Genomic DNA, 57,671 nt, shown 5'->3' with positions numbered 1-57,671 from the left:
TTGGAGACCGACTTCGACGGCGCGCTGGTCGAGGCGATGTCCGCTTCGCTTCGTGCGGAGGACCCCGGTGCGCGTGCGGTCCCGTACTGCCTGTCCGGCGGCACCGACGCGAAGTCGTTTGCGGACCTGGGGATCCGCTGCTTCGGTTTCGCGCCGCTGAAGCTGCCGGCGGACCTCGACTTCGCCGGCATGTTCCACGGTGTGGACGAGCGCGTCCCGGTCGACGGTTTGAAGTTCGGCGTGCGGGTTCTCGACCGTTTCCTCGACGCCTGCTGACCGGATCGGTTCACTTCGGTGCGGTCGCCGGCGCACAGGTGCCTCTAACGGGTGAATCCCCCACATGGGTCGTAGCCTCGGCACAGCGGTGTCGTTTCCCCTTGTGCGGCGCGCAAGCGTGCCGTGTTCCGACTAGGAGGACTGACACTTATGAAGAAGATGGGCAAGTTCGCCGTTCTGGCGGCGGCGACGGGTTGTCTGGCGCTCGCGGGCTCCGGAGCGGCGATGGCGAACGCGGGTGCGGACGGCGCCGCCGTCGGTTCGCCCGGCGTGCTGTCCGGCAACAACGTCCAGGTGCCGGTCCACATCCCCATCAACGTCTGTGGGAACACGATCAACGTGATCGGCCTGCTGAACCCCGCGTTCGGCAACACCTGCGTCAACGCCTGATCCCGGGCCCCGGCCGATTCTCGGTGGGGTGCCTCGGCCACTGCGTGGCCGCTGCGTGACGAATGCGTGACGAACGGCCCCGGAGCCCTTTGGCTCCGGGGCCGTTCGGCGTATCCGGCGACGTCGTGCGGATGCGCGTCGCGGCGTCTTGTGCAGGTGCCCCGAAACCCCGTGCCGGAGCGGTTCGTGAAGTCTGCGAACCCGCGTGGGGTGCTGTCGTATGGCCCAATGGAAAGGTTGTAAGAAATCGCGGATCTCATCCGATCGAGCGATATATGGCTGTGAAAGCGCGCTCGTGAGTGACCTACGATGCCTTGACCCTGTTAATGCCGTCGCGGGGCAACAGCCCCGCCCCTCACACGGAAGACACAGGGGAATCTCCTATGCAACAGCGTGCCAAGAAGGGGCTGTTGGTCGCCCTGGCGGCCACGGGGGCACTCGCGTCCGCTGCGGTCGGCACGGCCAACGCCAACAGCGGTGCGCAAGGGGCCGCGGTCGGGTCACCGGGCGTGCTCTCCGGCAACAACGTGCAGGTTCCGATCCACGTGCCGGTCAACATCTGCGGCAACACCGTCAACGTCGTGGGCCTGCTCAATCCCGCGTTCGGCAACAACTGCGCGAATGTTTCCGGTGTTCCGGACGACGAGCCCTGCAAGGCGAAGCCCTCGTGCCCGCCTACGCAGCCGCCGACCAGCACCAAGCCGCCGACCACGCACCCGCCCACCACCAAGCCCCCGACGACGCAGCCGCCCACCACGACCCCGCCCACCACGACCCCGCCCGGTGAGACCACCGGCGGATCGAACGGCGGGTCCAACGGCGGCACCACCGGCGGGTCCAACGGCGGCACCAACGGCGGCGGCACCAACGGCGGTGGGACCACCGGCTTCGGGTCCAACGGCGGCTGGGGCAGCAACGGCGGCTGGGACAACGGCGGTTGGAACAGCGGCGGCCACTCCGACAACGGTCCGCACGACAAGGGTGAGCTGGCTCACACCGGCGCGTCCTCGATGCTGCTGCTGCCCGCCGGCGCCGCACTCCTGCTCGGAGGCGCGGTGCTCTACCGCCGGACCAGGCCGTCGGCTAACTGAACCACTCAGGCACGCGGTGACGCGGGCCGCCACGGCACACAACGGAGGCCGCCACCCTGCTCGGGGTGGCGGCCTCCGCCCGTATCCGAAGAGTCGTTGCGTATGCACGCTGCGCCCGTCGTCCTCCCGGCGCCACCGCGCCCGCCCTGCACGGGGGCGCGTGGCGGCCGACGTGTCAGGTCAAACGCAACTGCCTGATGATGCGTCGCCGAAGCAACACCCGCCGACTGCCGTCCCGGCGGATCGTCAGCCGGTCCAACTCCCACAGGCCGTACTCCGCGTGCTCGGCCAGAATGCGGCGCGCGTCGCTCCGCGAGGTGCCACGCGGGAGGTGCAACTGATGAAACTCGTAGTCCGCCAACCGATCACTCCTGACAGTCCGAACCGCCGATTCGACAATGTGGCGGCATCCGGCATCAGAACCATTGTGCGCAACCGGGGCTGTTGCGGATAGCGTCATGCCATGACCGGAGTTGCACAGCCCACGCCCGAGCAGGTACGAGCCGCCGCCGAGGCGTTGAAGTCGGCCGTCGACCGTCACTTGGCCGCCGTCGAGCGGCGTCAGGGCGAGAGCGACCCGGCCGTTTTCGCGGCGTACGACGAGCTGGCCTCGTTGGCGGAGGCGTACGACGAGCTGCTGTACGACGTCTACGACGAAGTCACGCCCTTCGAGGTGCCGGACCGCTCCGAGGCCGAGGAATACCTCGGTCCCGACAACCCCGACGCGGTCACCGTCCTCATCCGCCGCGACTACCTCGTCAAGGACTCGTTGACGCTGCTCGACCACGCGCGCCGCGCCGACGCGGAGTCGGGCGAGCCGGGCGAGCTCGGCGGTGAGGGCATCGAGACCACGTCGGCCGCGCTCGCGGTGCTGTTCGACGTGTACGACCCCGACGAGATCGCCCAGCGCGCCGAGGAGATCGGCCTGGAGACCGGCGACTCCACCCTGTGGGTCACCGCGATCGAACAAGCCGAACCGGGGGAGTGGCTGGACGCGCCCTTCGACGAGGTCGACCCGCAGTCGGTCATCTACCGGTTTGAGACCAGCACGGCCTACGAGGACGACATCGAGGCCATGGAGCAGGACCTCCGCTGAGGTCCGCCTGCGCAAGGGGGTGGGAGGCGGGGGCGGCGCCGCCGACTCCGGGTCCGCCCCGAGCACCCGGCCCGGGCATCGCACCCGGGCCCGTCCCTTTCCCAGCGTCGGTCCGTTCCGGGCTCGGCTGACTTCGCGGTCCGCGTCGGGCCGGGGCCTTCGCGCAACGTCGTGTCTCTTCCACGACGTCCGTCCGTTCCTGGCTCGGCTGACTTTGCGGTCCGAGCCGGGCCCGGGGCTTCGCGCAACGTCACGTCTCTTCCACGACGGCTGTCCGTTCCAGGCTCGGCGACTGAGGCGCCTGAGGCGCCGCGCCGAGCACCGGGGGCGTCCCTTGCGCAGCTCAGTCCGTTCCGGGCTCGGCCGACTCCGGAGCCGCGCCCAGCATCTGGTCCGCGGCCTCGCGTAGTGCCGCCACAAGCCGCGTGGTGCGGACGTCCCCTGTCTCCCGTGCGACCGCCTTCGGCAGCGACCCGTCGGCCGGGTAGACGACCGACAGGTGCCCTCGGGCGCGCGTGAACGCGGTGTAGACCAAGGCGCGCGTGACCAGGGCTCCGGCGTCGCCCGGCAGCATTGCGACGACTCCGGCACGGCGCGTGCCGAGGGCCTGGCGTACGGTCACCGCCCAGCCGTGCCGCAGTTCGCCGAGCCGGTCGCGCGGCACGGTCTCGGGGTGGTCGGGATCGTCGCGGAAGGCGACGGCGAGCCCGTCCGGCACTGCCTCGACCACGCGCCCCTCGGCCGGGGCAAACGTGCGCGGACCCGGGACGCGGACCACGCGGTCGCCGATGTCGAAGCCGGCGTACTGCCCCGGGCCCGGGTTGAGGCGCTGTTTGAGCGCCGCGTTGAGCGCGGTCGCCCCCGTGCTGCCGCTTTCCGCCGGGGTGACGACCACGATGTCGTCGGAGGCGATGCCGAGCGCACGCGGGATCGAGTCTCCGACAAGCTGCACACAGCGGTGCACTGCCTCGGCCGCTGCGCGCACCCCGACCAACACGACCTGGCGGTCCGGGGATTCGACCGGAGGCAGCGAGCCCGTGCGCACGGCCGCGGCCAACGTGCCCAGGACGCCGGGGCCTTGCTCGGCCGAGGTGACAACGGGTACCACGCCCGAATCCCGCAGGTCCGCGAACACCCGTCCGGGAGCCGCCGGTTGCAGCTCGTCGGGGTCGCCGCACAGAACGACGCGGGCGCCGTCCGGCACGGTCTCCAGCAGCGCGGCGGCACTTTGCACGTCGAGCAGATGCGCCTCGCAGACCACCAGCACGTCGGTGTCGAGGAGCCCGTCCCCGCCGCGCCCGGCACCCCCGCGCTCGGCGAACAGCGCGTGCAGCGTCAGCACGGCCGGCCCGCTTTCGTCTGCGGTCAGGAACTCCCGTACCCGCAGCGCCCCGTCGAGTGTCGGACACACCACCGTGGCGCGCGGCCCGGCGGCACGGGCGAGCTCCAGCGGAGCCCTGGGCGGGTCCTCGCCCGCGCCCGGCATGTGCAGGACCACGCCGGAGCCCCGCAGCGCCCGGTCCAACGGCGAGGCGTCCGCAGCCGACGGCGTGGCGGTCGACATCAGCCGCAGGACGGCCTCGGCGATGCTTTCCTCGGCCAGGGCGTGGCGTTCGAGGGCGATCAACACGCGATCCGCCGGCCCGTCGAACGGATGCCCGAAACCGTCGTCGAACTCGTCGGCCGTCTCGTCGGCTTCGGCATCCGGGTCGGCGTCGGTGCCGTCACCCGCCGGGAGTTCCGCGAACGCCATGACGCGTCCGTGCTCGTACGCCGCCCGCAGCGCGCCCAACGCATCGCGCACACCGAGCTGTTCGAGTGCGAAGACCGCCGAGACCGCACCGACTGCCGTATGCCCCTGGTTCGCGGCGCGCAGCAGATGCCATGCGATCAGCGCCCGGGTACGCCGCGCATCGTCAGGGTCCGGCGTGCCGCCCGCCGATGCGGTCCGGGCGAACAGGTCCGCCTGCTGCGGCGAAATACCCGGGAGCGCGAGCAGGTTCCACGGGTCCTCACGCAACAGCGCGGCCGCGTCCGGCCCGAGTGCGACGAGGGCCTGGTCCGCGAGCCGGACGGGGGCGCCACCGGCGGCCAAAGCCTCGCGAACCGCGGCGAGTTCGCTTTCGTCGGGGGCGCGCCCGGACGCGTCGTCGCGGTGTGCCGACGTCGGGAAGCCGGTCTCGGCCGCGCCACGCGGGGCAGCGGGACGCCGCACCTCGAACAGCGAGTCGTCGGTGGCGGGGCCGGGCTCGGGGGCGGGCGGCGGCGCGTCGAGGACCGGAGCCGCCCACGCCGCGTCGGGGTCACCGGCCAGGGGAGGGCGGCGGGATTCCCGCGGGGCGGCCTCGGCGGGACCGCTCGACGCAGCCTGCGACGGCGGCGCCTCGGGGGGACCGGACGGGCCGTGCGAGGGCCGTGCCTCGGCGCGGCCCGTGACCGGCGCGTCCAGCACCGGAACCGCCCATTCGTCGCGCGTGCCTGGGCGTACTGGTGTGTCGGGCTCGTCTGGCGTGTCGAAGCGGGACGGGGGAGCGTCCACGACCGGCAGCGCCCAATCCGCGCCCTCGCGCCCCCGTGAACGCGGGGCGGCCGAGCGGCCGGACGACGCGCCGGGACCGGTGCCGTGCGCACCCCCGAGCGCCGCCAACGCCTGCCACGCCGCCGCCAATTCGTCGCGGCTGGAGGTCTCCGACCCGTTTGCCGCATTTGCCTTGTCGAGTGCCGCCAGAGCCGCCCGCGCGGCGGCGAGCGCGTCGGTCGGCCGCCCGCCGGGCTGCCGGCCCGCAGGCGCCTCGCTGCGCTCTGTGCCTTCGCCCCCGCCGGACTGCTTGTCGCCGTCCATGCCGACGTCCCCGCTCTCGTTCATACCGCTGTTTACGAAAATCACCCGACCCGCCAGGCCGTGTCTTCATGCCCGGTCGGCGAGGCGGCGTCGCGCCCGCCCTGCCGGCGAGCCCGAAGCGGGGTTGTGCTCACAGGCTCGGCGGCCCAGCCCCGCTCCTGGATTCAAGTGTCCGGCGGATCCTTCCCGGGTCGCGCGGCGCCGGGCAGGCCGACGACGTACGCTCGCGGCGTTGCGCTCTTCCCGCCGGGCCCGGCAGCCCTCCCCAGCCACCGAAGCCGCACTGCGGGCCTGCGCCTTGCCGTCGCACGCCGCCGACCTCCCAAGCACCACGAGGGCTGGTCCGAAAAGGGATCCACCGGACAGGCCCCAGGGGCCGAAGACATCATGCCGTCGCCCCCCGACAATCGGCCTCGTGCCGCACACAGCGGCCCGGCGGCGCCACGGCGCGTGACCCAAAGCGGCAACTTGCCCGGGACGTTTCTCACGCGGTGCCCCTCGCGCGGGGCAGACGGCCTCGCGGCGGGCGTGGCGGAGCGCCGCGAGCCTCCCTCCGGACCGCATGCGGCCCGCGACGCGGCGCGTGCGTCCGTCGCCGGCAAGTGTCGCGGCCGTGGCCGCTGTTCGGACCGAAGCGGGGGTCGGCAGAGACTGCCGCGCCTCCTCGCGCCGCCGGGGCGACGGCGTCGCGACGGGCGCGGGGAAAGGACGCCTGTTTCCACGCGGACCGCATGCGGCCCGCGGCGCGGCGTGCGCGTTCCTCGGCGGCAGGTGTCGCGACGGTGACCGCCGTTCGGCCCGGGGGCGCGGCACTCGGCGATGCACCGACGACCCGGTCCGCGCACTCCGCACTACGCCTGGCTCCAGTCGTGGTCGGGATACCCCGTGAGCGGCGCCGAGACATCGTCGAGGGCGTTGCGGATCTCGGTCGGCAGCGTCAGAGCCTCCGACGCCAGCGAGGCCCGCAGTTGCCCCGCGTTGCGGGCGCCGACGATCGGGGCGACCACGCCGGGACGGTCGCGCACCCACGACAGCGCGACCTCGATGGCGGCGGCGCCCAGGCCGTCCGCCGCGGTCGCGAGCGCGTCGACGATGCGGCGCGAATCGGCGTCCAGGTACGCCGCGACGAAAGGTCCCATATCGGACGAAGCGCCGCGCGAGTCGGCGGGCATGCCGTGCCGGTACTTGCCGGTCAGCACGCCCCGGCCCAGCGGCGACCACGGCAGCAGGCCCACGCCCAGGTCGAGCGCCGCCGGCAGGACCTCGCGCTCGATGCCGCGTTGCAGAAGCGAGTACTCCATCTGCGCGCTCGCGATCACCACCCGGCCCGGCGCCGCGAGCTGCCACGTTGCGGCTTTCGCGAGCTGCCAGCCGCAGAAGTTCGAGACGCCGACGTATCGGGCCCGCCCCGACGAGACCGCGAGTTCGAGCGCGTGCAGCGTCTCGTCCAGCGGCGTGGACGGGTCGTAGGCGTGCAACTGCCACAGGTCGACGTGGTCGGTGCCGAGGCGGGCGAGCGAGGCGTCGAGGGCCTGGAGCAGATGGGCGCGGGATCCGTCGAACCGGCGTTCGGTGTACGGGACGCTGGCCGCCTTCGTGGCGATGATCACATCGGCGCGCGGCATGTACCCGTCGAGAAGGCGCCCGAGCAGGTACTCGGCCTCGCCGTCGGCGTAGACGTCGGCGGTGTCGACGAGATTGCCGCCCGCGTCCAGGAACGCTTTCATCTGTTCGGCGGCGTCCTGCTCGTCGGTGTCCCGCCCCCAGGTCATCGTCCCGAGGCCGATGCGGGAGACCCGCAGCCCGGTCCGGCCCAGATGTCGCTGCTCCATGGATCGGGAGACTAGCCGCTCGGGGGGAGCGGGCGCGGATGGCGGGGCCGTACACACTATGCGCGTCAGGTGTTCGGCAATCCCCGGCGCGCCCTGTCGTTACTGAACGGTAGTAATGCCGGTAGGGTCCGGGGAACACTCATCCGGTACTGGAGGGGCACGACCATGGGTATGCGGCTCGGCATCAACCTGGGTTACTTCGGCGCGGGCTACGACGCCGACAACCTCGCGGTCGCCAAGGAAGCGGAACGCCTCGGCTACGCGGTCTGCTGGGCGGCCGAGGCGTACGGCTCCGACGCCGCCACGGTCCTGAGCTGGGTCGCCGCCCAGACCGAGCGCATCGACATCGGCTCGGCGATCTTCCAGATCCCCGCACGCATGCCCGCGATGACCGCCATGACGGCCGCGACACTCGACACCCTCTCCGGCGGCCGATTCCGCCTCGGCCTCGGGGTGTCCGGCCCGCAGGTGTCCGAGGGCTGGTACGGCGTGCGCTTCGACAAGCCGCTCGCCCGCACCCGCGAATACGTCGAGATCGTCCGCAAGGCCATGCGCCGCGAACGCCTCGAACACCACGGCGCGCACTGGGAGCTTCCGCTGCCCGGCGGCCCCGGCAAGCCCATCAAGCTGATCGTGCACCCCGTGCGCGAGCACATCCCGCTCTACATCGCCGCCGTCGGCCCGAAGAACCTCGAACTGACCGGCGAAATCGCGGACGGCTGGCTGGGCATCTTCTTCGCGCCCGAGCACGGCGAGGAGTCCCTCGCCCACGTGCGCGCCGGACGCGAGAAGGCCGGGCTGACGATGGACGGCTTCGACGTCGTGCCGACCGTGTCGGTCGTGCTCGGCGACGACCCGGTCGCGGCCGCCGACGCGGTACGCGACAACGCCGCGCTCTACATCGGCGGCATGGGCAGCCGTGAGCAGAACTTCTACAACCGGCTCGCGGTGCGCATGGGGTACGAGAAGGAAGCCGCCGAGATCCAGGACAAGTACCTGGCCAAGGACTACGCCGGGGCCGCACGGGCGGTGCCGTACGACCTCCTCGACAAGACCGCGCTGCTCGGCAGCAAGGAGCGCATCGCCGACCGGCTGCACGCGTACGCGGACGCCGGTGTGACGACGCTGACCGTCACCCCGACCGCGGATACTCTCGACGGGCGGATCGCCACGCTTCGCACGGTGGTCGAGGCGCTGGAGTTGTCCGGCCGGGGCTGAGCGTGTCGGCGACCGGCCGCGTCGCGACCGGGGGCGGAAAGCGCCGTTTCCGTCCCCGGGCCCGGCCCCTCCGCCGTCCTAGCGGGGCCCCGGCACGCGTTCCGACACCGCGTGGGCGAACTCCAGCAGCCGCCGGATCTGCCCCGGCCCCCCGTCGTCGAGCGACTTGCTGAAGCGGTACGCCTCCTGCCGGAAACGGCCGGTGGTGGTCCCTTCCTCGCCGCGGACCGTGGCGATCTCCTGGAGCGTCGGCGTGGCCAGGAAGACGTACGCGCCGCGTGTCTCGCGCCCGCCGTCGGGACCGGTGCCGACCAGCGTCCGTATCCCCACGTGCGAGACGGACCCGAGCGGGATCACCTGCACCGACGAGTCGAGCACCGTGCCCCCGGGCGCCGACGCGTCGGTCATGTCCTCGCTGTGCCACAGGACCAGGCGGTGGTCGTCGCAGACAGCCGCCTCCTGCCACACCGAGGTGCCGTTGGCGTTGATGTCGACGACCCGCTCCAGCGTGAACGCGCGCACCGGGCGGCGGCCGAGCACCGCGCCGAGGGCTTCGAGGGCGATGTCGGGGTGCAACAGGTAGGCGCGGACCGCGTCCTCCAGTTCACGGTGCGCGGACCAGTCGGCCCCGGCGGCTCCCGAACCCGGGACCGCGGGCGGCTGCGTCCGCGACATCCGCTGCCTGCCCGGCCTGCCGAACATCCCCACCTGCTCTCCCCTGGCCCTAGGTACCCGACCAGCCTATGCGGGGAATCCGGCGACGGATGTCCGGGGCAGGTGCCGGACGGCTCACGAACGGGTGCGCATCACGTTTTACGGCCGTGGCGGGGGATCCGATCAGCCCCGCCGCGGCCGTCACAGGAGTCAACGACCAGGCGGCGAAAGGGTTCTGGGGGCTGCGGAAAAATCCGGTGCGCGGATGTGGGTGAACTCACAGCCAGCCGTTGCGGCGGAAGAGCCGGTGAAGTCCCAGACAGGCGAGGATCATGACGGTCACAACCGCCGGATAGCCCCACGGTTGCCGAAGTTCCGGCATGTGCTCGAAGTTCATGCCGTAGATGCCGGCGACCATGGTCGGCACCGCGGCCATCGCCGCCCACGCCGAGATCTTGCGCATGTCCTCGTTCTGCCGCACGCCGACCTGCGCGAGGTTCGCGCTCAGCACGTCCGACAGCAGGCGGTCGAACGAGTCCACCTGTTCGTTGACGCGTGCGAGATGGTCGGCGACGTCGCGGAAAAACGGCTGCGTGTCGGCCGGTACGTACAGCACCTCGCTGGTCGACAGCTTGCGTATCGGCTCGGCCAGCGGCTGCGCGGCCCGACGGAACTCCAGCACCTCGCGCTTGAGCAGGTAGATCCGCTCGGTGTCGTTCTCGCGCGCCGTCGAGAACACTCGTGCCTCCAATTCCTGGAGGTCCACTTCCAGTTCGGCCGCGACCGAGACGTACGCGTCGACCACCGCATCGCACACCGCGTACATCACCGCGCCCGGCCCATGGCGCAGGACTGTCTCCTGCTGCTCCAGCCGCCGGCGCACCTGCGCGAGCGGATTGGCCAGGCCGTGCCGCACGGTGACGATGAACGAGTCGCCCACGAAGATCATCAGCTCGCCGGTCTCCACCGACGACGACTCGTCCGTGTAGTGCAGCGTCTTGAGGACGACGAACACCGAGTCCTCGTACAGGTCGAGCTTCGGGCGCTGGTGTGCGTGCAGGGCGTCCTCGACGGCGAGCGGATGCAGGCCGAACTCACTGGTCACGAGCTCGAATTCCTTCTCCGTCGGCTCGTGCAGCCCGATCCACAGGAAGGCGTCCCCCGACGCGCGCGCCTCGTCGAGCGCGTCGGAGAAGTCGGCCGGTCCCGGTGTACGGACCCCGTTGCGGTAGATGGCGCAGTCCACGATCACGCCGACATTGTGACGCTTCCGGCGTTCCGCCGGGGAGTGGGCGGCGCCCGAGCCTGCGGGCCGCAGGTGAAGGGGACCCGCACGCGGCTCCCGCCCCGCAGTTGCGTTCGAGCACGTCGCCGATGGACGGCGCATACCCGGCGGGACCTGTACGCGGCTCCCCGCCCCGCAGTTGCGCCCCGTACAGTGAACCGATGGCGACGCTGCTCCTGGTCCGGCACGGCCGGACCACCGCGAACTCCTCGGGCGTACTGGCCGGCTGGTCCCCCGGGGTCCACCTCGACGAGAAGGGCCGCGAGCAGGCCGCCGCGCTGGCGCGGCGCATCGCCGCGGTGCCGGTCGCGGCCGTCGTGTCCAGCCCGCTGGACCGCTGCCGTGAGACGGCCGCCGAGATTGCCGCCGCCCGCGAGGGGACCAAGCTCGCGCTGGACGCCGGCGTGCAGGTCGACGACCGGGTCGGCGAGTGCCGGTACGGCGACTGGACCGGCCAGGAGATCAAGAAGCTGGCCAAGGACCCGCTGTGGCCCGTCGTGCAGAACCACCCCAGCGCGGCGGTGTTCCCCGGTGAAGGCGGCGAGGCGCTGCGCGACACCCAGAACCGCGCGGTCGACGCGGTCCGCGACTGGAACGCCCGCTTGGAGGCCGAACACGGCCCCGACGTCCGCTACCTCGTGTGCTCGCACGGCGACGTCATCAAGGCCCTGGTCGCCGACGCACTCGGCATGCATCTGGACCTGTTCCAGCGCATCGTCGTCGATCCGTGCTCACTGACCGTGATCCAGTACGGCCGCACGCGCCCGTTCGTCGCGCGCCTCAACGACACCGGCGGCGGTGTCGAGGCGCTGATGCCCCCGCCGAAGCGGCGGCGGCGCGCGGCGAAATCCACCGCCGCCGACGACGCGGTGGTGGGCGGCGGAGCCGGGGCGCCGTAGGGTGCAGCAGAGGGCCGACATGCCCGTGTGCGGCCACCGGCGCGACCCGGCGGAGCGCCACGCGGTACGGTCGGGCGTCCGGAACCCGACTCGGGACGCGACGCCGAAGCCGGCCCGGAAGTCGGCCCGAACCGCTGCGGTCCCCCGTCCAAGTCACCAGTAAGTACGAGTAGTACGGAGCCCAACTCGTGCCCCGCCAGGTCTTCCTCTACGACCCCCCAGACCGTTTCGTCGCCGGCACGGTCGGGGAGCCAGGGCAGCGCACCTTCTTCCTCCAGGCCGCCGCGGGCGGGCGCGTCACCAGCGTCGCGCTGGAGAAGGCCCAGGTCGCGGTCCTCGCCGAGCGCGTCGACGAACTCCTCGACGAGCTCGTGCGGCGTGCCGGCGGCGAGACCGCGGTCCCGGCCGTGGCGCCGCCGGACCTCGAAGACTCCGCGCCGCTGGAGGTGCCGATCCTGGAGGAGTTCCGGGTCGGCACGATGGCGCTCGCGTGGGACTCCGACGACGAACGCCTCGTCGTCGAGGCCCAGGCGCAGGTCCCCGACGACGAGAACCCCGAGGACACCCTGCTCGGCGAGGACGACGAAGACGGTCCGCCGCTGCTTCGCGTACGCCTGACCGGGGCGATGGCCCGCGCGTTCGCCAAGCGCGCCCTGCTCGTGGTCGCCGCCGGCCGGCCGCCGTGCCCGTTCTGCGGGCTGCCGATGGACGCAGACGGCCACATCTGCCCCCGCGCGAACGGATACCGCCGCTGAGCGCCGCCCAGGGCCCGACGGGCGGCGACACCGTCCTGGACACCGAGGCCGCCGAAGAACTGCTCCGCCGCGGCGAGATCACCGTCGAAGGCCGGTTGACCGACGCGTCCAACGCGACCTTGTACTGCCGCATCGAGGTCGACGGGGTCGCCCGGGCGTGCGTATGGAAGCCGGTCGCGGGCGAGCGGCCGCTGTGGGACTTCCCCGACGGCACGCTCGCCGGGCGCGAGGTCGCGACGTACGCCCTGTCCGAGGCGACCGGATGGGGCATCGTGCCGCCGACCGTGCTTCGCGAGGGGCCGTACGGCACCGGCATGTGCCAGCTGTGGATCGACGGCGAGCCGGGCGGCGGACTGGTCGACGTGCAGGACCCCGCGTCCCCCGAACCGGGCTGGCTGCCGATAGCCGAGGTCGCGGTCGACGACGGCGAAGGCGGGCACAGGCCCGCGCTGCTGGTCCACCGCGACAGCGAACCCATGCGCCGCGTCGCGGTGTTCGACGCCGTGGTCAACAACGCGGACCGCAAGGGCGGGCACCTGCTGCCCGGCGCGGACGGCCACGTGTACGGCATCGACCACGGCATCTGCCTGCACAGCGAGGACAAACTCCGCACGCTGCTGTGGGGTTGGGCCGGCGACCCGCTGCCCGACGACGCTCTGGAGACGCTGCGGCGGCTGCGCGCGGACCTCGCGGCAGGCCTGGGCACGGCGCTCGCCGCCCACCTGACCGCCGACGAGATCGAGGCGCTCGGCGCACGCGTCGACCGGCTCGTGCAGACGGGCCGGCACCCGGTGCCGGCCCCGGGGCGGAGGCCCGCGGTGCCGTGGCCGCTGATCTGAGCGGCCGGGGCTGATCCTTGCCGCCATGACCGCCCTGCTCCCGGCGCGTCCGTGCGGAAGGCCCGGACCCCCACGGGAGCCCGGGCCCTGACCGGTGAGTCGGGAAGGCAGCGGTTCAGCCGACGTGCACCGCGCGGGTCGCGGTGGCCTCGGTCTCGCCGCCCTCGCCCTCCGGGCGCTTCGGGCGCGGCGTGTTCATCACGAAACCGACCAGCAGCGCGGCGCCGACGAGGATGCACCCGGCGTAGACCGAGGCCACCGAGAAGCCCTCCACGAGTCCCGCGCGCATCACCTCCGGTGTGACGGTCCGGCTGCTCAGGTAGTCCGAGGTCGCCGTCGTCGCGATCGTGTTCAGCAGCGCGACACCGATCGAACCACCCACCTGCTGCGCGGTGTTGGCCATCGCTGACGCGATGCCGGAGTCCTCCGCCGCGACGTTGTGCGTCGCGTAGTTCATGGCGGTGGACATCACCATGCCCATACCGGCGCCGAGGAGCAGGATCGACGGCAGGACACCCGCCGCGTACGACGTGTCGACCTCCACGGTGGACAGCAGGAACATGCCGCCCGCCGCGGTCAGCAGACCCGGCACCACGAGCGCGCGGGGCGGGACCCGCGGGATCAGGCGGGACGACAGCCCGCCTGCGGTCACCACCACGCCCGCCGACATCGGCAGGAACGCGAGCCCCGCCTTGACCGGCGAGTAGTCCTTGACCTCCTGGAGGTAGTAGGTCAGGAACAGGAACACCGCGAAGAGCGCGATGACGCCGAGCGCGATCGCCAGGTAGGCGCCGCCGCGGGTGCGGTCCAGCGCGACCCGCAGGGGCAGCAACGGCCGTTCCACACGGGTCTCGACGTACGCGAACACGCCGAGCAGCACCGCCCCGCCGACCAGCAGGCCCACCACGGTCGCCGAGCCCCACCCGTCGGCCTCGGCTTCGCTCAGGCCGTACACGACCGCGAACAGGCCCGCGGTGACCAGCAGTACGCCGGGGATGTCGAACCTCGCCCGGCCCTCCGCGCGCGTCTCCCGGAGCACCATGTACGCCCCTGTGCCGGCGATCAGCGCGACGGGGACGTTGACGTAGAAGCACCAACGCCAGTCGAGGTATTCGGTCAGGAATCCGCCGAGTACCAGTCCCAGCGCGCTGCCGCCGCCCGCGATCGCGCCGAACACGCCGAAGGCGGTTGCGCGTTCCTTCGGATCGGTGAAGTTGACCGCGAGCAGCGACAGCGCGGCCGGGGCCAGCAGCGCGCCGAAACCGCCTTGCAGTGCGCGGGCCGCGAGCAGCAGGCCGAAGGTGTTCGCCGCGCCGCCGAGCGCGGACGCGCCCGCGAAACCGACCAGGCCGATGAGGAACGTGCGCTTGCGGCCGGTGTAGTCGGCGATCCGGCCGCCGAGAAGCAGAAGGCTGCCGAACGCGAGGGTGTACGCGGTGATCACCCACTGCCGCGAGGCGTCGGAGACCTCCATGTCCTGCTGGGCCGACGGCAGGGCGATGTTCACGATGGTCACGTCGATGATGACCATCAGTTGGGCGAGCGCGATGAACGCGAGGGCGAGCCAGCGGCGGGGGTTGGGATCAGCGCCGGGGGTCGCGGGCGGTTGGGCCGGGTCTTTCGAGAGCGACGTGCTCATGGAAATCGCCTGCTTTGAGTGAGTCGTGAATGTGTCGAGTACCGAAGCGGTCGGCGTCCTCGCCGCTTCGGCGGCAGCCCGGCGGGCCCGGGTTGCGGTGGCCCGCGGTGCTCACGTGGCCTGTCCGCCGTGGTGTTCGCCGTGGTGTTCGCCGTGGTGCCCGTTGCCGTGCCCTGCGTCCGGTGAGACCCCGAGGGGCGTGTCCGACCCGGTGGCGTGGGGGCCGTCGTCACCGATGTCCCGGGGGCCACCCAGCTTCTCCTTCAACTTCGAGAAGTCCGCGAGTGTGACGACCGGTCCGGGGAGTTCCGAGCGGTCGTTGTTGCAAGCCGCCCGCAACCCGTCGAGATAGATGTCCAGATGGCGGTGGGCGATGTCCGCGTCGATCACGAGCCGGGTGATCGCGGGCAGCGGCCGGCTGAGCCGCATGACCATGAGCGTGAGGTCCCCGAACGCGATGTCCGGCCGGACCAGGCCCTGCTCCTGCGCCCGCTCCAACATGGGCTGTAGCCGGTTGCCTGCCTCCAGCCGCGCCTTGTCGACCTCTTCGTCGAACACCACACGGCCGGCGAGGACCGGCATCGTCGCACCGATCTTGATGTCGAGCGCGGCGTGCATGAACCGGCGCAGCGCGTCGAACGCGTCGGTGCCCTCGGCCATCGCGGCCTCCGCCTTCTCGACGATGCGTTGGAAGGTGTCGAGCACCACGGCCCGGATCAGGTCGTCGCGCTGCGGGAAGCGGCGGTAGAGCGTCGCGATGCCCACACCCGCCCGCCGCGCGATCTCGTCGAGCGGGGCGTCGGCGCCGGACTCGCCGAAGATGTCGCGGGCGGCGGCGATGATGGCCTGGCGGTTGCGCTGGGCGTCGGCGCGCATGCTGCTCAGCTCCTTGTGTGCGGTCGAAACGCGATTGCCGCAGTCTTGCGCTCGTTCCTCGCTCCGGCTGCGCACGTCGGGTTCCGACCTGTGACTTGCCTGCGCGTCCACTCGCTTCGTTCCTTCCGGCGCAGCCGACGAGGCAGGCGGGTGGTGCAATCGGAGAATTTCTCTCCGGTTGATTCGAGGCTAGCAGAAGTGGAGGAACTCTCTCCAGTAGTGGGTTGTTGCCGATTTTCGGCGCCCCCCGCCGGGCGGTGCTCACGTACCGTTACGCTCATAGGCATGTATGCCTGGCCTGCCCCCGAATTGCCCGTCCTGCCTGGTCAGGGCGCGTCCGTGCGCGTGTACGACAGCGCCGCCGGCGATCTTGTGACGACAGCTCCGGGGCCGGTGGCCCGGCTCTACGTCTGCGGCATCACGCCGTACGACGCCACGCATATGGGGCATGCCGCGACGTACGTGGCGTTCGATCTGCTCCAGCGCGCCTGGCGCGACGCCGGGCACCGCGTGCACTACGTACAGAACGTCACCGACGTCGACGATCCGCTTCTGGAGCGCGCGGCACGGGACGGCGAGGACTGGACCGAGCTGGCGGCACGCGAGACAACGTTGTTCCGCGAGGACATGACCGCGCTGCGCGTTCTCCCTCCCGACCACTACATCGGGGTGGTCGAGGCGATCGATCGCATCGTGCCGCTCATCGTCGACCTCAAGGACAAGGGCGCGGCGTACGACGTCGACGGTGACGTCTACTTCTCGGTGGCCTCGGACGAGTGCTTCGGCGGGGTGTCCGGCCTGTCGCCCGATGAGATGCTCAAACTCTCCGCCGAGCGCGGCGGCGACCCCGACCGGCCGGGCAAGAAGAACCCGCTCGACCCGCTGCTGTGGCGCGCGGCCCGCGGCGGAGAACCGTCGTGGCCCAGCCCGCTGGGACCCGGCCGACCCGGCTGGCACATCGAATGCGTCGCCATCGCCATCGACCACCTGGGCATGGGCTTCGACGTCCAAGGCGGCGGTTCCGACCTGGTGTTCCCGCACCACGAGATGGGTGCCTCGCACGCCCAGGTGGCCACGGGGAAGGCGCCGTACGCGAAGGCCTATGTGCACGCGGGCATGGTCGCGCTGGACGGCGAGAAGATGTCGAAGTCGCGCGGCAATCTGGTGTTCGTTTCCGCGCTGCGCCGCGCCGGGGTCGAGCCCATGGCGATGAGGCTCGCGCTGCTCGCCCACCATTACCGCAGCGACTGGGAGTGGACCGACACCGTCCTCGCCGACGCGCAGAACCGCCTGAACCGCTGGCGCGCCGCGGTCTCCCGCCCCGACGGCCCTCCTGCGGACACCCTGTTGGCCGGCCTGCGCGAGCGCCTGGCCGACGACCTCGACGCTCCGGGTGCACTGGCTGTGGTGGACGCCTGGGCGGAAGCACAGCTCACCTCGGGAGGCACGGACGAAGGAGCTCCCGGGGTGGCGTCACGTGCCATCGACGCGCTGCTCGGCGTGGCCCTTTGAGACCGGCCGCGGGTGCAGCGGGAGCTCGCCCTGCGCGGGCCCGTCCGCGACGTGCCGCTCGGGGGCTCTTCGCCGCTGGTACGGCACGCGCAGAGCCGTGATGTCGCCGAAGCCGCTGGGGCCGTGGCGCTCAACGCCGTGGTGCTCAACCCCGTTGTCGCGCAGGGCAGTTCATCGCATCGCAAACGACCGGCGTCCCGCTTGGGCACGCCGAGCCCGTCCAGCCCGCATCGGCCGCGATCACGACGCGGAACTCACCGCAGGCGATGGGCGTGCTGCCGCTGCCGGTGACCGCACGGGGCCACTCGTGCGGGCGAAGTCCCTTGCCGACGTGGCGCGTTGCTCAGGCCGTCGGTGTTCCGGCTCGGCCGGTCAGTACCGGTCCTGGAAGCCACTCGGCTCGGGACGGCCCGGGACGCGGGGCGGCGGGACCTGGCCGGTGTACGGCTGCGGCGGGGGCGGGGCGGGGCGGTAGCCCTGCGGCGCGCCGGGGGCCGGGCGGTAACCCTGGGGGAGCGGCTGCGCATACTGCTGCGGGGGCGCCGGCGCGTAGTGGGCCTGCGGAACGACCGGCGCCGCCGCGTAGCCCGCACCGTAGTTGCCGCTCGGCGGCGACGAAGGGGCCTGCTGGGCGCCGGCGTACGGCACCGGGGCAGCCGCGTAGCCGCCCGTGGGCGACGACTGCGCGGAAGGGCTCGAATACGACGAACTCCCGTACGAAGAACCGGAGTACGAGGAAGGCAGCGCGGGCAGCGCCGGCAGGGCCGGGCGGTCGCCGAAGCGCGAGTAGTGTCCGAGCCCGGTGAAGTCCGGCGCGGGCACATGCATGGGTCCGATCTCCGGGCGGCCTCGCTCGGCCACCAGACGGTCGTAGATCGGGGTCTCCGAATACGGCGAATAGAAGCCGCCGTCAAAGGCTCGAGCCGAGGTCATGGGCGCTAAGGTACGCGATCCGCGCCCGTTGCGAACCCCCTTGGCGCTGTCGATTTTCCGGGTTACACGTTGCTTTTACGCCAACGACCCGAACCACCCCCCGTCCATGCAACCTGCACGTAACTTATGGCGGGTGGCATGGGTGGATTTCCATCCGATTGGGGGTTTGGCGTACTGGTGTGCGACGAGGTGTGGCCATAACGCGTCCGTCGGCGCATGATGGCCACCTGCGCCGCGACAACCCGAGCGAGACCCGCGCGATGTCCCCGAGCGATATCCCGAGTCAGCCGGTCACACATGACGCCACCCGAAGGGGAGGGACGCCGTGCGACGTGAACGAGCAGAACCGAGACCTGTCGACGACGCCGCAATCGACGCGGGGCTGCCGCCCGCCGGGCCGCCGGATCCGCCCCCGCCCGATGACATCCTCCTCGACCGCATCCAGGGCGGCTGGCTCGGCCGCTGCGCCGCCGCGCACCTGCCCGACCACCCCGGCGAACTCCCCGACCTGCGCGATCGCCGCGACACCGTCGACCGGGCGGTGCTGACGCTGCGCATGCTGGAGACGTACGGGCCGGGGTTCACCCATGAGCAGATGGGTTCCCTGTGGCTGCTGGCCCTGCCGTTCCTGCGGCCGGGCGGGGCGGAGCAGGCCGCGTACCGCATGTTGGTCGACGGTGCCGTGCCGCCGTGGGGGGCCGGCGCGGCGGTCGGGCCCGAGTCGTTCCAGGAGGCCGACGACGCGCTGCCGCGCGCCGACCTGTACGGCTACGTCGCCCCCGGCGACCCCCGGCGCGCGGCGCGGCTCGCCCGCAAGGACGCGCAGCTGTCGCATGTCGCCAGCGGCCTGTACGGCGCGATGTGGATCGCCGCGCTCACCTCGGCCGCGTTCACCGCACGCGACGCCGCCGAGGCCGTCTCCGTCTCGCTGCGGCACATCCCCGTGCGCTCCCGTCTGTTCGAGGCGCTGTGCGAAGTGCTGGTCGCACACGCGCGCCGACGCTCGTGGGCCGTGGTCGTGGGCGATGTGCGGCGCGCGTACGGCCACTTCGGCGAACACCACGCGGTCGGCAACTCCTGCCTGATCGCCGCCGGTCTGCTGTGGGGTGAGGACGACTGGGGCCGCAGCGTCGCGCTGACCGTCGAGGGCGGTTGGGACACGCCCGTCGACGCCGCGGTGACCGGGTCCGTCGCGGGGGTGCTGGGCGGCACGGACGGCATCCCGGCCGAGTACCGGCACGCCGCCGTCGACCGCGTCCACACGGCGGTCCCGGACGCGGGGGAGTGCCGTATCGCGGACCTGGCCGGACGGACGTACGCGCTCGCGCACCGAGGTTGGTGAGCCGGCGGCGGCAGGACCGAGAGCGAGGGACGAAAGGGCCGTCCCGCGGCACCTTTCGTCCCTCGCGCGTCAGGCCTTCACAGCTTGGCCGCGTGTTCTCGGATGCGCACGACCGCGTCCGCGACCCGCAGCACGGTCGCCTCGTCCATGTGCGACCACAACGGCACCGTCAGCACCCGCTCGGCCATTTCCTCCGTCACCGGGAGCCGCGGCGCGTCACCCTCACGGGTGTACGCCTTCTGTGTGTGCACCGCCGGGTGGAAGTAGCGGCGCGAGTCGATGCCCTCGGCGCGCAGCGCGTCCGCGAGCTTCGGGACGTCGCAGCCGAACAAGGACGGGTCGACGATCAGGGTCAGGTCCTTCCACGTCGACGTGTCGCCCTCGGCGAGCGCCGGGAGGCGTACGCCGGGCAGGCCCGCGATCCGGGCCGCGAACGCCGCCGCCAGTTCGCCGCGGTGTGCGACGCGCTCGGGCAGCGTGCGCAACGACACCAGTGCCAGCGCGGCGTGCAGTTCGGACATCCGCGCGTTCAGGCCGGGGAAGACGCAGTCGTAGTCGCCCGGGTTGCCGTAGCCGCGCCCGAGGCGGATCTGCTCGGCGAGCGCCGCGTCGCGGGTGGCCACCAGGCCCCCCTCGGCGGCCACGACGACCTTGGTCGGGCTCAGGCTGAAGACCTCGGCGGCGCCGAAGCCGCCGACGGGCACCCCGCCCCGGCGGCTGCCGAACGCGTGTGCGGCGTCGTACAGCAGCGGCACGCCTCGCTCGTCGGCGGCGGCCTGCAACTCCTCCACGTCGCACGGCGTGCCGTACACGTGGGTCGCCATCAGCGCCCGGGCCTGCCGCTCGGGCGGAAACCGCGCGGCGTCGATCGCCGCCGACGCCGAAGCCGGATCCAGGGTCAGCGTGTCGGGGGTGATCTCGGCGAAGACCGGCTCGCCGCCCGCCCAGTGGGCCGCGTGCGCGGTCGCGGAGAAGGTGAAGCTCGGCATCACCACGCGGTGTTTCGCGACGCCCAGCGCCTGGAGGGCGAGCATCAGGCCGCTGGTGCAACTCGACACCGCCACCACGTGCGGGACGTCCAGCAGCGCCGCGGCGGTTTCCTCCAGTTCGCGGACCGTGGCGCCGTTGGTCAACTGGCCGCTGTCCAGGATCGCTTCGAACCGCCGCGCCAACTCCTCGCGGTCCGGGACCTGCACGCGCGTCAGCGGCAGGCCCTCCGGGAACGCCGGCGTCCCCCCGAGCGCCGCCGGGACCGTCGCCTCCCGGGCCAGGCCCGGCACACCTTCCGTCACCGCCATCGCGGATCCCCCCTCCCTGCGGCCGGGACCGCGGCCCCGGCCGAACCGGTCGTTGCCGAAACGCCCGCTGCCTGCCTTCGGGGCCTTCCCGGATCCTTGCCGGGGCGCCGGCTCTTCGACCCGTTCGGCGACGCCCCTTCCCGGGGTTTGGGGATGGCCAGCAGGACGAGCACGAACGGGAAGACCTGGACCCGCTCCCGGGTCAGGATCCCGAAGTTCTTGATGTTGGCGAACGCCATCGCGAACACCAGCACGTACACCAGTGCGAACGCCAGATACGGCCGTCTGACCAGCAGCGCCGGCAACCGCCGCAGCCTGGCCAGCGACACCACCACCAGACCGAGCAGCAGCACGCCTTCGAGTGACGCCAGCAGCGCCTGCATGTTGTGCACCTCGAACGGAAACGGCCGGAACAGCACCGTCATCAGCGACTGCGGCAGATGCGCCGGAGAGATCACGCTCGACTGCTCGACGGTCTGCTGTGCCGAGCCGCCCTGCGACGTGAGGGTCTGCGTGCGGTTGACCACCTCGGTCGCCGACGCCGCGCTCAGATCGCTGGTGCCGAAGAACCTGCCGACCTGCTTCAGCGCGACCACCGCGCCCGCACCCAGCACCACCGCCCCCACCGCGGCCCGAATGGGCCCGAGCGCGGACACCTGCCGGGGTCTGGTCCGCAGCAGATAGCCGACGAGCAGACCGCACATGACCAGCACCGTCACGTGCGGCCGGACCATCGTCGTGCCGGTCATCCCCAGCAGCAGGAACACGTACGCGCCGCGCCGCCGCACGAGAAGCAGCGCGCAGCCGTACGCGCACAGCCCCAGCGTGAACAGCATCCACGTGTCCTTGCCGATCCCCGACGGCCAGAACAGCAGCGAGGGGAGAAAGAACACCAGCTTCGAATAGCGTTTGCGGTCACCGTCCGGATAGGCGATCGTGAACGCCCGCCAGCACAGATAAAGGCCCCAGAAGCCGATCCAGGAATACACCAGGTAACCGGAAATAATCGACTGGCCGACGAACGCGTAGACGATCCCGGTCAGAATGATGATGAATCCGGTGCCGATGACTTTGCGGCCGATATCCACGGTGAAGTCACCATCGCGGAACAGCACCGCGAGCTCGCGGCCCTCCATGTCGTACATCGCCGCGTCCGCATTGCCGCCGTACAGGTGAAACGACATCCAGTACCGCGCGAAGCAGGCCGCCAGCTTCGCGACCAGCGCCCACATCACGATTTTCTGGAACCACGGGTCGTCGTCGCGGGTCAGCCGCTCAAGGATCGGAATGCTCAGCGTCAGCAGGAGCGGAAAGACGATGAGCGCGCCCCACATGTCATACGCGCGGTTCTCCATCGACCACGCGAACACCGCGACATAGGCGCCGACCAGCCCGGTCGCGACGATGCCGCCCCACGGGATCCGCGGACGGCGGAACCGCGGCAGCGCGGTGCCGCTCAAAAGACCTCCAGGTCACCCAGTGCCAGATGCCAGGAGTTCAGTGTCAGGGGGTCGAGTCCGGCAGGCAGCGGGCGCAACGGCCGGGCCACCATGAGCATTCCGGTGCGCGGCGGCGTCGCGTAGCCGGCGTACCGCGCGGCCCGCGACGCGTCCGATCCGGGTGTCAGGTGCGTCGCGACGTGGTCGCACCCGGACAGCCCGGCGGCGGACAGCAGCCGGCGCGCGGTCATCCGGTCGCCGGGCCGAATCAGCAACTGCGACAGCGTGAACTCCGCCAAAGGCCCCCGCATGCGCGGCCGTCCGAACGCCACGCCGTCGAGCGTGCCCTGCCGGTACGCCGCGATCACCCGGTAGTCGAGGCCCGGCGCGGCCTCGTAGCGCCAGCGCAGGTAGGCCTCGGTCAAAGGGGTGCGCAGCCGGTCCGGCCACAGCGCGGCGTCCGCCGAGTCGGCGTCGCCGATCAGCTCCTCCAGGCCGTTGCGGGCCGCCGGGTCCGCGAAGAACTGGCGGACCGTCGGGAACCGGCAGCGGATCGCCGAGTCGTCCGCGGTCGCGCGGGGCAGCTCGGAGATGTCGGGCAGCGGAGCGGTCGAGGAGGACCCGGACGCGTACGAGCTGCTCACCGCGCCGCGCCCTCGCGTGCGCGCGAAGTCGGTCGACGTGGGTGCCTTCTCCGCTTCGCCCGAACGCAGTTCGCGCAGGCCCTTCGCGAACGCCAGTGGCCGGATGGGATGCAGCGCGATCGGGACCTTGCCCACCTCGCGCCAGCCCAACTTGAGGTATCCCGGCAGGCTGCTGGCGTTGGGCGTGTTGAACACCAGGTCTGTGTCGTCCGCGACCCGTTCGAGCAGGTCACGGGTGAGTTCGGTGAACAGGCCGCGGCCCTGCCACAACGGGTGCGTCGCGGTGTCGACCGCACGCACCGCCCGGACGGTCTCGCCCTGGTGGACGAACTCCCAGCGCAGGAACAGGCGTACCGCGACGATCGCCCCGTTCGGCGACTCGGCGACCAGACCCGGGCTGGCACCGAACGGGTTGTCGTGGTGCTTCCAGTCGAAGAACTCCTGCGTGCGCTCTCCCGTCGGGCCACCCGCGAGGGCCGCGCCCAGCAGGTCCAGCACCGCCGGCTCGTCGTCCTTCGCCAACTCTCTCACCAGGACGTCGCCTTCGTATCGGCTGGTCATCGTGCCAATACCTCCCGGTACACGTCCTCGATGCGCGACTGGGCGCCCGCGACGTCGAACGTCTCCGAACGCAGCCTCGCCGCCTTGCCCCAAGCCCTGCGCCGCGCCGGATCCGCCGCCTGCGCGAGGGCCGCCGCGAGTGCGGCGGGGTCCCCCGAGGGTACGACGCGGCCTTCCACGCCGTCAGTCACGATCTCCGGCATCCCCCCGACGTCCGTGACCACGACCGGCAGCCCGGTGGCCATCGCCTCCATCAGCGCGACCGGCAGGCCCTCCTGCCGCGAGCCGAGCGCGAACACGTCGAATGCGGGCAGGAGTTCGGGGACATCGCCGCGCGACCCGGTGAACACCACCGATCCGGCCAGGTCGGGACGCGCCGCCCGCTCTCTCAACTCCGCCTCCAGCGGGCCGAGTCCGACCAGCACCAGGCGCGCGCCCGGTTCGGTGCGGCGCAGCAGCGCATGGGCCTCCAGGAGCCCCGCGTGGTCCTTCTTCGCGGTGAAGTTCGCGACCACACCGCAGGTGTATGAGTCCGGGTCCAGGTCGAGCAGTCGTCGTGCCCGTTCCCGGGCACCCGCGCCCGGGACGACGCCGCCCAGATCGGGCCCGTGGTGGATGACGCGCAGCGGCTCGAACCCCGCCCGGGGGCGCGGCAGCCGTGTGGGGGTGATGGTGCCGGCGACGGCGTGCGACACCGCGATCACGGCGGAGTTGCGGCGGTACGTCCACGCGTTCGCGAGCCGGGTCGGGGTGCGATAGCGGTGCCACAAGTTGTGCTCGGTGTGGACCAGCGTCACCCGCCGGGCGGCCAACACACGTGCGGCGACGGCCGGGACGGGCATGTGCGTGTGCACGATGTCGTACTCGCGCGCGGTCACCAGGCGGCGCAGCCGCAGCGGCCAGGTGCGGTCGGCGGGCGCCACCGCCTCGGGGTGGCGCGGGTCGGCCGCCGGGCGGGAGCGGTCGCCGAGGCAGTGTACGGTCACCCCTGCCTCCCGCAGGGCGGGTACGAGGGCGTCCTTCCACGGCAGGACGTACGCCACCTCGACCTCGAAGCGCGTCCGGTCGACGTGCCGGGCACAGTTGACCAGCAACTGTTCGGCGCCGCCGCGGCCGAGGCCCTTGGTGAGCCACAGCACGTGCGTCTTCCGCGTGGAGGACGGCGGCATGGTCGCGTGCCCGGTCACGGGCGGTCCTCGGTGTCGGGGCGCCCGAACGGCCCGCGGCCGTCGTCGTGCGGGCCGAAGTGCCCGGGCTCGTCCGACTCGTCGCCGAGGAGCCCGCCGCCGAAGCCGCTCTTCGTCGCGTCGAACAGGTCGTCGCCGTCGGACCCCGGGCCGCGGCTGCCGGAGTGGCCCTCCCCGGCGGGCGGAACGCTCACCGTGCGCAACTCGGCAGTGCGCACCAGCGATTCGGGATCGGGCACAGTGCTCCCGGCCTCCAGGGCCGCCGACGCCCCGTTGCCGTTCGGCACGTCGTCGATGCCGCGCTGCGCCCAACTCGGCGCGGTGCGTTCACCGTTGTCCTCGGCCTCCGAGGCGGATCCCGATCGGCCGCGCATCACCAGGCCGGTGCCCGGCACGGACAGCGAGGCGAGCCCGCGCCCGCGCCCGCCGCGCACCCCGACCGTCGACGGGTCGGTGCCGATGAGGGCGATGCCCGCGACCGGTACGCCGGTACGCGTCAGCAACTCGGACACACGAGAGGCCTGATCGGGGGTCAGGTTGCCGCTGCGGGTCACCACCAGCATCGCGTCGGAGTGCTGCACGAGATCGTTGGTGTCGTTCGCGAACAGCAGCGGCGCGCTGTCCAGCAGCACGACGTCCGCGTGATGCCGGGCGCGTGCGATCACCTCGCCGACCCGCAGGAGCAGCGCTGCGGGGTAACTCGTGGGCGCGCCACCGGTGATCATCCGGACGTTCGGGACCTCGGTGGCCCGGATCACGTGCACGAGGTCGGTCTCCCGCTCCGACAACAGGAGTTCCGACAATCCGGTGCCGGGCTTGGCACCGAGGTACAAGTGCGCCTCCGGGTTGCGGAAGTCGCAGTCCAGCACGAGCACCGACCGGCCGGCCTCGGCGAGCGCCGCCGCCAGGTTCGCGACCGTGCTGGTACGCCCGTCACCCGGCCGAGGCGAGACGACGAGGATCACCGGCGCCGGGTCGGTGAAGCGGCGCGCCGGAAGCGACGAAGTCCGGCCGGGGCGCGGGGCCGTCTCACCCAGCCGGAACGCCAGCCCTGGGGGCCCGGACAACAACAGCGCCGATCGCAGCGACCGGTACGCCTCCGCCACGGGGCTCCCCGGCCGGGCCGCGACCAGGACCGCGTGGCCGGCACGCATCCGCCGCGACGCGCGCGGCACCTCGGCGATCACCGGCATCCCGAACGCGTCCTCGACCTGGAGCCGGCCGCGCAGGCGCATGTCCATGCGGTCGACCATCAGCGCCGCGACCAGGCCGAGCGCCAGGCCCAGCAGACCGGCGAGCGTGATGCGCAGCGGCCGCGACGTGGGCGCGAGAATGCTCGTCGCCGCGTCGGCGGAGCTGCGCAGGTTGTCCTGGACGACCACCCGCGGGTCGTTGAAAGGCTGCGACCACTTCTCGACCTGCGCGGCCAACGCCTCGTACGACGCCTTCTTGATCGTGAGGTCGGACTGCTCGACGCTCGTGGCCCGTTGCGCGGGCGGAAGCGCGTCGACCGCCTTGCCCAACCGGTCGACCTCGGCCCGGAGCTGGTCGAGCTGAGGCTTGAGGTCGTCGGCGCGCTGCTGGTATTGCGCGCGCTGCTTGGCCCCGAAGATGTCCTTGGTGGTTTCCGCCCAGGCACGCGCCAGGAGTTCGGTCTCCGCGCGCGTCGGACCCTCGGCGGTGACCCAGAAGACGCCGGCCTCGCTGTCGACGCCGGTGGTCACCTGGGCGGCGACGAGTGAGGCCTCCTTGCCCAGTTGCGTGGCGACTTCCTTTGCCACGTCGCCGCCGTCGGAGACGAACTGGACCTGGATGAGCGGAAATTCCTTGTCGGTCTCCGGGGCACGCACGACGGAGATCGTGCTGGACCAGTCGTCGCCCAGCGACTTGGGATTGTCGGGGGTGAGCATGAACCCGGCGACCAAGCCCACCGCCAGGCATGCCACCACCAGTTTCCAGCGGCGCTGCAAGACGGAGAAGTAGCTAGAGGTCTCCACCGGTCCCCCTCCGGACTGTGGTCATGGCGTGAGCGGACGGGCACCACACGTTCACTCGGCGGATCAACCGTAGTTGAGCGAACGGTTCTCGGGCCTGCTCGCTTGTGCCGGAACTGTGGAGGTTTCGGAAGTACGTTCCCCTGGGGGGCAACGGCTCGGCGGTCACGTGCGGCTGCCGGCCAGGGCGCGTGCGTAGAAGTCGACCATGCGGTCGCAGACCCGGTCGACGGTGAACGTGTCCATGAAACGCGCGGACGCGGCGGCCGCCTTGTCCTCGGCCGACGCACGGTCGGTGAGGGCGTCGATCAGCGCGTCGGCCAGTGCGGCGGCGTCCTCGGGCGGCACGAGCGTCGCGCACTCCGCCGACCCGACGATCTCGCGTACCGGCGGAAGGCTCGTGGCCACTACGGGAGTTCCGCAGCCCATGGCTTCGATGACCACGCTGCCCAGGCCCTCCCACCGCGACGACAGCACGAACACATCGGCGGCACCCATGAGTTCGGGGACATCCCGGCGCTCTCCGAGGAACCGGACCGCGTCCTCGCCGCCCACCGCGCCGGCGGCGGCACGCAGGCGCTCGGTCTGGGTCCCGGGCGGGCCCGCGAGCAGCAGCACGGCCTCGGGAACGCTGCCGCGCACCGTGCCGAACGCCTCGATCAGGACGTCGAGTCCCTTCTGATACTCCTGCCGAGCGGCGGCCAACAGGACCGGGGTGCCGCTGCCCAGCCCCAGCTCCGCACGCACCGAATCGCGCTGTTTTGTTGCCCGGGCCAGGAGTTCGGGATCCCGGCCGCGCGGGACCACCTCGATGCGGGAGCGCCGTACCGCGAGCCGACGGGCCATCACCTCGGCGACGTGGTCGGTCAACGCATGGAAACGGCGCACCCCCCGCGCGGTCGCCGCGTCGAGTGCCTGTGCCGCGCGCAGCTTCCACGGCCGCAGCGTCGGCGACGCGAACTGCTCCGTGCCGTAAGCCGAGTTGACCAGGCTCGACACGACCGGTACACGGCACGACACTGCCGCCGCACGCCCCGCCACATCAGCCTCGAACAACGTGGTGTGCACGAGGTCGGGCGCCCGGTCGCGGATGACCCGCCGCAGTCCGGCGACCGTGCCGGCACGCGAGCCGCGGTGGACACCGAACAGCCCGACGCCCGCTTCGCTCAACTCGGCCTGAAAACCGTCCACGTCCAGCAGGTACGCGACGTCGAGCTCGACACCGCGACGGATGAGATGCGCGGCCGTCACCGCCAACGCCTGCTCGGCCCCCCCGGCCCGATCGACACTGTCGATCACGTGCAACACGTGCACGGGCACTACCCCCATATATCGCCCAGAGCCCCTGCCGGAGACCTGGCACCACCCCGAGTACGACCCGCCGCACTCCCTATACGGCGATCCCCACGTGAGGGAGCGTAGCGAGCACGGCGGTGCCCCGGCCGGGTTGTGGGGAAGAAAGAGCCACCGCACAGTCGATTTCCTTCCCGTGCCCGTGCGAGCACGGCCCGGGACGCATGGATGTGTGGCAACCTGCGTGCCATGCACGGCTCATCGCCCCGAACACCCCGCGGCGGGGTGCTGCACGTGGTCACCGATCCGCGGCGCCGGGGAGCCCAGACCTTCGCCTACGACCTGCACCGCGAACTACGGTCACGCGGCGTCGCGTCCGAGATCGCGGCGCTGGCCCCGGACGCCGAGGCTTCACCAACCACGGTGTCGACGACGGGCGTTGGGCTCTCGATACCGACGCTCGGAAGGCGACGCCTCAGCCCGGACACGCTCGTGGCGCTGCGCGGACAGGCCGGGCGCGCACGCGTCGTCGTCGCCCATGGCTCGTCCACGCTTCCGGCCTGCGCGGCGGCCCTCGCGTTCGGGCGGACACCCTTCGTCTATGTGAACATCGGCGACCCCCGGCACTGGGCCGCAACGCGCCTGCGCCGCCTGCGGGTCGGCCTGCTGCTCCGCCGTGCGGCGGCGGTGGCCTCGGTGTCTCGAGTCGGGCGCGACCTGCTCATCGAGCGGTACGGACTGTCCCCGGGGCGCGTCCGGGCCATCCCGAACGGGCGCCGCCCCGACGCCTATCCCCGCGTGGACACCGCCTCACGGGCAGCCGCGCGCAAGGAACTGGGTGTCGCCGACGACGCAATCGTGATCGCCGCGGTCGGGGCCCTCAGTGCCGAGAAGCGGGTCGACCTCGCGATCGAGGCGTTCGCGCGACTGCGTGACGACCGGTGCCTGCTGCTCATCGCCGGGGACGGCCCACACCGCGGCCGACTCGCGGGCCTCGCCGCCGAACTCGCCCCCGGACGCGTGCGGTTCCTCGGAACAGTGGACGACGCCGGACCGGTCTACCGGGCCGCCGACGTGCTGCTGCTCACCAGCGACAGCGAGGGCGTCCCCGGGGTGTTGGTCGAGGCCGGGCTGTCGGGCATTCCGGCGGTCGCGACGGACGTGGGGTTCGTCCGCGACGTCGTCCTCGACGGCACGACCGGCGCGCTCGCCGCACGCGGCGACGCCGCCGCGGTCGCGGACGGCGTCCGGCGTGTCCTCGCGGACCGGGAGGCGTACGGGGAGGCGGCCCACCAACACTGTGTGGCGACGTACTCGATGCAATCCGTCGTGGACGCCTGGCAGGATCTCCTGGACGCGGTCGCGGGTCCGGTGGGGAGGACCGACCGCGCGTGACCACCATGCGGTATGCCAACAGGGGCCCGAGCACGGGGATTTCGGCATGGGGCGCCGGAACTCCGCGTACGGGGGATCGGGAGGATCGGACAAGAAGTGATTCGCGTTCATGGCCCTGCGCCATGTGCGAGAGTTGACGGCGGACCAGGGAGGGGGAGTCCGTGGGGGACGCTGTGGGGGGACCTTTCGGCGCGCGTGGGGAAGGCGCGCGACCGTATACCCGGATCAACGGCAAGGCGCATCAGCCGCCGAGGCCGCAGGCCGCCGCGCCGCCGAGCTCGGGCGCGCGGCAGACAAGCGCCGGCCGCGGCGTCGGGCAGCCACAACAACAGCATTCGAGCGGCGCGCAGGCGCAACTGCCGTCACCGGCAGCTCAGTACGCGCCGGGCGGCGCGGACGGCCGCCGAGAAGAACGCGCGTACGGCGTGCCCGCGGTCGTGGCCGTGCCGCGCGACCCGGCCGCGGGGCCGCCGCCCGAACTGCGCTTCAAACGACGCGTCGGGCTGCTGCGCGGTATCCGAGAGCTCTGGCATGCACGGGAGTTGGTGCGCACGCTCGCCGAACGCGACCTGCGGGCCCGCTACAAGCAGGCCGTGCTCGGCTTCGCGTGGGCGATCCTGACACCCGTCATGCTCATGGTCGTCTTCACGATCGTTTTCCAACGCGTGGGCAACGTCAGCGAGATCGCGCAGTCGCACGGCGCGCCGTACCCGCTGTTCAGCTACGTCGGCCTGCTCGGCTGGACCTTCTTCATGGCGGCCGTGACGCAGGGCGCCAGCGCCATCGTGTCCAACGGTCCGCTGCTCAACAAGGTCTACTGCCCGCGCGAAGTCTTTCCGCTGGCGACCATCATCGTCGCGCTGTTCGACATGATGATCGCCGCGATCGTGCTGGTGCTGCTGTTCGCCATCTACACCCAGGCACCCGCCGGCACCTCGTACATCGCACCGATCTTCCTGGTCATTCAAATCGAAGTCGCGCTCGGCGCCGCGCTGTTGCTGTCGGCATCCGTCGTCTACTTCCGGGACATCCGGCACATGCTCCCGCTGCTCATGCAGATGGGCATGTTCGCCACCCCGGTCGCCTACGGCCTCGACCAGATCACCAAGGAGTGGCTGGTGCCCTACGTCGCCGCCAATCCGCTCGCCGCGGTCATCGACGGCTACCGGCGCACGATGCTGTACGGACAGCAGCCCGACTGGCAGCTCACCGGCGTTGCCGCGCTCTCCGCGACGCTGATGCTGCTGATCGGCTACAGGATCTTCAAGAAACTCGAAACGGGGATCGCGGATGTCGCCTGACGGGAGCATCGAAGCCACCCACCTGTGGAAGCGGTTCCGCGCCGACAGCCGCCGCATGCTGCTGCGCGACAACCTCGGCCGCATCGTCCGCAAAGTGACCCGGCGCGACGCCGCTGACTGGCGCTGGGCCCTGCGGGACATCAACCTGCACGTCGAACCGGGCGAGGCCGTCGGACTGATCGGTTCCAACGGCTCCGGGAAGTCCACGCTGCTCAAGATGCTGACCGGGGTGATGTACCCGTACGCCGGAAGGATCGACGTACGCGGACGCATCGGAGCGCTCATCGAGGTCCGGGCCGGGATCCATCCCGACCTGACGGGCCGTGAGAACGCTTATCTCTACGGTTCTTTGCTCGGCCTCAAACGTGCCGAGGTCGCCAGGCGGTTCGACGACATCGTGGAATTCGCCGAGCTCGGCACCGCCATCGACCGCCAGGTCAAGTGGTACTCGTCCGGTATGCAGATGCGCCTCGGCTTCGCCGTCGCCGCGTTCCTCGAACCCGAAGTCCTTCTCGTGGACGAGGTGCTGGCAGTCGGCGACGCACTGTTCCAGCAGAAGTGCCTCGACCGCATGCGCGCGGTCCTCGAACAGGGCACCACGCTCGTCCTCGTCTCCCACGACCTCGCCGCCGTGGAGTCCATTTGCACGCGAGGCGTCTGGCTCGAACAAGGCGACATCCGCGCCGATGGTCCGATCCGGGCGGCTCTGCGCGGCTACCGAGACAGCGTCGAGGAGGAGACCGGGCTGCGGGTCAAGACCGACGAGCCCGTCCACGTCACGTACTGCGACGTGCGCGGCGTCGACAATCCCGGGCTCACCACGAGCGCCCCGATGGTCGTCGACCTCGACTTCGCCACCGAGCGCACCGGACCCGCGGTGCTGCACATCGGCGTCACCGAAGGCACCGCGAATCCCGTCTTCACCGCGCGACGGGACGTCTTCCTCGGATGGGCCGGCAACCAGGTGCGCTGCACCATCGGCCAACTCCCGCTGCCACGCGGACGCTACGCCCTGTGGGTGGGCATCTACGACAACGACGGCCACCCCCTGATGGGCTGGGCCCCGGTCCACCAGTTCGACGTCGCCGGCCCGGACCTCGACACACCGCCGCGTGCCGTGGTCATGGCGGCCCCGGTCTACGTCGACCACGTGTGGGAGTCGTGACCGCCGTTGCGCCCGGGGAAGCGGAGGGGCACATGAGCGACCGGCTCGTGTTCCTGCACGCGGGATCCTTCTCCGGATCCGCCGCCGGACTGCTCGGCGCGATGCGGGAGTTGGTCGATGTCACGGCGTACGACCTGATGCCGCTCGCCCGCGACCCCCGGTTGCTCGGTGCCCGGCTGCGCGCGACCGCCGAAGCGCGTCGCGCCGGCGCGGGGACGCCGTGGACCAAGACGTTCGCATGGCCGAAGGCCGTCCAGCGGCACGTCTCACGCAAGGGGCTGCTGTCACCGCAACCACCCCTGCTGATCGTGCAGTCGCTGCCCGCGATCGTGCCGCCGCGCGGAGTGCGGTACGGCGTCTACACCGACCGCGTCGGGCTCGAAGGGACGTCTGATCCGGACGACCCCGCAGGCGGCAGCGGCGAACACCGGTCGCGATACACACCCGGTTGGCTCGCCCGTGAACGCGCCATGATCGCCGGGGCCCACCGCGTCTACACGATGGGCCACAGCACGGCGGAGGCTGTGATGCGGCGCTACGGCGTACCGGAGGAACGGGTCGAAGTCGTCGGCGCGGGAGTCAACGTCCCCGCCGAGCCGCTGCCGCTGGAGCGGGAACTGCCGGGTGGGCCACCCGCGTTGCTGTTCGTCGGCGTCGAATGGGAACGCAAGGGCGGCCCCGAGCTGATCGAGGCCTTCGGACGGTTGCACGCCACGAACCCCGCGTGGCGCCTGACGCTGGCCGGCAGCCGACCGGCCGGCACGCTCCCTCCCGGCGTCACCGCCGTCGGGCGCGTGCCGCACGAAGGCATGCCCGAGATCTATGCGGCCGCGGATGCCGTGGTGATCCCCACGCACCGCGAGCCGTTCGGCATCGCCCTCATCGAGGCACTCACCCGCGGACTCCCGTGCGTCGGGACGACGGTGGGCAACCAGCGCACGATCGTTTCCGACGCCGGACTCCTCGTCGAACCGGGAGACGTCGACGCACTGACGCGCGCACTGCGCAGGCTCGACACCGACTACATCGAGCTCCGCAAGCGCGCTCACGCCCACGGTGCCGTACTGCGCCGCACGATGAGGTGGCCGTACGTGGCGCGCGTGATCCGGGAGGGCTTGGCATGACCGCTCGTGAGCTGCCACGCCAACCGCCGTCTGTGGCAGCCGTGTTCGTCACCTACAACCGAGCCCCGCTGCTGCGCGAGACGTTGACCGCACTGGCGAAGTCCACGCGCCCGGTCGACGAGGTGATCGTCGTCGACAACGCGTCGTCCGACGGCACCGCCGCCATGCTGGCCGCCGAGTTCCCCGACGTCACCCACATCGCGCTCGCTGCGAACACCGGGGCCGCAGGTGGCTTCGCGGCGGGGCTGCGGGCAGCCGAGGCGCACGGACACCACTGGGCCTGGCTCTTCAACGACGACGATCACCCGCTGCCCGAGGCACTCGACACGTTGCTCGGGCACCTCCCGGAACTGCCGCGCCGCACCGCGATGTTCGCGTCATGGTTGATCGACGACACCGGTGCCGTCGCCCGGCTCGGCTCCGGCTGGCGCAACCGCAGGCTGCCGCTCGTCCAACCGCCGCCGGACGGCAGCCCCTACCCCGTCGATGTGCTGATCTTCGCCGGTGCCCTGGTGAACACCGCCGCGGTGCGCGAACTCGGCCTGCCCAAGGCGGAGTACTTCATGATGTGGGAGGAGATCGAGTACTGCGTGCGCGCCCGCCGCGCCGGCTGGGCGGTCTACATCCTCCCCGAACCGCTGGTCGCGACGCTGCACGTCGGGGCCGCGTCGGCACCGCCGTGGCGGCTCTACTACCAGTCCCGCAACCACCTGGCGATGGCCTTGGAACACCGCTCGGCCGCCGAGATCTGGCACTGGGCGGTACGCCAGGCCAAATTCACCGCCGTCACACTGGCCCGCCAGGACCGCAAGGCGGCCCGCACGAAGGCCCGCGCGCTGGGCGCGTGGCACGCGCTGCGCGGGAGGACAGGCCGTACGGTGCCGCCGGTCTGACGGGGTGTTCGGCGGCACCGAGATCGCTTCTCGATCACTCGGAACTGCCCTGTGATCAAAGCGCGGCCCGGTCGCCGGCGGGAGCACTTGGGCTGCTGGCGGGCTTCGCGTTGTTCTCGGTGGCGGTCTGGGCGGTCTTCGTGCGGTACGACCGCGTCAGGGCAACCGCCAGTCGATCGGTTCCGCCCCCATCTGCTGCAACATCGAGTTCGTCCGGCTGAACGGCCGTGAGCCGAAGAAGCCGCCGTTCGCCGACATCGGGCTGGGATGAGCCGACTCGACCGCGGGCACCGAACTGCCCAGCAGCGGGCGCAGGTTGCGGGCATCGCGACCCCACAGGATGGCGGTCATCGGCTTGCCACGCTCCACAAGGGCGCGTATCGCCTGCTCGGTGACCGGCTCCCAGCCCTTGTCGCGGTGGGCGCCGGGCTTGCGGGGTGCGGTGGTGAGGGCGCGGTTCAGCAGCAGCACGCCTTGGCGCGTCCACGGTGTCAGGTCGCCGTTCGACGGCATCGGGAGACCGAGGTCGGTGGTCAGCTCACGGAAGATGTTGATCAGGCTGGGCGGGAGCGGGTGCACCTCGGGTGCGACGGCGAAGCTCAGCCCGATCGCATGCCCCGGTGTCGGGTACGGGTCCTGTCCGACGATGAGTACCCGTACATCGTCGAACGGCTGTTGGAACGCGCGCAGGATGTTCGCGCCCGCCGGGACATAGCTGCGGCCCTCCGCGATCTCGCGGCGCAGGAAGTCGCCCATCGCCGCGATATTGTCGGCGACCGGCTCCAAAGCCTTGGCCCAGCCTGCCTCGACGGTCTCATGTAGTGGTCGTGCGGCCATGGTGGGTCACCCTATCGGCCCACGCCGACACGGGCGGCGGCTGCGGCTTTCTCGTAGACATCGGCGAAGCCGTCGATCATCTTCTGCCGCGTGAAGCGGGCCAGCGCACGTTCCCGTGCGGCTGTGCCCATGGCGGTGCGCAGCCCGTCGTCGGTGACCAACTCACTTACGGCGGCGGCCAGTCCATCCCGGTCGCCCTTCGCGACCAAGCGGCCGGTCACGCCGTTGTCGACCACGTCGTTGACTCCGCCGACGGCCGTGCCGACGACCGGCAGACCGGCGCACATGGCCTCGGCGACGGCGATGCCGAACCCCTCGTAGTCCGACGTCGACAAGAACAGGTCGCCGGCGTCGAAGGCGTCCTGGAGCCGGGCCAGCGGCGGCACCAGATGAACGTGCTCGCCGATTCCCAACTCGTCGACCAGTTCCGCGATCTCGGGCCGCTGACGCCCGACGAGCGCGAACGCCACCCCGGTCTTCCCGACTGTCCCCAGCACGGCCGCGGCCACCCGGAAGAACAAAGGGATGTTCTTCTGACCCGAGCGGCCGACTCCCACGACCAGCCGCGCGTCCGGTGCCAGACCCAACTCGGCGCGCAGGCGCGCGCGTGCCGTGGGATCGGGGACGTGAGGCTCGACCCCCAGTGGTACGAGTGGCACTGCCGCGCGCCGCAGGCCGAGCAACGCGGCCGTCGAGTCCCGGACGTGTGACGAGTGCGCGAACGGTCGGAACCGCGACCGGGTGATCATCGACCGCTCGATCCGGTTCGTCCACTCGCTGTGCAGTCCGCCGGTCAGCGGTTCGTGCACCTCCATGACCCGTCCGGCCGACGGCACGGCGAGCGCAGCGGGCAGCGCGTGCCGGGCGGTGCCACTGTGTGCGTGGATCACGTCGGGGCGCAGTTTGCGTACGACAGCGGCGTAGCGGAGCGGGATGCGGAATTCCTGGACTTTGTCGGGCGGACCCGCGTAGTCCAGCGGATGGACCGTCACGTTCGGTCCGAGCAGATGGAGTTCGTCCTCCTCGACAGCCGGGCGTGCGGTCACGGCGTGGCAGTCGAATCGCGACGGATCCAACCCCGCGAGCACCTGCCGGCTCACCCGCGGTATACCGCCGCCGGTGCTCAGTCGCCACACGACATGGACAACCCTGATTCGACGCCGCATCGGCCCGGCTCCTCGGAATCCCCCAACAGCCGCACCCCCTGCGGCTGTTCCCCGCAGGCACGGTAACAAGGAGCGCCGCGTTTCGGGTAGCAGTCGGTGTCACCGCGTCCCGCTACCGTCGCCGGGATGACAGGCGGGATCAGGTACATACGCGGCGACGCCACCAGTCCGCAGGCAAAGGGCGTCAAGGTCATCGCCCATGTGTCCAACGATGCGGGTGGTTGGGGCAAGGGCTTCGTGCTCGCGCTGTCGCGGCGCTGGCGGGAACCCGAAGCGGCGTACCGGAAATGGCACCGTGAGCGAGCGCGCAACGACTTCGGCTTGGGTGCCGTGCAGTTCGTCCAGGTCGAACGCGATATCTGGGTCGCCAACATGATCGGCCAGCACGGCATCCGAACCGGCGGGCAGGGAAAGCCTGTTCGCTACCCCGCCATCGATACGGCCCTCGGCGGCGTTGCCACCCGGGCCCTCGAACTCGGAGCCTCCGTCCACATGCCCCGCATCGGCTGCGGACTCGCGGGCGGGCGCTGGGAGATGGTCGAGCCGCTGGTCATCAGAAATCTCGTGGAGCGCAGAGTGCCGGTCGCCGTCTACGACTTCGACTGACGACCGGATGTCCGCGCGCGGGACGCGCCACGACCAGTCGTCGTGGTGCGGGATCGGAGAACTTTCGGCACCGCCCGTGTCCTGCTGGCAGGATGGGCGCTCGGCGGCCGGGAGGGGAGCCCCGGCCCGTGGGGGGAGTCCAGCGCATGCGCGTTGTGGTGATCGTCGGGTACCCCGGCGTGCCGTGGGAGAACGACTGGGTCAAGGCGTCCGGGCACGCGGCCGAGGTCGTACGCCTGTCGAACACCGACGAGCTGACGTGGCCCCAGGTCACCGGAGCGCCCTATCTCGCCCAAGACCCCGACGATCCCCGGCACTACCAGATCAAGACGTTCAGCTGGCGTCCCTCGCGTATCTTCGGGCGCGTTTCGCACGCCATGATGGCCCGCAGATACCGGCAGGCCGTGCGGTACATCGCCGGCAGATACGGACCGGTCGACGTCGTCCACGCGCATTTCTACTGGGCGCACTATCTCGTGGCCATGAAAAGGGAGTTGGGCGTCCCCTACGTGGTCACCGAGCACCACACGTCCTGGCAGGGCCACTGGACCGAGCCGCCACCGAGCCCACTCGGCATCAAGCGGGCCCGCGAACTGTACGCCGGCGCCGCGACCGTGATCACGGTGTGCAACTCGCTTTTGGAGAAGATCGGTTCGTACGGCCTGACGGGTAACTTCGAGGTCATCCACAACCCTGTCGACGCGTCCGGATTCGCCCTGCCCGACGCTGCCCGGCTCGACCCCGGCCGGGACACGGTCGAGTTCGTTTCGGTCGCCCGTCTCGCACCCGCGAAGGGCTTCGACGTGCTCATCGACGCCTTCGCCGCCGCATCCCGGGACGATCCGCGGCTGCGGCTGACGATCGTCGGTGACGGCCGCGAGCGCGCGAAGCTGGAGGAGCAGGCGGCCCGTCTGCGCGTCGCCGACGTGATCACCTTCGCGGGGCGGCGACCGCGGACCGAGATCGCACGGCTGCTGAGCGTGTCCGACGCGTTCGTGCTCGCGTCGCGCGCCGAGAACCTGACCGTGGCGGTCCTGGAGGCGTGGTGCGCCGGGCTGCCCGTGATCACCACGGATGTCGGCGGCCACGGGGAGGTCATGGAGCCGCACCTCGGTCACCTCGTCCCGTCCGAGGACACCGCCGCGCTCGCGGACGCCCTGCGTGCGGTCGCGGCGGCGCCGCAGGCGTACGACCGGCACCGGATCGCGGTCGAGGCGCGCAAAAAGTACGCGCCCGAGGCGGTGGGCGCCGAGCTGGAACGGATCTACCGTTCGGCGGTCGCGGGCCATGAGGCAGGATCGGTGTAGCGGCAACAGCGCACGACGAGGAAAGGCGGTCGCACGTGGACGCGAAGGCATGGGACGAGCGGTACGCCGGAACAGAGCTGGTGTGGTCTGCCGAACCGAACCGCTTCGTCGCGGCGGAGACCGGCGACCTCCCACCCGGCCGGGCCCTCGACCTTGCCGCCGGCGAGGGCCGCAACTCCATCTGGCTCGCCAAGCAGGGCTGGCAGGTCACCGCCGTCGACTTCTCCGCCGCAGCCCTCGCGAAGGGCAAACTCCTCGCGGACGCCCAAGGCGCGAGTGTCGAATGGATCACCGCGGACCTGGTCACCTGGACCCCGAAGGCCGAGGCGTACGACCTGGTCCTGATCGCCTACCTGCACCTCCCCGAGGACGAGATGCAGTCCGTCCTCGCCAAGGCCGCCCACTCCCTCGCCCCCGGCGGCACCTTCCTCCTGATCGGCCACGACCTGGCCAACCTGACCGAAGGCGTCGGCGGACCCCAGGACCCGTCGATCCTCCACACCCCGGACAAGGTCTCCGCAGCCCTTCCCGGCGTGAACGTGACCCGCGCCGAACGAGTCCGCCGCCCGGTCACCGTCGAGGGCGAACCCCGCGAGGCCATCGACACCTTGGTCCGCGCGGTCCGCGCCTGAGCAGGCGGTCCGTTTGGCGGTCGGCCGACAACGGCGCAAGCTGCGGGGCCGTCCGAGCGCGAGTAGCTCGTGCCGTCGCTAAACCGGCCTCACTCGGTTGCTGTGCCAGCGGATCCAGTCTCGGCCTCGGCGGAGGGTGACGAGTGAGGTGACGGGGTTGAGGCGCCGGCAGCGGGTGGGGCCGAGGGCAAGGCGGGTGCGGACGCCCGGGTATTCGGGGAGGCGACGGACATCGGTCAACTCCGCAGCCAGGTCGTAGAGTTCCCGGATGGTCAGGCCGTCGGCGGACTCCTCGCCGGCATCCAGTGTGCGAATGACCTTGCGCAGTACGCCGCGTGCGAGTTTGCGGCGCATGGCGGCGCGTGACGCCTCGGCGTACGGGAGGTGTTTGCCGTCGTTGTCCAGGAACGACTCGTAGCCGTCGCGGAGTTGCTCCAGGCGCGCGCGGGCGTCGAAGGCCGAGTGGTGCATGTTGCTGTCGTGCATGCGGTAATAGGCCTGGTCGGCGTCCGGGAGCCAGCCGACCGAGCCCCGGCGGGCCAGGCGCAGCCACATCTCCAGGTCGCCCGAGTGCGGCAATTTCGGGTTGTAGCCGCCCGCGTCGTGGTGGGCGCTGGTACGAGCGACGACCTCGGGGGAGAGGATCAGGTTGCGGCCGGCTCGGAAGACACCCTGGATCCAGCGGTCACCGTTCCATGTCCGCGTTCGCGTGCCGGTGCGCGCCTCGGGGAGCGGACCGCCGCTGAGGAACTTGACCGGGTTGCCGTACACGAAGGTGATGTCGGGGTCGGCGGTCATGACGGCGGTGGCACGCGCCAAAGCGCCTGGGGTCAGCAGATCGTCGGCCGACAACAGGACGCAGTAGTCGCCGTCGGCCCACTCCAGCAGGCCCTCGTTGTAGGTGGCGATGTGTCCCTTGTTGGTCCTGTGCCGCTCGTATGTCACGCGTGCGTCGCGGGCCAACTCGGTACCCACGTCCGGGGTTTCGTCGGTTGAGGCGTCGTCGAGGATCAACACCCGTACCTCGACGCCTTTCTGGTCGAGGAGGCTGCCGACGTTTGACGGCAGGTAGCGGGCGTAGTTGTACGACGGAACAACGATGCTCACGCTCGGCAGCGGCGCGCCGGGTTCCGAGGCCTGCGGGAGTTGCTCTGCCGTCATGCTGTACTCGCCTTTCCGAGCCGTGACTTCGCCGTCGTGCGGCCGTGCAGCAGCAGCCGGGACAGTCCGCGTCCGGCGAGCCACGTGGTGTCGTGCCGGTCGACCGCGCCGAAGCGGTATTTGTATTCCTCCGCTCCGCGCAGGAAGTCGAACACCGTGGCGCCCTCCGCCCGTACCGCCGACACGGTCTCGGCGACGAGGACGGTGCCGAGGCTCAGCCGGGCGTACGACGGATCCCAGCCCGTCTGGTAGTACGAGAACGTGTCGCCCCACAGGAATCCGTAGAGCACCCCGACGGGCCCGTCCGGTCCCTCGGCGACCATTGCGCACGGGCCACGGCCCGGTGCGGCGCGACGCAGCAGCGCCAGATGGAACGGCTTGCGCGCGGTGTCGAACATCGTTGTGCGGCCCAGTACTTCTTGACGACGGGCGTGCAGGCGGAGGAGCACGTCGAACAGGTGCTCGTCGACCGCCCCCGGTGCCGCGAAACGGAACTTCACGCCCTCGGCCGTGAGCCGCCGCGTGTAGTGCCGCAGGTCCTTGCGGAACCGCGACGATCCGATGCGGGTGGGATCGGCCGGCATGGTCGGGCACGCCGTACGCTCGACGAGGCGTGCACCGGGCGGGACGAACGCCGCGCCGGTCGCATGGTCGAGGTTGGGAAGCCACAGCGTGTGCATCCGGGCGACCGCCGCGAACCAGCTCCGCACGTCGTCGGCTCGGGCGGGCGCGACCGCGAAGCCGCAGTGATCGGCCGCGGCGGCACCCGAGCCGAGCACGGTGAGGCAACGAGCGCCGCCCGGGAGCCGGGGATGCAATCGCTGACGGCTGTCCAAAAGCGGTACGACCGCGTCGATTTCACCGCCGGGCCCACGCCACACCGCGACCATCGCCGTACCGGCCGTCTCACCCCGGAAGGCCTGCCACCACGAAAGCACCCAGTCCGGTGTCGCGAAGTACGAGGTTTCACAGGCGGCGGCAAGGTCACGCCAGGCCGGGGTGAGCTTCTCCAACTCGACCGTGTCACACACTATTTCCGGCAGCGCCGACGGAATCCCCATCAGGTCACCCCAGCCCGCGCAGGGCGTGTACGGCAGGGTGCAGGCCCGACAGGATCGTCTCGAACCGGTCGGGAGGGGTTGTCGTCGCGACGCGCAGCCGCGAGATGCGCAGCGGATGGCCGGGAAGCCGCGGACCGAGTCGGTGGTCGAACAAGAACCCTGTCGTGTAACCGAGTTCATGCAACGCCCGCTCGGCGCGGACATCCCAGTTCCCGTTGGGATAGGCGAAGGCACGCGGCGTCCGGCCGAGCAGCTTCTTCAACTCCTCGTGTCCGGCGACGACTTCACGGCGTACGTCGTCATCCGAGCACCGGTCGAGCAGCGGATGCGTCGCCGAGTGGTTCTCCACCCGCACCCCGCCCGCTTCCAGCGCGACCAGCTCCTGGGCGGTCAATTGCGGTTGACGCACCGGATCTTGACCTGCCCGCAGCGATTCGAGGGCATCGAGCCGGGCCGCCTGCGGCACCGTCTTGAGATGCCGCAGCCACTGCGCCGCGGAGCGTCCGGCGACGACACGGTCGCCGACGAGCCGCTGCACCTCGTACCACCAGGAAGGTTGGTCCGTCCCGATCAAAGACGCGATCACGAACGCCACCGCGGGCACGCCGCGTTCGCGCAGCAGCGGCAACCCGTGCTCATAGACGCTGCGTTCGCCGTCATCGAAGGTGATCAGCGCCGCCCGCCCCGACAGCGGACGCCGGTTCGCGACCGCCTCCTCGACCTCGTCGAGCGAAACCGGCCGCGCGATGCGCAGCAACCGATCCAACTGCCTTGCGAATCCCGACGGGTCGTCAACCCCGTGGTATCCGAGCACCGCGAGCCGCCCGACGGCTCGCCCCCGAAACCACCACTGCGCCGGCGACCGCCGCAACACCGCGTCCCCGCCGCCCCGCAACGGCCCCCGCAGCCCAGACCCCAACTCCGCCCCCAGGAAACCGGCTTCCCGACGGCAAACTCCGCCCACCCCGACGGCGCTCGCCGAACCCCAATGACCGCACCGTAACAACATCGGCGCCGCGCCATGGGGCTTTCGCGCGGCTCGCAACAATCGACCGTGGACCCGGCCCGGTCGTCACCGAACCGGAGGCCCGGATACCCGATGCGGAGCGCAGTCGGCATCAACCGACGTGCAGAGCTGCGTACTTCAAGCCTTTGGTGATCCGGGATCGGCCAACGCGGGCCCGGCACGCCGGAATTCATGGAGAAACCACCCGCATGGCGGCTTGCGGAGGCCTAGGCTGGTGCGCGGGTGGGTCGCGTTCAGGTGGGGGAGCACAGGGACGCGGCTCAAGGGTCACGGCCCCGACGCTGCTCACGGCGGGGTGGAGAGACGCTGGGGTCTCATGGTGGGGGCGGAGTCGGTCATGCTCGGTGCGGGGGTCGTCGGGCGGGTCGAAGCTACGGCGACCTGCTTGGTGTGCGGCGGCGAACACCGCTGTGAGAGCAGGCATTTCAGGACGAGACGGTGAACGCCCGGGGCGTGTTCCTGCGGGCAGGCGATCTCGACGCGGGGTTCACGGCGGGATGGGACCGGCTCGTGGCGTCACGCGGGGTGTACGCGGACTGCTTCGACACGCACACGTGGGCCGCGTCGGTCATGCACGCCGATCCCGTTGCCGCGCAACGCGCCCGGATCGCGGCCGTCGTCGACGAGCACACCGGTCAACCACTCAGCCTGCTCGCACTCGAAGACCTCGACGGGCGCGGGCGGTTCGCCTCGTTCGCCGAAGACCGCCCGCGCTCCCGCGTCGTCGCCGAGCAAACCGATCTGACCCCGCTGGCCGAGCAGTTGGCCGCCTCGGGCGTACGCGACCTGCGGCTGCGCAGGCTGCCGAGCCGCGATCCCGCCACCCATGCGCTCCTGGGGGCGCTGCGCCGCACCGGCTACCGCGTCCACGCACGCGAGCGCTCGCACGACCTGCTCGCCGACGTCACGGACGGATGGGCGGTCCACCGCGCCCGCTTCGCGTCCTTCCACGGGCAAACCCGGCGGCTGGCCCGCAAGTTGGCCAGGCGCGGCGAGGTCTCCTTCGACACCTACACCACGCCCGAGGAGGCCGACACCGGATTCGTCGCGTATGCGGAGCTGTTCCCCCGCAGTTGGAAGGGCCCGCTCACCGACAGCACACGCACCGAACGCCATGAGCTTGTACGACGCGCCGCCGACCGCGGCTGGTTGCGCCTCTACGTCCTGAGCATCGACCGCCGGCCCGCCGCCACCTACCTGTGGTTCCGCATCGGCGCGGTCGCCGTGTGGCACTCCACGGCGTACGACGAGGAGTTCGCAGCGCTCGGCGTCGGCAACGTCGCCATGTGGCGGGCCCACGAGCACATCCTCGACCACGACACCGCGGATCCGCCCAGACTCGTCGACCTGCTGCCCACGACCACCGCCCAGAAACTGCGCCTCGCTCCGGAACGGCCGCCGCTGCTCGACGTCGAGGCCGTCCGGGACCGCCCGTTCGCCGCAACCGTGTTGCCCGTCCGAGCCTTTGCACGTACCGCGCGGGCCGCGGCCGTCGGCAGGATCCGAGCGCCGCGGCGAGGCCGTACCACCGCATCGACAGGGGGAACGACAGCGTGAGCGACCAATCCACCGTCCGACAGCGGGATCCGCACGGGTCAATCCGGGCGGGGCGCACCGCGCGTGCGACCCGGCCCCCCGTGCCGCCGCAGCCGGCCCGCGCGGCCGCCGGACAAGGCAGGGCAGCGGCATGATCAAGCCGAGCGGCGACCGAACCCGGACCGTGCTCAAACGCGCGCTCGCCCGCTGCGCCGGCCAACGCCCGAGCCCTGGCGCGACGATCCTCATCTACCACCGCATCGGCGGCGGCACCCGCGACGAACTCGACCTGCCGATCGACACCTTCACCGAACAGATCAACCAACTCGCGGCACTGCCCGCGCACTCCGTGGTCTCGCTCGACACCGCGCTCGACCGGCTCGCCGCCCACGACACGCGTCCGTCGGTGGTCCTCACCTTCGACGACGGATTCGCCGACGTCCACGCCCACGCGTGGCCGCTGTTGCGCGACCGGGCGCTGCCGTTCTCCCTCTACCTGGCGAGCGGCATGGTCGGCGGCACCATGCGCTGGGAAGGCTCCACCGGCACCAGCGCAGGCGCGCCCGCGCTCACCTGGGACCACCTCGCCGAGATGCTCCACAGCGGGCTTTTGACCATCGGCAACCACACCCACGGCCACGCCCGGCCCGAGGCCCTGTCCGAGCAGGAACTCGACACCGCGTCCGACGAGATCGACAAACGCCTCGGCGTACGCCCCGACCATTTCGCCTACCCCTGGGGAGTCCCGGTCCCGGCGATGGAACACGTGCTTCGCTGTCGTTTCCGCAGCGCGGCCACCGGAACACTCGGACGCAACCTGCCCGGCACCGACCCGATACGGCTCGGCCGCGTACCCGTACGCCGCACCGACCCGCCGGAGTTCTTCCGCGCGAAGCTCACCGGCCGCCTGGGGCCCGAACGCGCGTACGCCCACGTGGTCGCACTCGGCAAGAAGGCGGGCGCCCGTGCCTGACATCCCGCACCCGAGCACCGTGCTCCCCGACGGCCTGACGATCCCCGTCGGCCCCGGCGGAAGACCGCTGCGCGTCGCCCACCTGACCACCGTCGACATGAGCCTGGCACTGCTCCTGCGCACCGAACTCGAAGTCGACGTCGCCGCGGGTTTCGAGGTGTACGGACTCAGCGCGCCCGGCCCCTACGTACGCGAAGTCGAGGACCTCGGCGTCACGCATGTCCCCCTCGACGCACTCACCCGTGCGTGGGACCTCGCCCGCGACGCCGCCGCCGCCCGCGAGCTCGCCGCAACCCTTCGCGGCCTCGACCTCGACGTCCTGCACACCCACAACCCCAAGACAGGTGTTCTCGGCCGCCTGATCGGTCGCGCCGTCGGCATCCCGGTCGTCGTCAACACCTGCCACGGGCTGTGGGTCCGCCCCGGAGACCCGTGGGCGCGCCGCGCCTTCGTCCTGGGCGCCGAATCCGTCGCCGCCCGTGCGTCCGACGCCGAGCTGTACCAGAACGCCACCGACCACCGGACCCTCGCGCGAGCCGTTCCCGGTTGGCGCTCCCGCGTTGTCGGCAACGGCACCGACCTGTCGAGATTCCGCCCGAACCCGGCGGCCCGCGCCCGCATACGCGCCGAACTCGGGGTGGGAGAAGACGAATTGCTGGTCGGCGGCGTCGGCCGCCAGGTCGCCGAGAAGGGCATCGCCGAGTACCAGCAGGCGGCCACGGCCCTGGCCGGCAAAGCGCAGTTCGTCTGGGTCGGCCCAGAAGACCCCGACAAATCCGACGCGTTCGCCGGAGATGCCGCCCACCGGCACGTCGGATACCTCGGCGGACGCTCCGACATGCCCGACGTGTACGCCGCACTCGACCTCTTCGTCCTGCCCTCCCACCGCGAAGGCTTCTCCCGCTCCGCGATGGAAGCCGCCGCAACCGGTGTGCCGATGGTGCTCAGCGACATCCGCGGATGCCGCGAAATCGGCACACACGGCGAACACGTCCTGTTGTTTCCACCGCGCGATGTGCCCGCCCTGACCGCGGCGGTCGACCGCATGCTCACGGACCCCGCACTGCGTGCCCGCCTTGCCGCGGCCGCACGCACGCGCGCACTCGCCGAGTTCGACCAACGGCGCGTCGCCGAAGTGTCGATCGACACCTACCGGGCCGTCGCGCGGCGCAAGCGCCTCGGCTGGGGAACACGTCCCAATGCCCGCCACAGCGAGGGAGAGGGCACGGCATGACGCGGAGACTGTTCGACATCACCACCGCGGCGCTGGCCCTGCTCCTCCTCGCCCCGGTGATGCTCGCGATCGTCCTTCTCGTCCGTGCCACCATGGGCGGCCCGGTTCTCTTCCGCCAGACCCGCAGCGGCCACCTCGGACGCGAATTCCGCATCCTCAAGTTCCGCACCATGCGCCACCCGCGCTACCCGGACGAGCCCGACCAGGACCGCATCACCCGCATGGGGCACATCCTGCGGACCACGAGCATGGACGAACTCCCCCAACTCATCAACGTGTTGCGTGGTGACATGGGTGTCATCGGCCCCCGGCCCACGCTCCCCGAGCAAGTCGCGCACTACACACCACGCCAACGCGGTCGTCTCGACGTACGCCCCGGACTGACCGGCTGGGCGCAGGTCCAAGGCCGCAACGCCCTGAGCTGGCCGGCGCGCATCGAGTACGACCTCTACTACGTGCGCCACCGCGGACTCGGGCTCGACCTGCGCATCCTGTTCCGCACGGTCGGCGTGCTGCTGAGGCCCGTCGGCATCACCGGCGCGGGCGGCGTCAACCCCGGCTTCCCGATCCCGGCGAGGGCCCCCGCCGCCACGCCGAACGACAAGGCCGCCCCGGGAGGAACCCCCATATCCGACAGGGTGGCTGCACCACGCAAGCCATCGTCTCCGACAGTCGGCAAGCAACCGCCGTGGACCATCGCGTACCCGACACCGAACGGCACATCGGCCGCCGGCCCCGTCCCCGCCGAGGAGGCGTCCTGACCGCACAACCCGAGCGCCGGCCGGGCCTGCGGTGCCGGCGCTCGGCGGTCGAAGGTGTCGGGTGACCAGGCGCCAACGTGCGGGGCCGTGGTGATGCGCGGCTACCGGAACCGCGCTCGCGTGTGGGACTGCGGTTCCGGGCCCGCCGTCGCCACCCCCAGCACCAGGCCCGTCGCGACCAACACAGCGGGAAACTCCGCCACATAGTCCATCGACGCGTGCACCGCGAACGCCGTCAGCGCGACCGCGCCCACCGCCACGACCGCCGGGTCCTGCGGCGACCGCCACAGCCGCACGTACGCCCAGCCCAGCAGCGCCAACAGCCACACCACGCCGGGGATGCCCTGCTCCGCCGCCTGCCGCAGCCACTGGGAATGCGCGGACTTCGTGTCGGCGTCCGCTCGCGCGGTCGGACTGTCCGCAAGGAATGTCCCCGGGCCGGTGCCACGCGACGGATGGTCCTTGGCCGACTCGATCGCGTCGTGCCATAAGTCGATGCGGCGTTCCGTCAGGCTCTCGGCGGCGGTGCCGCGTACGCCTGAGGCCCGTTCGGCGCGGTCCCCGCCCAAATACACCGTCCCCGCCGCGACCAGCGCCACGCACACCGCGCCCGCCACCACGAACGACCCGCGCCGCCGCGCCGATTGCGCGGTGAGACCCACCATCAGGACCGCCACCGCGCCGAAAACCGCCGCGAGCGACCGCGTCGCGAACACGCCCGACACCAACAGCGCGGCCAGCACCTGCATCTCGCCGCGCCGCCGCTCACTCGTCGCACACAACGCCGCCAGGCACGCGGCCGCCACCGCCTGGACCGCCAACGCGCCGTTGGCGTTCCCGTACCCCAGCGGCTCCGCCAGCGTGCCGCCGGACAACGCATCCGGCGACAACAACAGCAGCACCGCCACCGCGACCGCGAGAGACACGCACACCCCGAAAGCGGACCGCGCGCCCGCGACCCGGCCCGCCGCATACGCCGCGGCAGCCGTCAGCAGGCCCAGCAGGAACCCCTCCGGACTCGCCGGCCGCCCGGCAGCCGCGATCAGCGCCCACACGCCCGCAACCGCGATCAGGACCGCGCCGAGCAGGTCGAGACGCGACAGGTTGCCCCTGTCCAAACGCGCGGTCACCCGCAGCGAACGCCGCACCGCGCGCGACCGGCGCAAGCGCCGCCACGCGCGCCCGGCCCCCGAACCCCGCAGCCGATCCCTGATCACCGGCCCCACCCCGCACCGGCAGGAGGCAAGATGACCCCATGCCCTTCTACATCGCCGGGGCCGGCGGCGTCGGCCGCGAAGCCCTCGACGCCGCGATCGCCGCAGGCGTCACCGTCGACGCGTTCCTCGACGACTCGCTTGCGGGCGGCAAGGTCCGCGGCCTGCCCGTGCTCCGGCCCGACGAGGCGGCCCCAGGCCCCGGGTCCGTCTATCTGATCGGCATCGCGGCCCCCGTCGTACGCCGCCGTCTCGCGGCGCTGCTCGACGGACACGGCCTGACCCCGGCCACCCTCGTGCACCCTCGTGCGGTCGTCGCACCCGAGACGCGGCTCGCCGAGGGCTGTCTTGTGCTTGCCAACGCCCATGTCTCCAGCAGCATTTCGCTCGCCGCGCACACCCAGGTGCACTACAACGCGACCGTCGGGCACGACGCGGTGCTCGGCGCACGCGTGACCGTCTACCCGGGAGCCAACGTCTCCGGCAGCGTCCACTTGTGCGAAGACGTCACGGTCGGCAGCAACGCCGTTGTCCTGCAAGGACTCACGGTCGGTGCGGGGTCGTTCGTCGGCGCCGGGGCGGTCGTCACCCGCGACGTCCCGGCCGGGCAGGTCGTCGTCGGCTCCCCGGCCCGCCCGCTGCGACGCACGACATGACGCGAGGACGCATAAGGGGGCGAGAGACCCCGCGGCGGACGCGGTAGCCATCGAGGGCACGCGTCATCCCCGGGTCGACACCGCGACCCGCGACCGGAACCACGCCACCGTGTCGGCCAGGCCCCGGCGCAACTCGACCGGACGCGCGTCCGGGAACAGCCTGCGCAATTCCGAGCTGTCGGCCTGGGAATCGCGCACATCGCCCGCGCGCGGCGCCACGTGCTCGACCTCCACCGGGCGCCCCAACACATCGGCCAGCAGTGCGATCAGCGTGTTGAGCGAAGTCCGAGTTCCGAAGGCCAGGTTCACCGGCCCCGGGTTCGTCACGCGGCGGACCACCGCATCCGTCAGCACCGTGCAGACACTGCCGATGTTGGTGAAGTCCCGCGTCTGCTCGCCGTCTCCGTGCACCGTCAGCACGCGACCTGCCAGCGCCGCGTCGATGAAACGCGGGATCACCGCCGCGTACGCGTGATCCGCCGCCTGCAACGGACCGAAAACGTTGAAGAACCGGAACGGCAGCACCGGCAGCCCGTAACAGTGCCCGTACGCCAGCACGTACGACTCGGTCGCCAACTTGCTCACCGCGTAAGGGCTGAGCGGCAGCGTGCGCAGGTCCTCGCGCTTCGGCAGCACCGGGTTGCCGCCGTACACCGACGACGACGACGCCGCGATGACGTGCGCGCCGCCCGCGCGCCGGGCCGCTTCGAGGACCATCAGCGTGCCCGTCGCATTCGCGTGGTGGCTCGCCAACGGCGACTCGATGGACCTCGGCACCGACGGCAGCGCACCCAGATGCACGATGGCGTCGGCCCCGGAACACGCCTTGTCCATCAACTCCTCGTCCAAGAACGATCCTTGATGGAACGTCACACCGACGCCGGTGAGATTGTCCAGCGAACCGGTGGACAAATCGTCCACCACCGCGACCTCGCCGATTTCGGACCGGGCCAGCAGCGCACGGGCCAGATTCGACCCGATGAAACCCGCTCCGCCCGTGACGACAACCTTCATGAGCCCCCCACAGCGTCGTTGCGTCAGTTGCGTCGTACGCCTGCCCCCGGACGGCCACTCAGAGCCCCACCCCGCTGCCGGTCCGGTGAGGGAATGCTACCCAGCACCCGGGCCCAACCGTGGCGAACTGCCCACATAAGACGGCTCCTTGCGCCACACTGAGCCGCAAGGCAACTGCCGACGACGCTCGCCTGCGCCGGGATGGGACCCGGCGGAGGACGCCGGCAGGCGGCCCGATCGGAACCCTGGGGAGAGGGGCCGACCGGGTCCTGGGGGTGGGGGTCGCCATCATGCAATCCGCGGCAGCACGTGGTCCCGGTCGTGCACGGGTCAGCCGACGCAGCCAGTACAGACGCCGTCGCCGGCCATCCGGTCCACGACGGGACCGCCGCGGCGTACCGCCGCTCTGGCTCGCGATGTTCGCGCTGCTCGGCTCGCTCCTCACCGTCATCCCGACGGCCGGACGCGCCGAAGCCGGGCCCTGCGACGCGCCGGTCGTCAACGCGATCATCTGCGAGAACAGCAAAACCGGTACGCCGCGCGGCACTTGGGACGTGTCCGGCTCCGGCAGCGCCGACATCCAGGGGTTCGCGACCGAGATCAGCGTCAACGTCGGCGAGACCGTGCACTTCAAGGTCGACACCCCGGCCACCGCATACCGCCTCGACATCTACCGGCTCGGCTGGTACGGCGGCAACGGCGCGCGCAAGGTCATCACCGTCAACCCATCCGCGCCGCTGCCGCAGAACCAGCCCGGCTGCGATGCGGACGACGCGACGACCGGCCTCGTCGACTGCTCGAACTGGGCCGAGTCCGCCTCGTGGAACGTCCCCGCCGACGCCGTCTCCGGCTACTACCTGGCCAAGCTCGTCCGCACCGACGGGACTTCGGGCGCAAGCCACATCGCCTTCGTCGTCCGCGACGACGCCTCCGCGTCGGACCTGCTCATGCAGGCCTCGGACGCGACCTGGCAGGCCTACAACGAGTACGGCGGCAACAGCCTCTACGAAGGCGAACCGGTCGGCCGCGCGTACAAGGTGAGCTACAACCGGCCGTTCACGACACGCGGAGACAACCCCGAGGACTGGCTGTTCAACGCCGAGTACCCGATGCTCCGATTCCTGGAGCGCAACGGCTACGACGTCACCTACACCACGAACGCCGACACCGCCCGTCGAGGCCAACTCCTCACGAACCACGAGGTGTTCCTGTCTGTCGGCCACGACGAGTACTGGTCCGCCGAAATGCGCGCCAACGTGGAGGCGGCTCGCGACGCCGGCGTGCACCTGGCCTTCTTCTCCGGCAACGAGATCTTCTGGAAGACCCGTTGGGAGAACGGCGGCATGAGCGGTGAGGGTGCTCCTTACCGGACTCTCGTCTCCTATAAGGAGACCCACGACAACGACAAGACCGACCCGGCCGGCGCGGGCATGTGGACCGGCACGTGGCGCGACCCCCGCTTCTCCCCGCCCGCCGACGGCGGCAAACCCGAAAACGCTTTGACCGGCCAGCAGTTCAAGGCGAACTGCTGCACCACCGACATGACCGTCAACAGCACCGACGGACAACTGCGATTCTGGCGGAACACACGGGCCGCGACACTGGCTCCCGGCACCGAGACCACCCTCGGCAGCGGCCTTCTCGGCTACGAGTGGGACGTCGACACCGAGAACAGCGCGCGGCCCGCGAACATGATCCGGCTCTCGACCACCACCGAATCCGGGGAAATGCTCCAGGACTTCGGCTCCACCTACGCCGACGGCACCGCGACCCACCACCTGACCCTCTACCGCGCACCCAGCGGCGCACTGGTCTTCGGCGCCGGGACCATCCAGTGGCCGTGGGGCCTCGACAACACCCGGACGAGCGGAACCGGCAGCGTCGACACGGCCGTTCAACAGGCCACGCTCAACCTCTTCGCCGACATGGGAGTGCAACCCGGCAGCCTCATGCCGGGTATGACCGCACCGACGCCGTCCACCGACACCACCGCGCCCACGTCCCAGATCACCGCTCCGGCCGCCGGCCAGAACATCGCCGTCAACCAGACCGTCACCGTCACGGGCACCGCGGCGGACAGCGGGGGAGGCCGGGTCGGTGGCGTCGAGGTGTCCGTCGACAACGGGGCCACCTGGAAACCCGCCACCGCCGGGCGCGAGTCGTGGACCTACACCTTCACCCCGACCACCCCGGGGCCGATCACCCTCAAGAGCCGCGCGACCGACGACAGCCTGCGCAGCGAGACACCCGGTGCGGGCGTCACCGTCACCGCCGGCGAGGGCGGTCCACCTCCCGAGGTCACCTGCCCGTGCACGATCTGGCCCGAGGGAACCGTGCCGACGTCGGGACCGGACCCCGAGGTTGCCATCGTGGAGCTCGGCGTCAAGTTCAAGCCCGACCGTGACGGCTACATCACCGGCGTCCGCTACTACAAGTTCGCCGAGAACACCGGCACCCACGTAGGCCACCTGTGGAGCGCGTCCGGCACACAACTGGCCGAGGCCACCTTCATCGGCGAATCGACGAGCGGCTGGCAGCAGGTGCTGTTCGCGACACCCGTCGCGGTGACCGCGAACACGACGTACGTCGCCTCGTACCTGACCACCACCGGACGCTACGCCGCCGACGAGCACTACTTCGACGCACAGTTCTCCCGGGCACCCCTGACCGCCGTCGCCAGTGACGCATCCGGCGGCAACGGCGTCTACCGCGCAGGCGGCGGGTTCCCGAACGCCACCTGGAACGCCGCGAACTACTGGGTCGACGTCGTCTTCACGACCACGCCGCCGACCACGGGCCCGCCGCCGACGGACCCACCGCCCCCGAACCCGCCGACGTGCAGCCCGTGCACCATCTGGCCCGCGAACACCGTCCCCGGCACACCGTCCGACCCGGAGGCCCTCGCCATCGAGGTCGGCGTCAAATTCCGCACCGACGTCGCCGGCCACATCACCGGTGTGCGCTTCTACAAGGGCGACGGCAACACCGGCACACACGTCGCACACCTGTGGACGGCAACCGGAACGCTGCTGGCCACCAAGACCTTCACCGGCGAAACCGCGACGGGCTGGCAGCAGGCGACCTTCGACACGCCCGTCGCCGTCACCGCCGGCACGACGTACGTCGCGTCCTACTACACCCCGACCGGCCACTACGCCGCCGACCAGAACGGACTCGTCCAACAGGCCGGAACCGGCCCGGTCAAGGCACTCGCCGACGCGGCATCCGGCGGCAACGGCGTCTACCGGCTCGGCACAGGCGGCGGATTCCCCTCCGCGACCTGGAGCGCGAGCAACTACTGGGTCGACGTGACGTTCACGACGGGCTGACAAAACGTCGTTCCCGCATCACAACACGAACCTCCCTGAGGAGTACCGACGATGGCACGCCGCCACGCGCCGCCGCGATCCCGGGGCCGACGCGCACCCGGTCCCTTCCGCACACGCCGAGGCCCCTTCCTCCACCGCGGACCGGGAGCAGCCGCGGCATCGACCGTCACCACGGCACTCGCCGTGGTCGCCGCCCTGCTGTTCACCCTCTTCTCGCCCCTGTCCGCACAAGCGGCACCCTGCAACCCGTGCTCGCTGTTCGGCAGCACCAACCCCGGCATCGGACCGGACAGCGAGGCCATCTCGGTCGAACTCGGCGTCCGCTTCGTCCCGAAGACCAACGGGCGCGTGCTCGGCGTCAAGTACTGGAAGGACGCCGCCAACACAGGCGTGCACAAGGGCTACTTGTGGGACACCACAACCGGTACGTACACCACCGCGACCTTCCAGAACGAGACGGCGTCCGGCTGGCAGCAAGTGCTGTTCGCGGCGCCCGTCGACGTGACCGCGGGCACCACCTACATCGCGTCGTACCTCGCACCCAACGGCCGCTACACCGCCACCACCGGCTTCTTCAACCAGCCCCACGACAGCGAGCAGTTGACCGCCCCCGCGAGCACCGGCGGCCAAGGCAACGGCGTCTACCACGCCGGTCCCGGCGGGACCGTCATGCCGAACAACTCGTGGAACGCCAGCAACTACTGGGTCGACCCGATCTTCCAACCGGGGGTGGACGCCACCGCGCCGACCGTCACCGCGACCTCGCCGGCCAACGCCGCGACCGGCGTCGCGATCAACGCCGGCCTGAGCGCGACGTTCAGCGAAGCCGTCCAGGACGCCACCATCACCTGGTCGGTCACGAAACCCGACAACTCGGCCGTCGCCGGCACCGCGTCGTACGACCCGGCCACCCGGACCGCGTCGTTCGCACCCGCCGCGAACCTCGCCCTGTCGACCACCCACACCGCGACCGTCAGCGGCGCCAAAGACGCCGCCGGCAACAGCATGGCCCCGGTGACGTGGACGTTCACCACCGCCGCGACACCGCCGACCACGTCGACGTTCAGCATCTTCACCGGGACCGAACCGGTCGCCACACCGAACAACGACAATTCGCCGAACGAACTCGGCGTGCGCTTCCACACCGCCGCCGACGGTTTCATCAAAGCCGTCAAGTTCTACAAGAGCGCCGCGAACACCGGGCCGTTCACCGTCAGCCTGTGGAACACCGCCGGCAACCGCATCGCGGGCGTCGACAACGTCCACCTGACCGGCTCCGGCTGGAAGACCGTCACCCTGGCGAGTCCCGTCGCGGTGACGGCGAACACGACCTACATCGCGTCGTACCACACCATGAGCGGCAACTACGCCTACGCGAACAACTACTTCGCCGGCCAATCCGCGGGCAACGCCAAGATCGTCGCGCCCGCGAGCACTGCGGGCGCACCCAACGGCGTCTACAAATACGCCAGTTCGACGACGTTCCCCACCGACACGTACCAGGCGAGCAACTACTGGGTCGACGTCCTCTTCGACACCGACGGCACCGACACCACCGCGCCCCTGATCGCGACCCGGCTCCCGCAGGCGGACGCCACCGGCGTGCCCGTCGCCGTGCAGCCGCGCGCCGACTTCACCGAGGCGGTCAAGCCCTCCTCGATCACCTTCACCCTCAAGCAGGGCGCCACAACCGTGCCGGCCACCCTTGAGTACGACGACCCCGCACAGCCCACGCAGGTCATCCTCAAGCCCGACAGCCCCCTCGCCCACTCGACGCAATACACCGCCACCCTCGGCAACTTCCAGGACCTCGCCGGCAACGTCGGCACCGGGGCCACCTGGACCTTCACCACCGGCGCCGCACCACCCCCGGCCCCCTGCTCGTCACCGGGCGTCGGACCGGTCCTCGTGGTCACCGCCAACGCCAACCCGTACGCGTGCTACTACACCGAGATCCTGCGCGCCGAGGGCCTCAACGCCTTTGCGACCCTGGACATCGGTGCCGTCAACACCACCGAACTGAACAAATACACCACGGTGGTCCTCGGCGACCTCGACCCCGGCCCCACCCTCGTCGCGGCACTGACCACGTGGGTGGAAAGCGGCGGACACCTCATCACCATGCGCCCGCGCGCCACGCTCTCCGGCCTCACCGGACTCACCTCCGGAGCCGGCGTGCTGGCCGACCAATACCTGAAGGTCGAGAACGCCGGCGGACCCGGCGCCGGCATCTACGCGGACCGCGCGATCCAGTACCACGGCAACGCCGACCAGTGGACAGCCGCGCCCGGCACCAACGTCATCGCGGAACTCTTCCGCCGCACCGGCCCCGCCGAACCCACCGGTATCGGAAAACCCGCCGTCACCCAGCGGACCGCCGGCGCCGGCACCGTCACCGCGTTCGCCTTCGACCTCGCCAAGTCCGTCGTCATGACCCGGCAGGGCAATCCGGCGCACGCCAATCAGGAGCACGACACCCTCACCGACAACCTGCGCTCCACCGACATGTTCCACCGCGACTGGGTCGACCTGAACCGGGTCGAGGTGCCGCAGGCCGACGAACAACAACGGCTGCTCGCCAACATCATCGAACTCGCCAACCGCGAGAGGGCACCCGTACCCCGCTTCGCCTACTTCCCCGGCAAAGCCGGGACGCCGACCCCCGAGCTCAACCCCGTCGTGCTCGTCTCCACCGGCGACCACCACAACACACCCCAGGCCGGCATCATCGACCGGGTCACCAAGTACAACGCCAACAGCGACCCGGCCTGCACCAACCCCGCCACGCGAACGCAAGCGGTCACAGACTGGCGCTGCATGCGCGGCACCTTCTACATCTGGGACTCCGAGGGCGACGCCGCTCCCGCCGCCGTCCACGACTGGGAGGCGCAGGGCTTCGAGGTCGGCCGCCACGTCTCGCAGAACGGGCACTGCCTCGACGTCGACCCCGGCACTCCGCAGAACGTCATCGATGCGACGGTCACCAACGCGTTCAACGCCAGTCTCAGCGACTTCGAGGACGCGTACGGCTATGCGCCGACCACCAGCCGCACGCACTGCATGACCTGGCCCGACTACAGCACGGTCGCGTCCGTGGAGCAGTCGTTCGGCATCCGCATGGACACGAACTACTACTACCTGCCGGACGTCTGGTCGAACTCGTACGGCTCGCCGCTCATGAAGAACGCCCCCGGCTACTACACCGGCTCAGGCCTGCCCATGCGATTCACGACCGCCGACGGCACGATGATCGACGTCTACCAGGCGGCGACCCAACTGCACGACGAGTTCTGCCAGACGTACCCGACGCAGTTCGACGCCATGGTCGACCGCGCCCAGGGCAGCCAGGGCTTCTACGCGGCCATCACCCTCAACAACCACCTCGACGACCAGCTTGGCAACAGCACCGGCACCTGCGACCAGGTCGACCAGACCGTCATCCAGGACGCCGTCATCGCCGCGGCCAAAGCCAAGGGCGTCCCGGTCATCACCGCCCAACAGCTCCTGGAGTGGACCGACGGCCGCAACCAGTCGTCCATTCGCGACCTTGCGCGCAGCGGCAACAACGTCACCTTCACCGTCGACGCCAACGCGGCGGCCGCGAACCTCATGACCATGCTCCCGACCACCGGCCCCGGCGGCACTACCCTCACCGGCCTCACCCGTGAGGGTGCCCCGGTGCCCTTCGCCGAGGAGACGGTCAAGGGCATCGAGTACGCCGTCTTCCGCGGCGTCTCGGGCGGCTACACCGCCACGTACACCGCGCCGGCGGCGCCGCCGCAGGTCCAGGTCCTCGCGGCAGCCCCGGCGGCGGACGGCACCGCCGAGATCTCGTGGACCACCGACACCCCGGCCACGACCGAGGTGTCCCTCGGCGAGAAGCCCGACGCGCTGGCCCCGGTGAAGTCGGTCGGGGAGAACACCGGAGAGCACCTCGTCGAGGTCGGCGCACTCAAACCCGGCACGACGTACTACTACCGCGTCACCTCGGTCGACGCCGCGGGACGACGCACGACCACCCCCGACCCGTCGCAGAAGCCGCTGGAGTTCAGGACGCCGAAGGCCGACAAGGACGCACCGAAGATCAGCGACCAGAGCGTGGTCCCGTGGCCCGACGGCAGCGCGGTCGTCACCTGGACGACCAACGAGCCCGCCACCACGCAGGTCGTCGTCGGCCAAGGGGCGAACGACACGCGTCTGGCCGCCGACGACCAGGAGCCGGTGACGACGCACAAGGCCGTCGTGACCGGGCTGACGCCGGGCGAGTCGTACGCGTTCCGGCTCGTCTCCGAGGACGAGGCGGGCAATGAGACGACGTGGTCGGGCAAGAAGGCCGACACCGCCCGCTTCGTGATGCCGAAGTACGGCGTCACCGAGCACACCGGCCCGACCTTCGCGACAGGCACGCGTACGGGAGGAGCGGTCGTCAACGAGACCGACGGCGTCCTCACTCTCGGCAGCCAGTCCGAACAGGACTACGCGGACGGCACCGGAGCCGGCCCGTGGGGCCAGGTGCCCATCGCACCCGGCGGCGAGACCGCCGTCGGCGACGGAGCCCTGACCCTCGACGGCAGCGCCGCCGGGTCCGGCTCGGCCCCCGCCTCCGGCCGCCGACTCGACTTCCGGGCGGTGTTCGACGGATCCGCGACCCAGGTCGCGGGATGGGGGGACCCGGTCGCCGGGCCGGCGGCCGTCTTCGAGTGGCGCGACGGGGAACTGCACGCCGTGACCGTCGCACCCGGAGGCCGCGACCGGACCGACGAGAAGGTCGACGGCGACTGGGGCGGCGCACCCCACCGCTACACGATCGAACGCGACGGCAAGAACGTCCGCTTCTCGGTCGACGGCAAGAAGGTCGCCGAACCGAAGGCCCAACTGCCCCCCATGGCACCAGGGGCCCGCGACACCGCCACGGACCGCGTGCCGCTGCGGATCCAGCAGTTCCAGGACGGCGACAAGCTGACGAGCGGCACGTACACCTCGCAGGTTCTCGACGCGACACAGATGGTCACCTGGCTCCAGGCGAACTGGCAGGCCGATCTGCCGCCGGGAACCGCCCTCAAGGTGTCGGTCCGCACCGGAAGCACATCGGTCCCCGACGCGACCTGGACCCAGTGGCGCGAGTTGCCGGGCTCCGGTGCCCCACTCGGCGGCGGCTCGCGCTATCTCCAGTACCAGGTCGAGCTGACCGGCCACAGCGGTGCCGCGCCGACGTTGTACGGCATCGCGTTCACGCACGACGGCAAGCCCTCGACCGGACCCGCCGACGCACCGCACATCGGCGAGGTCCCGATCCGGGGCGAACGAAGGCAGTAATCACCGACAATCGATAAATCGGCAAAACGGACAAATCTATCGAGAGGTGCAGCTGCGGGCCCGCCGAG

46 protein-coding genes (1 of these 46 running past the window's edge) are annotated in these 57,671 nt (G+C 71.2%); 25 read left to right on the top strand and 21 right to left on the bottom strand.

The features are described 5' to 3' along the window. The 3 genes from ACRX5W_RS29195 to ACRX5W_RS29185 all read left to right on the top strand — a co-directional run. A protein-coding gene (locus ACRX5W_RS29195) for a M20/M25/M40 family metallo-hydrolase (RefSeq protein ID WP_436791357.1) crosses the window boundary here: on the top strand, positions 1-276 show its final stretch. 1,059 nt of this gene lie to the left of the window's left edge; only the last 276 of its 1,335 coding nucleotides appear in the window; its start codon lies off the left edge, out of view; it ends in the stop codon at positions 274-276. Positions 277-426: 150 nt separating this feature from the next. Beyond that, positions 427-666, top strand: coding sequence for a chaplin (locus ACRX5W_RS29190; protein WP_436791356.1), 240 nt, complete (start codon positions 427-429; stop codon positions 664-666). Positions 667-1,049: 383 nt separating this feature from the next. Then, positions 1,050-1,757, top strand: coding sequence for a chaplin (locus tag ACRX5W_RS29185; protein ID WP_436791355.1), 708 nt, complete (start codon positions 1,050-1,052; stop codon positions 1,755-1,757). Positions 1,758-1,932: 175 nt separating this feature from the next. Here ACRX5W_RS29185 and ACRX5W_RS29180 read toward each other — a convergent pair whose 3' ends face one another. Further along, entirely contained in the window at positions 1,933-2,118 is a 186-nt protein-coding gene (locus ACRX5W_RS29180) for a DUF5703 family protein (RefSeq protein WP_436791354.1), read from the bottom strand. Between the two features lie 102 nt (positions 2,119-2,220). Between ACRX5W_RS29180 and ACRX5W_RS29175 the strand changes: the two genes are divergently transcribed. Beyond that, positions 2,221-2,853, top strand: coding sequence for a hypothetical protein (locus tag ACRX5W_RS29175; protein ID WP_436791353.1), 633 nt, complete (start codon positions 2,221-2,223; stop codon positions 2,851-2,853). 343 nt (positions 2,854-3,196) lie between these two features. Here the strand turns inward: ACRX5W_RS29175 and ACRX5W_RS29170 are convergent, their stop codons facing one another. Both ACRX5W_RS29170 and ACRX5W_RS29165 read right to left on the bottom strand, forming a co-directional pair. Then, positions 3,197-5,719, bottom strand: a complete 2,523-nt coding sequence (locus ACRX5W_RS29170) for an AAA family ATPase (protein ID WP_436791352.1) — start codon at positions 5,717-5,719, stop codon at positions 3,197-3,199. Positions 5,720-6,546: 827 nt separating this feature from the next. After that, complete coding sequence (locus ACRX5W_RS29165) at positions 6,547-7,527, bottom strand: aldo/keto reductase (protein ID WP_436791351.1); 981 nt, start codon at positions 7,525-7,527, stop codon at positions 6,547-6,549. Positions 7,528-7,698: 171 nt separating this feature from the next. Between ACRX5W_RS29165 and ACRX5W_RS29160 the strand changes: the two genes are divergently transcribed. Then, the gene (locus ACRX5W_RS29160) at positions 7,699-8,745 is read left to right on the top strand and encodes an LLM class F420-dependent oxidoreductase (protein WP_436791394.1); all 1,047 of its coding nucleotides are present in this window, start codon (positions 7,699-7,701) and stop codon (positions 8,743-8,745) included. A gap of 78 nt (positions 8,746-8,823) precedes the next feature. On the opposite strand, the gene ACRX5W_RS29155 is transcribed toward ACRX5W_RS29160, so the two are convergent. Then, a complete protein-coding gene (locus tag ACRX5W_RS29155) occupies positions 8,824-9,447 on the bottom strand; it encodes a hypothetical protein (protein WP_436791393.1) in 624 nt (207 codons plus the stop codon). A 229-nt stretch (positions 9,448-9,676) separates the two neighbouring features. Beyond that, positions 9,677-10,651, bottom strand: a complete 975-nt coding sequence (corA, locus tag ACRX5W_RS29150) for a magnesium/cobalt transporter CorA (protein WP_436791350.1) — start codon at positions 10,649-10,651, stop codon at positions 9,677-9,679. A 194-nt stretch (positions 10,652-10,845) separates the two neighbouring features. Between corA and ACRX5W_RS29145 the strand changes: the two genes are divergently transcribed. The 3 genes from ACRX5W_RS29145 to ACRX5W_RS29135 all read left to right on the top strand — a co-directional run bounded on the left by ACRX5W_RS29145 (position 10,846) and on the right by ACRX5W_RS29135 (position 13,177). Beyond that, complete coding sequence (locus ACRX5W_RS29145) at positions 10,846-11,583, top strand: MSMEG_4193 family putative phosphomutase (protein WP_436791349.1); 738 nt, start codon at positions 10,846-10,848, stop codon at positions 11,581-11,583. A gap of 188 nt (positions 11,584-11,771) precedes the next feature. Further along, complete coding sequence (locus ACRX5W_RS29140) at positions 11,772-12,338, top strand: DUF3090 domain-containing protein (protein WP_436791348.1); 567 nt, start codon at positions 11,772-11,774, stop codon at positions 12,336-12,338. Then, a complete protein-coding gene (locus tag ACRX5W_RS29135) occupies positions 12,308-13,177 on the top strand; it encodes an SCO1664 family protein (protein WP_436791392.1) in 870 nt (289 codons plus the stop codon). The genes ACRX5W_RS29140 and ACRX5W_RS29135 overlap by 31 nt, the downstream gene beginning before the upstream one ends. Positions 13,178-13,292: 115 nt before the next feature. Here ACRX5W_RS29135 and ACRX5W_RS29130 read toward each other — a convergent pair whose 3' ends face one another. Next, positions 13,293-14,816, bottom strand: coding sequence for an MFS transporter (locus ACRX5W_RS29130; protein ID WP_436791347.1), 1,524 nt, complete (start codon positions 14,814-14,816; stop codon positions 13,293-13,295). A gap of 111 nt (positions 14,817-14,927) precedes the next feature. After that, positions 14,928-15,692 (bottom strand): TetR/AcrR family transcriptional regulator, encoded by a 765-nt coding sequence (locus tag ACRX5W_RS29125; RefSeq protein ID WP_436791346.1) that lies wholly within the window; start codon positions 15,690-15,692, stop codon positions 14,928-14,930. Between the two features lie 285 nt (positions 15,693-15,977). Between ACRX5W_RS29125 and mshC the strand changes: the two genes are divergently transcribed. Further along, positions 15,978-17,204 carry a cysteine--1-D-myo-inosityl 2-amino-2-deoxy-alpha-D-glucopyranoside ligase gene (gene mshC / locus ACRX5W_RS29120; RefSeq protein ID WP_436791345.1) on the top strand — a complete coding sequence of 409 codons (1,227 nt, stop codon included), beginning with the start codon at positions 15,978-15,980 and terminating at the stop codon, positions 17,202-17,204. 372 nt (positions 17,205-17,576) lie between these two features. On the opposite strand, the gene ACRX5W_RS29115 is transcribed toward mshC, so the two are convergent. Further along, positions 17,577-18,137: a DUF6643 family protein gene (locus tag ACRX5W_RS29115; protein ID WP_436791344.1), complete on the bottom strand. Its 561-nt coding sequence runs from the start codon at positions 18,135-18,137 to the stop codon at positions 17,577-17,579. Positions 18,138-18,462: 325 nt separating this feature from the next. On the opposite strand from ACRX5W_RS29115, the gene ACRX5W_RS29110 reads away from it, so the two are divergent. After that, complete coding sequence (locus ACRX5W_RS29110; RefSeq protein WP_436791343.1) at positions 18,463-19,479, top strand: ADP-ribosylglycohydrolase family protein; 1,017 nt, start codon at positions 18,463-18,465, stop codon at positions 19,477-19,479. Positions 19,480-19,556: 77 nt separating this feature from the next. On the opposite strand, the gene ACRX5W_RS29105 is transcribed toward ACRX5W_RS29110, so the two are convergent. From ACRX5W_RS29105 to ACRX5W_RS29080, 6 genes are all read right to left on the bottom strand, one after another. Further along, positions 19,557-20,777 carry a DegT/DnrJ/EryC1/StrS family aminotransferase gene (locus ACRX5W_RS29105; protein ID WP_436791342.1) on the bottom strand — a complete coding sequence of 407 codons (1,221 nt, stop codon included), beginning with the start codon at positions 20,775-20,777 and terminating at the stop codon, positions 19,557-19,559. Beyond that, positions 20,768-22,132 (bottom strand): hypothetical protein, encoded by a 1,365-nt coding sequence (locus tag ACRX5W_RS29100; protein ID WP_436791341.1) that lies wholly within the window; start codon positions 22,130-22,132, stop codon positions 20,768-20,770. The genes ACRX5W_RS29105 and ACRX5W_RS29100 overlap by 10 nt, the downstream gene beginning before the upstream one ends. 101 nt (positions 22,133-22,233) lie before the next feature. Continuing rightward, positions 22,234-23,421 carry a GNAT family N-acetyltransferase gene (locus tag ACRX5W_RS29095; protein WP_436791340.1) on the bottom strand — a complete coding sequence of 396 codons (1,188 nt, stop codon included), beginning with the start codon at positions 23,419-23,421 and terminating at the stop codon, positions 22,234-22,236. After that, positions 23,418-24,608 (bottom strand): glycosyltransferase, encoded by a 1,191-nt coding sequence (locus tag ACRX5W_RS29090; RefSeq protein ID WP_436791339.1) that lies wholly within the window; start codon positions 24,606-24,608, stop codon positions 23,418-23,420. The genes ACRX5W_RS29095 and ACRX5W_RS29090 overlap by 4 nt, the downstream gene beginning before the upstream one ends. After that, on the bottom strand, positions 24,605-26,605 hold the full coding sequence (locus ACRX5W_RS29085; protein WP_436791338.1) for an AAA family ATPase: 2,001 nt from the start codon (positions 26,603-26,605) through the stop codon (positions 24,605-24,607). The genes ACRX5W_RS29090 and ACRX5W_RS29085 overlap by 4 nt, the downstream gene beginning before the upstream one ends. Positions 26,606-26,767: 162 nt before the next feature. Then, the gene (locus ACRX5W_RS29080; RefSeq protein WP_436791337.1) at positions 26,768-27,916 is read right to left on the bottom strand and encodes a glycosyltransferase; all 1,149 of its coding nucleotides are present in this window, start codon (positions 27,914-27,916) and stop codon (positions 26,768-26,770) included. 228 nt (positions 27,917-28,144) lie between these two features. On the opposite strand from ACRX5W_RS29080, the gene ACRX5W_RS29075 reads away from it, so the two are divergent. The 5 genes from ACRX5W_RS29075 to ACRX5W_RS29055 all read left to right on the top strand — a co-directional run bounded on the left by ACRX5W_RS29075 (position 28,145) and on the right by ACRX5W_RS29055 (position 33,773). Further along, entirely contained in the window at positions 28,145-29,290 is a 1,146-nt protein-coding gene (locus ACRX5W_RS29075; protein ID WP_436791336.1) for a glycosyltransferase family 4 protein, read from the top strand. 161 nt (positions 29,291-29,451) lie between these two features. After that, entirely contained in the window at positions 29,452-30,591 is a 1,140-nt protein-coding gene (locus ACRX5W_RS29070) for an ABC transporter permease (protein ID WP_436791335.1), read from the top strand. Further along, positions 30,581-31,756 carry an ABC transporter ATP-binding protein gene (locus ACRX5W_RS29065; RefSeq protein WP_436791334.1) on the top strand — a complete coding sequence of 392 codons (1,176 nt, stop codon included), beginning with the start codon at positions 30,581-30,583 and terminating at the stop codon, positions 31,754-31,756. Before ACRX5W_RS29070 ends, ACRX5W_RS29065 begins: the two co-directional genes overlap by 11 nt. A gap of 32 nt (positions 31,757-31,788) precedes the next feature. Further along, positions 31,789-32,880 (top strand): glycosyltransferase family 4 protein, encoded by a 1,092-nt coding sequence (locus ACRX5W_RS29060; RefSeq protein ID WP_436791333.1) that lies wholly within the window; start codon positions 31,789-31,791, stop codon positions 32,878-32,880. After that, a complete protein-coding gene (locus ACRX5W_RS29055; RefSeq protein ID WP_436791332.1) occupies positions 32,877-33,773 on the top strand; it encodes a glycosyltransferase in 897 nt (298 codons plus the stop codon). The genes ACRX5W_RS29060 and ACRX5W_RS29055 overlap by 4 nt, the downstream gene beginning before the upstream one ends. A 156-nt stretch (positions 33,774-33,929) precedes the next feature. Here ACRX5W_RS29055 and ACRX5W_RS29050 read toward each other — a convergent pair whose 3' ends face one another. Together ACRX5W_RS29050 and ACRX5W_RS29045 are read right to left on the bottom strand one after the other, a co-directional pair. After that, positions 33,930-34,610, bottom strand: a complete 681-nt coding sequence (locus tag ACRX5W_RS29050; RefSeq protein WP_436791331.1) for a uracil-DNA glycosylase — start codon at positions 34,608-34,610, stop codon at positions 33,930-33,932. A gap of 11 nt (positions 34,611-34,621) precedes the next feature. Next, positions 34,622-35,776 (bottom strand): glycosyltransferase family 4 protein, encoded by a 1,155-nt coding sequence (locus ACRX5W_RS29045; RefSeq protein ID WP_436791330.1) that lies wholly within the window; start codon positions 35,774-35,776, stop codon positions 34,622-34,624. A gap of 126 nt (positions 35,777-35,902) precedes the next feature. Here ACRX5W_RS29045 and ACRX5W_RS29040 point away from each other — a divergent pair, with 126 nt between their 5' ends. The 3 genes from ACRX5W_RS29040 (at position 35,903) to ACRX5W_RS29030 (ending at position 38,321) form a co-directional block, all read left to right on the top strand. Further along, the gene (locus tag ACRX5W_RS29040; protein ID WP_436791329.1) at positions 35,903-36,382 is read left to right on the top strand and encodes an Appr-1-p processing protein; all 480 of its coding nucleotides are present in this window, start codon (positions 35,903-35,905) and stop codon (positions 36,380-36,382) included. 146 nt (positions 36,383-36,528) lie between these two features. After that, the gene (locus ACRX5W_RS29035) at positions 36,529-37,689 is read left to right on the top strand and encodes a glycosyltransferase family 4 protein (protein ID WP_436791328.1); all 1,161 of its coding nucleotides are present in this window, start codon (positions 36,529-36,531) and stop codon (positions 37,687-37,689) included. A gap of 35 nt (positions 37,690-37,724) precedes the next feature. After that, on the top strand, positions 37,725-38,321 hold the full coding sequence (locus ACRX5W_RS29030) for a class I SAM-dependent methyltransferase (RefSeq protein ID WP_436791327.1): 597 nt from the start codon (positions 37,725-37,727) through the stop codon (positions 38,319-38,321). Positions 38,322-38,399: 78 nt separating this feature from the next. Here the strand turns inward: ACRX5W_RS29030 and ACRX5W_RS29025 are convergent, their stop codons facing one another. The 3 genes from ACRX5W_RS29025 to ACRX5W_RS29015 are packed head-to-tail and all read right to left on the bottom strand — an operon-like array spanning position 38,400 to position 41,309. Further along, positions 38,400-39,482: a glycosyltransferase family 2 protein gene (locus ACRX5W_RS29025; RefSeq protein WP_436791326.1), complete on the bottom strand. Its 1,083-nt coding sequence runs from the start codon at positions 39,480-39,482 to the stop codon at positions 38,400-38,402. Then, on the bottom strand, positions 39,479-40,543 hold the full coding sequence (locus ACRX5W_RS29020) for a GNAT family N-acetyltransferase (RefSeq protein ID WP_436791325.1): 1,065 nt from the start codon (positions 40,541-40,543) through the stop codon (positions 39,479-39,481). Before ACRX5W_RS29020 ends, ACRX5W_RS29025 begins: the two co-directional genes overlap by 4 nt. Positions 40,544-40,547: 4 nt before the next feature. After that, the gene (locus tag ACRX5W_RS29015; RefSeq protein ID WP_436791324.1) at positions 40,548-41,309 is read right to left on the bottom strand and encodes a polysaccharide deacetylase family protein; all 762 of its coding nucleotides are present in this window, start codon (positions 41,307-41,309) and stop codon (positions 40,548-40,550) included. A gap of 699 nt (positions 41,310-42,008) precedes the next feature. On the opposite strand from ACRX5W_RS29015, the gene ACRX5W_RS29010 reads away from it, so the two are divergent. From ACRX5W_RS29010 to ACRX5W_RS28995, 4 genes are all read left to right on the top strand, one after another. Next, positions 42,009-43,127: a GNAT family N-acetyltransferase gene (locus ACRX5W_RS29010; protein ID WP_436791323.1), complete on the top strand. Its 1,119-nt coding sequence runs from the start codon at positions 42,009-42,011 to the stop codon at positions 43,125-43,127. Between the two features lie 130 nt (positions 43,128-43,257). After that, positions 43,258-44,079 carry a polysaccharide deacetylase family protein gene (locus ACRX5W_RS29005; RefSeq protein WP_436791322.1) on the top strand — a complete coding sequence of 274 codons (822 nt, stop codon included), beginning with the start codon at positions 43,258-43,260 and terminating at the stop codon, positions 44,077-44,079. Further along, positions 44,072-45,313 carry a glycosyltransferase gene (locus ACRX5W_RS29000; protein ID WP_436791321.1) on the top strand — a complete coding sequence of 414 codons (1,242 nt, stop codon included), beginning with the start codon at positions 44,072-44,074 and terminating at the stop codon, positions 45,311-45,313. Before ACRX5W_RS29005 ends, ACRX5W_RS29000 begins: the two co-directional genes overlap by 8 nt. Next, positions 45,310-46,074 (top strand): sugar transferase, encoded by a 765-nt coding sequence (locus tag ACRX5W_RS28995; protein WP_436791320.1) that lies wholly within the window; start codon positions 45,310-45,312, stop codon positions 46,072-46,074. Before ACRX5W_RS29000 ends, ACRX5W_RS28995 begins: the two co-directional genes overlap by 4 nt. Positions 46,075-46,175: 101 nt before the next feature. On the opposite strand, the gene ACRX5W_RS28990 is transcribed toward ACRX5W_RS28995, so the two are convergent. Continuing rightward, positions 46,176-47,291 carry an O-antigen ligase family protein gene (locus ACRX5W_RS28990; RefSeq protein ID WP_436791319.1) on the bottom strand — a complete coding sequence of 372 codons (1,116 nt, stop codon included), beginning with the start codon at positions 47,289-47,291 and terminating at the stop codon, positions 46,176-46,178. Positions 47,292-47,329: 38 nt separating this feature from the next. Here ACRX5W_RS28990 and ACRX5W_RS28985 point away from each other — a divergent pair, with 38 nt between their 5' ends. Continuing rightward, positions 47,330-47,944 carry an acetyltransferase gene (locus ACRX5W_RS28985; protein WP_436791318.1) on the top strand — a complete coding sequence of 205 codons (615 nt, stop codon included), beginning with the start codon at positions 47,330-47,332 and terminating at the stop codon, positions 47,942-47,944. 63 nt (positions 47,945-48,007) lie between these two features. Here the strand turns inward: ACRX5W_RS28985 and ACRX5W_RS28980 are convergent, their stop codons facing one another. Then, entirely contained in the window at positions 48,008-48,958 is a 951-nt protein-coding gene (locus tag ACRX5W_RS28980; RefSeq protein ID WP_436791317.1) for an NAD-dependent epimerase/dehydratase family protein, read from the bottom strand. 416 nt (positions 48,959-49,374) lie between these two features. On the opposite strand from ACRX5W_RS28980, the gene ACRX5W_RS28975 reads away from it, so the two are divergent. Further along, positions 49,375-52,287 carry a N,N-dimethylformamidase beta subunit family domain-containing protein gene (locus ACRX5W_RS28975; RefSeq protein ID WP_436791316.1) on the top strand — a complete coding sequence of 971 codons (2,913 nt, stop codon included), beginning with the start codon at positions 49,375-49,377 and terminating at the stop codon, positions 52,285-52,287. A 51-nt stretch (positions 52,288-52,338) separates the two neighbouring features. Beyond that, positions 52,339-57,603 carry a DUF4082 domain-containing protein gene (locus tag ACRX5W_RS28970; protein ID WP_436791315.1) on the top strand — a complete coding sequence of 1,755 codons (5,265 nt, stop codon included), beginning with the start codon at positions 52,339-52,341 and terminating at the stop codon, positions 57,601-57,603. The last annotated feature ends 68 nt before the right edge of the window (positions 57,604-57,671 follow it).

This window comes from Yinghuangia sp. YIM S10712, assembly GCF_051388935.1.
In the GTDB taxonomy this organism is placed as follows: domain Bacteria; phylum Actinomycetota; class Actinomycetes; order Streptomycetales; family Streptomycetaceae; genus Yinghuangia.
The sequence above is the reverse complement of the archived record's forward strand: the minus strand, read 5'-3'. Positions and strand labels throughout refer to the sequence as shown.

Bases quoted from the DNA above. Each gene is read 5' to 3' on its own strand.
- ACRX5W_RS29190 (WP_436791356.1), top strand. From the start codon at position 427: ATGAAGAAGATGGGCAAGTTCGCCGTTCTGGCGGCGGCGACGGGTTGT.
- ACRX5W_RS29185 (WP_436791355.1), top strand. From the start codon at position 1,050: ATGCAACAGCGTGCCAAGAAGGGGCTGTTGGTCGCCCTGGCGGCCACG.
- ACRX5W_RS29175 (WP_436791353.1), top strand. From the start codon at position 2,221: ATGACCGGAGTTGCACAGCCCACGCCCGAGCAGGTACGAGCCGCCGCC.
- ACRX5W_RS29170 (WP_436791352.1), bottom strand. From the start codon at position 5,719: ATGAACGAGAGCGGGGACGTCGGCATGGACGGCGACAAGCAGTCCGGC.
- ACRX5W_RS29165 (WP_436791351.1), bottom strand. From the start codon at position 7,527: ATGGAGCAGCGACATCTGGGCCGGACCGGGCTGCGGGTCTCCCGCATC.
- ACRX5W_RS29160 (WP_436791394.1), top strand. From the start codon at position 7,699: ATGCGGCTCGGCATCAACCTGGGTTACTTCGGCGCGGGCTACGACGCC.
- ACRX5W_RS29155 (WP_436791393.1), bottom strand. From the start codon at position 9,447: ATGTTCGGCAGGCCGGGCAGGCAGCGGATGTCGCGGACGCAGCCGCCC.
- ACRX5W_RS29145 (WP_436791349.1), top strand. From the start codon at position 10,846: ATGGCGACGCTGCTCCTGGTCCGGCACGGCCGGACCACCGCGAACTCC.
- ACRX5W_RS29130 (WP_436791347.1), bottom strand. From the start codon at position 14,816: ATGAGCACGTCGCTCTCGAAAGACCCGGCCCAACCGCCCGCGACCCCC.
- ACRX5W_RS29125 (WP_436791346.1), bottom strand. From the start codon at position 15,692: ATGCGCGCCGACGCCCAGCGCAACCGCCAGGCCATCATCGCCGCCGCC.
- mshC (WP_436791345.1), top strand. From the start codon at position 15,978: ATGTATGCCTGGCCTGCCCCCGAATTGCCCGTCCTGCCTGGTCAGGGC.
- ACRX5W_RS29115 (WP_436791344.1), bottom strand. From the start codon at position 18,137: ATGACCTCGGCTCGAGCCTTTGACGGCGGCTTCTATTCGCCGTATTCG.
- ACRX5W_RS29105 (WP_436791342.1), bottom strand. From the start codon at position 20,777: ATGGCGGTGACGGAAGGTGTGCCGGGCCTGGCCCGGGAGGCGACGGTC.
- ACRX5W_RS29100 (WP_436791341.1), bottom strand. From the start codon at position 22,132: ATGGAGAACCGCGCGTATGACATGTGGGGCGCGCTCATCGTCTTTCCG.
- ACRX5W_RS29095 (WP_436791340.1), bottom strand. From the start codon at position 23,421: ATGACCAGCCGATACGAAGGCGACGTCCTGGTGAGAGAGTTGGCGAAG.
- ACRX5W_RS29075 (WP_436791336.1), top strand. From the start codon at position 28,145: ATGCACGGCTCATCGCCCCGAACACCCCGCGGCGGGGTGCTGCACGTG.
- ACRX5W_RS29065 (WP_436791334.1), top strand. From the start codon at position 30,581: ATGTCGCCTGACGGGAGCATCGAAGCCACCCACCTGTGGAAGCGGTTC.
- ACRX5W_RS29060 (WP_436791333.1), top strand. From the start codon at position 31,789: ATGAGCGACCGGCTCGTGTTCCTGCACGCGGGATCCTTCTCCGGATCC.
- ACRX5W_RS29055 (WP_436791332.1), top strand. From the start codon at position 32,877: ATGACCGCTCGTGAGCTGCCACGCCAACCGCCGTCTGTGGCAGCCGTG.
- ACRX5W_RS29050 (WP_436791331.1), bottom strand. From the start codon at position 34,610: ATGGCCGCACGACCACTACATGAGACCGTCGAGGCAGGCTGGGCCAAG.
- ACRX5W_RS29045 (WP_436791330.1), bottom strand. From the start codon at position 35,776: ATGCGGCGTCGAATCAGGGTTGTCCATGTCGTGTGGCGACTGAGCACC.
- ACRX5W_RS29040 (WP_436791329.1), top strand. From the start codon at position 35,903: ATGACAGGCGGGATCAGGTACATACGCGGCGACGCCACCAGTCCGCAG.
- ACRX5W_RS29035 (WP_436791328.1), top strand. From the start codon at position 36,529: ATGCGCGTTGTGGTGATCGTCGGGTACCCCGGCGTGCCGTGGGAGAAC.
- ACRX5W_RS29025 (WP_436791326.1), bottom strand. From the start codon at position 39,482: ATGACGGCAGAGCAACTCCCGCAGGCCTCGGAACCCGGCGCGCCGCTG.
- ACRX5W_RS29020 (WP_436791325.1), bottom strand. From the start codon at position 40,543: ATGGGGATTCCGTCGGCGCTGCCGGAAATAGTGTGTGACACGGTCGAG.
- ACRX5W_RS29005 (WP_436791322.1), top strand. From the start codon at position 43,258: ATGATCAAGCCGAGCGGCGACCGAACCCGGACCGTGCTCAAACGCGCG.
- ACRX5W_RS28995 (WP_436791320.1), top strand. From the start codon at position 45,310: ATGACGCGGAGACTGTTCGACATCACCACCGCGGCGCTGGCCCTGCTC.
- ACRX5W_RS28985 (WP_436791318.1), top strand. From the start codon at position 47,330: ATGCCCTTCTACATCGCCGGGGCCGGCGGCGTCGGCCGCGAAGCCCTC.
- ACRX5W_RS28980 (WP_436791317.1), bottom strand. From the start codon at position 48,958: ATGAAGGTTGTCGTCACGGGCGGAGCGGGTTTCATCGGGTCGAATCTG.
- ACRX5W_RS28975 (WP_436791316.1), top strand. From the start codon at position 49,375: ATGTTCGCGCTGCTCGGCTCGCTCCTCACCGTCATCCCGACGGCCGGA.
- ACRX5W_RS28970 (WP_436791315.1), top strand. From the start codon at position 52,339: ATGGCACGCCGCCACGCGCCGCCGCGATCCCGGGGCCGACGCGCACCC.